The organism is Pseudomonas fluorescens Q2-87, from assembly GCF_000281895.1.
GTDB classification, from domain to species: Bacteria; Pseudomonadota; Gammaproteobacteria; order Pseudomonadales; family Pseudomonadaceae; genus Aquipseudomonas; species Aquipseudomonas fluorescens_S.
Genome location: NZ_CM001558.1, coordinates 113570 through 169133 on the forward strand (window position 1 = coordinate 113570; position 55564 = coordinate 169133).

The 55564-nt window shown below is 61.8% G+C and carries 55 protein-coding genes (1 of these 55 only partly in view); 31 read left to right on the forward strand and 24 right to left on the reverse strand.

What is annotated here, in order from left to right; translation table 11 throughout:
• Positions 1-31: 31 nt before the first annotated feature.
• The 3 genes from phoU to PFLQ2_RS26860 all read left to right on the forward strand — a co-directional run bounded on the left by phoU (position 32) and on the right by PFLQ2_RS26860 (position 3005).
• The gene (phoU, locus tag PFLQ2_RS26870) at positions 32-793 is read left to right on the forward strand and encodes a phosphate signaling complex protein PhoU (protein ID WP_003177190.1); all 762 of its coding nucleotides are present in this window, start codon (positions 32-34) and stop codon (positions 791-793) included.
• Between the two features lie 169 nt (positions 794-962).
• On the forward strand, positions 963-1925 hold the full coding sequence (locus PFLQ2_RS26865; protein WP_003177191.1) for a response regulator: 963 nt from the start codon (positions 963-965) through the stop codon (positions 1923-1925).
• A gap of 183 nt (positions 1926-2108) precedes the next feature.
• Positions 2109-3005, forward strand: a complete 897-nt coding sequence (locus PFLQ2_RS26860; protein ID WP_003177192.1) for a peptidoglycan DD-metalloendopeptidase family protein — start codon at positions 2109-2111, stop codon at positions 3003-3005.
• A 38-nt stretch (positions 3006-3043) separates the two neighbouring features.
• Here PFLQ2_RS26860 and PFLQ2_RS26855 read toward each other — a convergent pair whose 3' ends face one another.
• The 3 genes from PFLQ2_RS26855 to phoB form a co-directional block, all read right to left on the reverse strand.
• On the reverse strand, positions 3044-4384 hold the full coding sequence (locus PFLQ2_RS26855) for a hemolysin family protein (RefSeq protein ID WP_003177193.1): 1341 nt from the start codon (positions 4382-4384) through the stop codon (positions 3044-3046).
• Positions 4385-4507: 123 nt separating this feature from the next.
• On the reverse strand, positions 4508-5830 hold the full coding sequence (gene phoR / locus PFLQ2_RS26850; RefSeq protein ID WP_003177194.1) for a phosphate regulon sensor histidine kinase PhoR: 1323 nt from the start codon (positions 5828-5830) through the stop codon (positions 4508-4510).
• Between the two features lie 95 nt (positions 5831-5925).
• Positions 5926-6615 (reverse strand): phosphate regulon transcriptional regulator PhoB, encoded by a 690-nt coding sequence (phoB, locus tag PFLQ2_RS26845; protein WP_003177195.1) that lies wholly within the window; start codon positions 6613-6615, stop codon positions 5926-5928.
• Between the two features lie 151 nt (positions 6616-6766).
• On the opposite strand from phoB, the gene PFLQ2_RS26840 reads away from it, so the two are divergent.
• A complete protein-coding gene (locus tag PFLQ2_RS26840; RefSeq protein WP_003177196.1) occupies positions 6767-7150 on the forward strand; it encodes a COG4315 family predicted lipoprotein in 384 nt (127 codons plus the stop codon).
• 147 nt (positions 7151-7297) lie between these two features.
• Here PFLQ2_RS26840 and ubiA read toward each other — a convergent pair whose 3' ends face one another.
• Both ubiA and PFLQ2_RS26830 read right to left on the reverse strand, forming a co-directional pair.
• Positions 7298-8188 carry a 4-hydroxybenzoate octaprenyltransferase gene (ubiA, locus tag PFLQ2_RS26835; protein ID WP_003177197.1) on the reverse strand — a complete coding sequence of 297 codons (891 nt, stop codon included), beginning with the start codon at positions 8186-8188 and terminating at the stop codon, positions 7298-7300.
• Entirely contained in the window at positions 8188-8751 is a 564-nt protein-coding gene (locus tag PFLQ2_RS26830; protein ID WP_003177198.1) for a chorismate--pyruvate lyase family protein, read from the reverse strand. The genes ubiA and PFLQ2_RS26830 overlap by 1 nt, the downstream gene beginning before the upstream one ends.
• 194 nt (positions 8752-8945) lie before the next feature.
• On the opposite strand from PFLQ2_RS26830, the gene PFLQ2_RS26825 reads away from it, so the two are divergent.
• The 3 genes from PFLQ2_RS26825 to PFLQ2_RS26815 all read left to right on the forward strand — a co-directional run bounded on the left by PFLQ2_RS26825 (position 8946) and on the right by PFLQ2_RS26815 (position 10750).
• A complete protein-coding gene (locus PFLQ2_RS26825; protein WP_003177199.1) occupies positions 8946-9113 on the forward strand; it encodes a rubredoxin in 168 nt (55 codons plus the stop codon).
• 21 nt (positions 9114-9134) lie between these two features.
• Positions 9135-10283, forward strand: coding sequence for an NAD(P)/FAD-dependent oxidoreductase (locus tag PFLQ2_RS26820; RefSeq protein WP_003177200.1), 1149 nt, complete (start codon positions 9135-9137; stop codon positions 10281-10283).
• A gap of 191 nt (positions 10284-10474) precedes the next feature.
• The gene (locus PFLQ2_RS26815; RefSeq protein ID WP_003177201.1) at positions 10475-10750 is read left to right on the forward strand and encodes an HU family DNA-binding protein; all 276 of its coding nucleotides are present in this window, start codon (positions 10475-10477) and stop codon (positions 10748-10750) included.
• Between the two features lie 112 nt (positions 10751-10862).
• Here the strand turns inward: PFLQ2_RS26815 and PFLQ2_RS26810 are convergent, their stop codons facing one another.
• On the reverse strand, positions 10863-11954 hold the full coding sequence (locus PFLQ2_RS26810) for an aminopeptidase (RefSeq protein ID WP_003177202.1): 1092 nt from the start codon (positions 11952-11954) through the stop codon (positions 10863-10865).
• A gap of 59 nt (positions 11955-12013) precedes the next feature.
• On the opposite strand from PFLQ2_RS26810, the gene PFLQ2_RS26805 reads away from it, so the two are divergent.
• On the forward strand, positions 12014-12427 hold the full coding sequence (locus tag PFLQ2_RS26805; RefSeq protein WP_003177203.1) for a hypothetical protein: 414 nt from the start codon (positions 12014-12016) through the stop codon (positions 12425-12427).
• A gap of 41 nt (positions 12428-12468) precedes the next feature.
• The gene (locus PFLQ2_RS26800; RefSeq protein ID WP_003177204.1) at positions 12469-12894 is read left to right on the forward strand and encodes a hypothetical protein; all 426 of its coding nucleotides are present in this window, start codon (positions 12469-12471) and stop codon (positions 12892-12894) included.
• Positions 12895-12900: 6 nt separating this feature from the next.
• On the opposite strand, the gene PFLQ2_RS26795 is transcribed toward PFLQ2_RS26800, so the two are convergent.
• Together PFLQ2_RS26795 and PFLQ2_RS26790 are read right to left on the reverse strand one after the other, a co-directional pair.
• A complete protein-coding gene (locus PFLQ2_RS26795; RefSeq protein WP_003177205.1) occupies positions 12901-13134 on the reverse strand; it encodes a DUF1161 domain-containing protein in 234 nt (77 codons plus the stop codon).
• Between the two features lie 141 nt (positions 13135-13275).
• Complete coding sequence (locus tag PFLQ2_RS26790) at positions 13276-13707, reverse strand: OsmC family protein (RefSeq protein ID WP_003177206.1); 432 nt, start codon at positions 13705-13707, stop codon at positions 13276-13278.
• Positions 13708-13943: 236 nt separating this feature from the next.
• Between PFLQ2_RS26790 and PFLQ2_RS26785 the strand changes: the two genes are divergently transcribed.
• A complete protein-coding gene (locus tag PFLQ2_RS26785; protein ID WP_003177207.1) occupies positions 13944-14945 on the forward strand; it encodes an LLM class flavin-dependent oxidoreductase in 1002 nt (333 codons plus the stop codon).
• A 54-nt stretch (positions 14946-14999) separates the two neighbouring features.
• Here the strand turns inward: PFLQ2_RS26785 and PFLQ2_RS26780 are convergent, their stop codons facing one another.
• Positions 15000-15221 carry a DUF1161 domain-containing protein gene (locus PFLQ2_RS26780; RefSeq protein ID WP_003177208.1) on the reverse strand — a complete coding sequence of 74 codons (222 nt, stop codon included), beginning with the start codon at positions 15219-15221 and terminating at the stop codon, positions 15000-15002.
• Positions 15222-15333: 112 nt separating this feature from the next.
• Positions 15334-15549, reverse strand: coding sequence for a dodecin (locus PFLQ2_RS26775; RefSeq protein ID WP_003177209.1), 216 nt, complete (start codon positions 15547-15549; stop codon positions 15334-15336).
• A 157-nt stretch (positions 15550-15706) separates the two neighbouring features.
• Between PFLQ2_RS26775 and PFLQ2_RS26770 the strand changes: the two genes are divergently transcribed.
• A complete protein-coding gene (locus PFLQ2_RS26770) occupies positions 15707-16033 on the forward strand; it encodes a DUF883 family protein (protein WP_003177210.1) in 327 nt (108 codons plus the stop codon).
• On the opposite strand, the gene PFLQ2_RS26765 is transcribed toward PFLQ2_RS26770, so the two are convergent.
• Positions 16006-16923: a LysR family transcriptional regulator gene (locus PFLQ2_RS26765; protein WP_003177211.1), complete on the reverse strand. Its 918-nt coding sequence runs from the start codon at positions 16921-16923 to the stop codon at positions 16006-16008. The genes PFLQ2_RS26770 and PFLQ2_RS26765 overlap by 28 nt on opposite strands.
• 112 nt (positions 16924-17035) lie before the next feature.
• Between PFLQ2_RS26765 and trpB the strand changes: the two genes are divergently transcribed.
• The 4 genes from trpB (at position 17036) to PFLQ2_RS27400 (ending at position 20452) form a co-directional block, all read left to right on the forward strand.
• Positions 17036-18268 carry a tryptophan synthase subunit beta gene (gene trpB / locus PFLQ2_RS26760; RefSeq protein WP_003177212.1) on the forward strand — a complete coding sequence of 411 codons (1233 nt, stop codon included), beginning with the start codon at positions 17036-17038 and terminating at the stop codon, positions 18266-18268.
• Complete coding sequence (gene trpA, locus PFLQ2_RS26755) at positions 18268-19080, forward strand: tryptophan synthase subunit alpha (RefSeq protein ID WP_003177213.1); 813 nt, start codon at positions 18268-18270, stop codon at positions 19078-19080. The genes trpB and trpA overlap by 1 nt, the downstream gene beginning before the upstream one ends.
• Before the next feature lie 401 nt (positions 19081-19481).
• Positions 19482-19949, forward strand: coding sequence for a Panacea domain-containing protein (locus PFLQ2_RS27395; protein ID WP_033045868.1), 468 nt, complete (start codon positions 19482-19484; stop codon positions 19947-19949).
• Positions 19949-20452 carry a hypothetical protein gene (locus PFLQ2_RS27400; protein ID WP_033045869.1) on the forward strand — a complete coding sequence of 168 codons (504 nt, stop codon included), beginning with the start codon at positions 19949-19951 and terminating at the stop codon, positions 20450-20452. Before PFLQ2_RS27395 ends, PFLQ2_RS27400 begins: the two co-directional genes overlap by 1 nt.
• A 110-nt stretch (positions 20453-20562) precedes the next feature.
• Here PFLQ2_RS27400 and PFLQ2_RS26750 read toward each other — a convergent pair whose 3' ends face one another.
• Positions 20563-20997 carry a DcrB-related protein gene (locus PFLQ2_RS26750; RefSeq protein ID WP_003177214.1) on the reverse strand — a complete coding sequence of 145 codons (435 nt, stop codon included), beginning with the start codon at positions 20995-20997 and terminating at the stop codon, positions 20563-20565.
• 18 nt (positions 20998-21015) lie between these two features.
• A complete protein-coding gene (locus tag PFLQ2_RS26745) occupies positions 21016-22953 on the reverse strand; it encodes a type VI secretion system Vgr family protein (RefSeq protein ID WP_003177215.1) in 1938 nt (645 codons plus the stop codon).
• Positions 22954-23202: 249 nt separating this feature from the next.
• Between PFLQ2_RS26745 and PFLQ2_RS26740 the strand changes: the two genes are divergently transcribed.
• Genes PFLQ2_RS26740 through PFLQ2_RS26730 form a run of 5 tightly spaced genes read left to right on the forward strand, consistent with a single transcriptional unit; the run spans position 23203 to position 26081 of the window.
• Positions 23203-23637 carry a DUF1795 domain-containing protein gene (locus PFLQ2_RS26740; RefSeq protein WP_003177216.1) on the forward strand — a complete coding sequence of 145 codons (435 nt, stop codon included), beginning with the start codon at positions 23203-23205 and terminating at the stop codon, positions 23635-23637.
• A gap of 55 nt (positions 23638-23692) precedes the next feature.
• Positions 23693-24904 carry a PAAR domain-containing protein gene (locus PFLQ2_RS30870; RefSeq protein WP_003177217.1) on the forward strand — a complete coding sequence of 404 codons (1212 nt, stop codon included), beginning with the start codon at positions 23693-23695 and terminating at the stop codon, positions 24902-24904.
• Positions 24897-25229: a hypothetical protein gene (locus PFLQ2_RS26735; protein ID WP_003177218.1), complete on the forward strand. Its 333-nt coding sequence runs from the start codon at positions 24897-24899 to the stop codon at positions 25227-25229. Before PFLQ2_RS30870 ends, PFLQ2_RS26735 begins: the two co-directional genes overlap by 8 nt.
• Entirely contained in the window at positions 25226-25489 is a 264-nt protein-coding gene (locus tag PFLQ2_RS27410; protein ID WP_033045870.1) for a hypothetical protein, read from the forward strand. Before PFLQ2_RS26735 ends, PFLQ2_RS27410 begins: the two co-directional genes overlap by 4 nt.
• 58 nt (positions 25490-25547) lie before the next feature.
• Positions 25548-26081, forward strand: a complete 534-nt coding sequence (locus PFLQ2_RS26730) for a hypothetical protein (protein ID WP_033045871.1) — start codon at positions 25548-25550, stop codon at positions 26079-26081.
• Positions 26082-26087: 6 nt separating this feature from the next.
• Here the strand turns inward: PFLQ2_RS26730 and PFLQ2_RS26725 are convergent, their stop codons facing one another.
• From PFLQ2_RS26725 to tssA, 11 genes are all read right to left on the reverse strand, one after another.
• Complete coding sequence (locus PFLQ2_RS26725; RefSeq protein ID WP_003177221.1) at positions 26088-28028, reverse strand: type VI secretion system tip protein VgrG; 1941 nt, start codon at positions 28026-28028, stop codon at positions 26088-26090.
• Between the two features lie 171 nt (positions 28029-28199).
• Positions 28200-30878: a type VI secretion system ATPase TssH gene (gene tssH, locus PFLQ2_RS26720; protein WP_003177222.1), complete on the reverse strand. Its 2679-nt coding sequence runs from the start codon at positions 30876-30878 to the stop codon at positions 28200-28202.
• Positions 30871-31923: a type VI secretion system baseplate subunit TssG gene (gene tssG, locus PFLQ2_RS26715; RefSeq protein WP_003177223.1), complete on the reverse strand. Its 1053-nt coding sequence runs from the start codon at positions 31921-31923 to the stop codon at positions 30871-30873. The genes tssH and tssG overlap by 8 nt, the downstream gene beginning before the upstream one ends.
• A complete protein-coding gene (tssF, locus tag PFLQ2_RS26710) occupies positions 31887-33746 on the reverse strand; it encodes a type VI secretion system baseplate subunit TssF (protein ID WP_003177224.1) in 1860 nt (619 codons plus the stop codon). The genes tssG and tssF overlap by 37 nt, the downstream gene beginning before the upstream one ends.
• On the reverse strand, positions 33743-34255 hold the full coding sequence (tssE, locus tag PFLQ2_RS26705) for a type VI secretion system baseplate subunit TssE (RefSeq protein ID WP_003177225.1): 513 nt from the start codon (positions 34253-34255) through the stop codon (positions 33743-33745). The genes tssF and tssE overlap by 4 nt, the downstream gene beginning before the upstream one ends.
• Positions 34249-34686 (reverse strand): hypothetical protein, encoded by a 438-nt coding sequence (locus PFLQ2_RS26700; RefSeq protein WP_003177226.1) that lies wholly within the window; start codon positions 34684-34686, stop codon positions 34249-34251. Before PFLQ2_RS26700 ends, tssE begins: the two co-directional genes overlap by 7 nt.
• Positions 34686-35135 (reverse strand): type VI secretion system amidase effector protein Tae4, encoded by a 450-nt coding sequence (locus PFLQ2_RS26695; protein ID WP_003177227.1) that lies wholly within the window; start codon positions 35133-35135, stop codon positions 34686-34688. The genes PFLQ2_RS26700 and PFLQ2_RS26695 overlap by 1 nt, the downstream gene beginning before the upstream one ends.
• Positions 35136-35216: 81 nt before the next feature.
• Positions 35217-35705 (reverse strand): Hcp family type VI secretion system effector, encoded by a 489-nt coding sequence (locus tag PFLQ2_RS26690; protein WP_003177228.1) that lies wholly within the window; start codon positions 35703-35705, stop codon positions 35217-35219.
• Between the two features lie 210 nt (positions 35706-35915).
• Positions 35916-37412, reverse strand: coding sequence for a type VI secretion system contractile sheath large subunit (gene tssC, locus PFLQ2_RS26685; RefSeq protein WP_003177229.1), 1497 nt, complete (start codon positions 37410-37412; stop codon positions 35916-35918).
• Positions 37413-37414: 2 nt separating this feature from the next.
• Positions 37415-37921 carry a type VI secretion system contractile sheath small subunit gene (gene tssB / locus PFLQ2_RS26680; RefSeq protein ID WP_003177230.1) on the reverse strand — a complete coding sequence of 169 codons (507 nt, stop codon included), beginning with the start codon at positions 37919-37921 and terminating at the stop codon, positions 37415-37417.
• 81 nt (positions 37922-38002) lie between these two features.
• The gene (tssA, locus tag PFLQ2_RS26675; protein ID WP_003177231.1) at positions 38003-39037 is read right to left on the reverse strand and encodes a type VI secretion system protein TssA; all 1035 of its coding nucleotides are present in this window, start codon (positions 39035-39037) and stop codon (positions 38003-38005) included.
• A gap of 417 nt (positions 39038-39454) precedes the next feature.
• Here tssA and tagH point away from each other — a divergent pair, with 417 nt between their 5' ends.
• The 11 genes from tagH to PFLQ2_RS26620 all read left to right on the forward strand — a co-directional run.
• Entirely contained in the window at positions 39455-40921 is a 1467-nt protein-coding gene (gene tagH / locus PFLQ2_RS26670; RefSeq protein ID WP_003177232.1) for a type VI secretion system-associated FHA domain protein TagH, read from the forward strand.
• A gap of 68 nt (positions 40922-40989) precedes the next feature.
• A complete protein-coding gene (tssJ, locus tag PFLQ2_RS26665; RefSeq protein WP_003177233.1) occupies positions 40990-41496 on the forward strand; it encodes a type VI secretion system lipoprotein TssJ in 507 nt (168 codons plus the stop codon).
• A 15-nt stretch (positions 41497-41511) separates the two neighbouring features.
• Entirely contained in the window at positions 41512-42846 is a 1335-nt protein-coding gene (gene tssK / locus PFLQ2_RS26660) for a type VI secretion system baseplate subunit TssK (protein ID WP_003177234.1), read from the forward strand.
• A gap of 6 nt (positions 42847-42852) precedes the next feature.
• On the forward strand, positions 42853-44163 hold the full coding sequence (locus PFLQ2_RS26655; RefSeq protein ID WP_003177235.1) for a DotU family type VI secretion system protein: 1311 nt from the start codon (positions 42853-42855) through the stop codon (positions 44161-44163).
• On the forward strand, positions 44160-47660 hold the full coding sequence (gene tssM / locus PFLQ2_RS26650; RefSeq protein ID WP_003177236.1) for a type VI secretion system membrane subunit TssM: 3501 nt from the start codon (positions 44160-44162) through the stop codon (positions 47658-47660). The genes PFLQ2_RS26655 and tssM overlap by 4 nt, the downstream gene beginning before the upstream one ends.
• Entirely contained in the window at positions 47657-48310 is a 654-nt protein-coding gene (tagF, locus tag PFLQ2_RS26645; protein WP_003177237.1) for a type VI secretion system-associated protein TagF, read from the forward strand. Before tssM ends, tagF begins: the two co-directional genes overlap by 4 nt.
• Complete coding sequence (locus PFLQ2_RS26640; protein ID WP_003177238.1) at positions 48311-49042, forward strand: PP2C family protein-serine/threonine phosphatase; 732 nt, start codon at positions 48311-48313, stop codon at positions 49040-49042.
• On the forward strand, positions 49039-52116 hold the full coding sequence (locus PFLQ2_RS26635; RefSeq protein ID WP_033045873.1) for a serine/threonine-protein kinase: 3078 nt from the start codon (positions 49039-49041) through the stop codon (positions 52114-52116). Before PFLQ2_RS26640 ends, PFLQ2_RS26635 begins: the two co-directional genes overlap by 4 nt.
• Positions 52116-52832, forward strand: coding sequence for an ABC transporter ATP-binding protein (locus PFLQ2_RS26630; protein WP_003177240.1), 717 nt, complete (start codon positions 52116-52118; stop codon positions 52830-52832). Before PFLQ2_RS26635 ends, PFLQ2_RS26630 begins: the two co-directional genes overlap by 1 nt.
• On the forward strand, positions 52832-54028 hold the full coding sequence (locus tag PFLQ2_RS26625) for an FtsX-like permease family protein (RefSeq protein WP_003177241.1): 1197 nt from the start codon (positions 52832-52834) through the stop codon (positions 54026-54028). The genes PFLQ2_RS26630 and PFLQ2_RS26625 overlap by 1 nt, the downstream gene beginning before the upstream one ends.
• Positions 54021-55564: the 5' portion of a formylglycine-generating enzyme family protein gene (locus PFLQ2_RS26620; protein ID WP_003177242.1), read on the forward strand. It continues 184 nt past the right edge of the window; the window shows 1544 of its 1728 coding nt (coding positions 1-1544); it begins with the start codon at positions 54021-54023; the stop codon falls past the right edge of the window. Before PFLQ2_RS26625 ends, PFLQ2_RS26620 begins: the two co-directional genes overlap by 8 nt.

The window sequence follows — 55564 nt, forward strand, 5'->3', positions numbered from 1 at the left end:
TTGCAGCTCACAGCTTTTGCGGAGCAAAACCATGATTTCGAAGGAAGGCCTTACCCACCACATTTCCGCACAGTTCAACGCCGAGCTGGAGGAGGTGCGCAGCCACCTGCTGGCCATGGGCGGCCTGGTGGAAAAACAGGTCAACGACGCGGTCACCGCGCTGATCGAGGCCGACTCCGGCCTGGCCCAGCAAGTGCGTGAGATCGACGACCAGATCAACCAGATGGAACGCAACATCGACGAGGAATGCCTGCGCATCCTGGCCCGTCGCCAGCCGGCCGCTTCCGACCTGCGGCTGATCATCAGCATCTCCAAGTCGGTGATCGACCTGGAGCGGATCGGCGACGAAGCCACCAAGATCGCCCGCCGCGCCATCCAGTTGTGCGAAGAAGGCGAAGCGCCGCGCGGTTACGTCGAGGTGCGCCACATCGGCGACCAGGTGCGCAATATGGTTCGCGATGCCCTGGACGCCTTTGCCCGCTTCGACGCCGATCTGGCATTGTCGGTGGCCCAGTACGACAAGATCATCGACCGCGAGTACAAGACCGCCCTGCGTGAGTTGGCGACCTACATGATGGAGGACCCGCGCTCGATCTCGCGGGTGCTGAGCATCATCTGGGTGCTGCGCTCTCTGGAGCGTATCGGCGATCATGCGCGCAACATCTCGGAACTTGTGATCTATCTGGTGCGCGGCACCGATGTCCGTCATTTGGGCCTCAAGCGCATGAAGGAAGAAGTTGAGGGCACCTTGTCCGAAACCGCTAATGTTCCGGGCGAAGCTGACGATAAGTAAGATTGCCAAGAAAAGCGCCCGGCCTTCTGGTCGGGCTTTTTTTTGGAATTTTTTTTTAATCGTCAGCAGCACCCCGCGAACGAAAAGTCCCGGCGTGACTGAAGGTTTTTGGCAATGTGCCATCAGTAAAAGCGGTATGCTTGCCGGGATTTTTTAGAGGTGTATCTGGATGAGTAAGGTCAGTGTGTTGGTCGTGGACGATGCTTCGTTCATTCGTGACCTGGTGAAGAAGTGCCTGCGCAACTACTTCCCGGGCATCCGCATCGAGGACGCGGTGAACGGCAAGAAAGCCCAGGCTGTGCTGGCTCGCGAGGCGTTCGACCTGGTGCTGTGCGATTGGGAAATGCCGGAGATGTCCGGCCTGGAACTGCTGACCTGGTGCCGCCAGCAGGATAACCTCAAGGGCATGCCGTTCGTGATGGTTACCAGCCGCGGCGACAAGGAAAACGTGGTCCAGGCGATCCAGGCCGGCGTTTCCGGCTACGTCAGCAAGCCGTTCACCAACGAACAGTTGCTGACCAAGGTCAAACAGGCCCTGCACAAAGTCGGCAAGCTCGACACCCTGATGAACAGCGCGCCAACCAAGATGAATTCGGCGTTCGGCAATGATTCCCTCAGCGCTCTTACAGGCGGCAAGGCTGCGCCGGTTGCTGCGGCGGCCCCTGCGGTGAATCCTTTCGCCAAGCCCGCTGCCGTTGCCGCCGCCCCGGCTGCTGCACCCGCCGCTGCACCGGCTCGGGGTCTGCTCAACAGCCCGCCCGTCAAAGCCCCGGCTGCCTCGGCCGCGCCGGCCGGCAACCGTGGCCAGGGCCAGTTGCGCCTGTCCAGCGGCACCCAGCCATGCGTGATCAAGGCCCTGAGCCTCAAGGAAGCGCTGCTGGTGGTCAAGCGCTCCGACACCCTGCCGCAAGTGCTCGAAGGCGCGGTGCTGGACATGGAGCAGGGTGACAACGCCGAGACCGCTCGTCTGAACGGTTACCTGCACGCCATCGTCGCCCACGAACAGACTCCCGACAGCGAATGGCTGCAACTGACCTTCCGCTTCGTCGACAAAGACCCGCAGAAACTTGACTACATCTCCCGCCTGATCGCCCGCGGCACCGCGCAGAAGCACTTCGTTCCGGGCGCCTGATCCGGCTGCTATCGCGAGCAAGTTCACTTCCACTCTCCCTGTGGGAGCGCGCTTGCTCGCGATGGGGCAATGAGATCCAACACCGATCGCTGATCCAATTTTGAAACATCCGTCGACTACGCTGGTCCATCCCAGCTGCTAGGCTGCTGTGCAGGCCTTCATTTCTCGACAGAACCTTTGCCCATGCTCGCGCACTTGCTGTTTGCCTGTGGTCTTGTCCTGGCCTCCACTTCGGCCGCGGCCATGACGATCTACAAATCCACCGATGCCAATGGCGTGGTGTCCTATAGCGACCGTCCCAGCCGAGGCGCCCAGGTGTTCGTGTTTCGCGACCGCATGGTGGAGCGCCTGGAGCGCCAGGTGTTTCTTGATATCCAGAAGCACAAAGGTGCGGACGCTGTATTCGTGCGCAACGACCTGTACGCGCCGGTGGAGATCGAGTTGAGTTTCGCCGGGCTCAAGAACGTGAGCGGGGCGCCGAGCCGGCCGATTCGCCGGGTGCTGCCGGCGCGCAGTAACCTGCGCCTGGCGTTGCTCACGGCCACCCGGCCAGGCAGGCCGCTGGTGTATACCCCGAGGTTCGAATACTCCCTGGGTGACCCTGCGGACGCGGCGCAGGCCTATCGTTACCCGTTACCCTGGCGAGGCGGGCCGTTCCGGTTGAGCCAGGGTGCCAACGGCCAATACAGTCACTACGGCCCGAAAAACCGCTACGCCATGGACATCGCCATGCCCGAAGGCACGCCGATCATCGCGGCGCGGGGCGGTGTAGTGATCAAGACGGAAAACCAGCAGACCGGTCGTGGCGATGATCCCTCGGGCAACTTCGTGCGGGTGCTGCACGATGACGGGACCATGGGCGTCTACCTGCATCTGCAAAAAGGTTCGGTGAATGTGCGGGAAGGGCAGCGTGTCGGGGTGGGCACGCCCTTGGCATTGTCGGGCAACACCGGCAACAGCTCCGGCCCGCACCTGCATTTCGTGGTGCAGCGCAATACCGGGCTGGGGCTGGTGTCGATTCCCTACCAGTTCAATCAACCGGTGGGGGAGCTGCCCAACTTTGCGCTGGGCAAGCAATAGCACGGGACTTATGTTCAGCCTCCAGGGCAGGTTGATGCTCAATCGAGCATCAATACCTTCGCCAGGATGATCTTGGGCCCTTTCATCTTCTTGATGATGATCCGCAGCCCTTCGACTTCCAGCACCTCTTCCTCTTCCGGCACCCGCTTGAGGGTTTCGTAGACCAGACCGGCCAATGTCTCGGCTTCGACGTGGTCCAGGTCGATCCCCAGCAGCCGTTCGACCTTGAACAACGGCGTGTCGCCGCGTACCAGCAGCTTGCCCGGCTGGTAGGCCAGGATGCCGCGTTCGGCCTTGCGGTGTTCGTCCTGAATGTCACCCACCAGCACTTCCAACACGTCTTCCATGGTCAGGTAGCCGATGATGTTGCCGTCGGCTTCCTCGACCACGGCGAAATGCGAGCCGCCCTTGCGGAACTGCTCGAGCAATTGCGACAGCGGCATGTGCCGCGACACCCGCTCCAGCGGCCGGGTCAGTTCAGCCAGGTTGAACGACTCGGGGATGTGGTCCAGGGCCGCCAGTTCCAGCAACAGGTCCTTGATGTGCAACAGACCGACGAACTCCTGTCGCTCGCTGTCATACACCGGATAGCGGCTGAACTTGTGGCGACGGAACATCGCCAGGATTTCCTTGAGCGGCGCATTGAACTCCAGTGTCACCAGGTCTTCCCGGGAGTTGGCCCAGTCCACCACTTCCAGCTCGCCCATTTCCACGGCCGAAGCCAGCACGCGCATGCCCTGGTCGCTCGGGTCCTGGCCACGGCTGGAGTGCAGGATCAGCTTCAGTTCTTCACGGCTGTAGTGATGCTCGTGGTGCGGGCCGGGTTCGCCCTGACCAGCGATGCGCAAGATGGCGTTGGCGCTGGCGTTGAGCAGGTAGATTGCCGGGTACATGGCCCAGTAGAACAGGTACAGCGGCACGGCGGTCCACAGCGACAGCAACTCAGGCTTGCGGATCGCCCAGGACTTGGGCGCCAGCTCGCCGACGACGATGTGCAGGTACGAAATGATGAAGAACGCGGTGAAGAACGACACGCCTTTTATCACTTCCGGCGACTGAACGCCGACCGCGCCCAGCAGTGGTTCGAGAATGTGTGCGAACGCCGGCTCACCGACCCAGCCCAGGCCCAGGGAGGCGAGGGTGATGCCCAGCTGGCACGCCGACAGGTAGGCGTCGAGCTGGCTGTGGACGGTGCGCAGGATATGCCCGCGCCAGCCGTTCTGCTCGGCAATGGCCTCGACCCGGGTCGAGCGCAGCTTGACCATGGCAAACTCGGCCGCAACGAAAAAACCGTTGAGCAGAACCAGGATCAGAGCAAAAAGAATCATGCCGAATTCGGCGAAGAGTGTTACGAGGGACAAGCCAGGGGAAGGGTCCATGATGGAGTTTTGCGGGTTCCGTATGTTCGTAGAAGTTAGGAATGAGTGCCTGAAAGGGCAGGCACAAGTCAGCCAATGTAGCGGCTGACTCGGCGGTTGCCTAGTGGCGAGTGCCGGTCGGTATCAATCGGCGCGGCTGGCGAGACGCCCGCGCACCACCTGCGCCGGGGCGAAATGGCAGGTGAACGTGCTGCCGTGGCCGGGCACGCTGCTGATTTCCATGCGTGCGCGATGACGTAACAACACGTGTTTAACGATGGCCAGTCCGAGCCCGGTTCCCCCAGTGTTGGAGTTGCGGCTGGAGTCGACGCGGTAGAAACGCTCGGTCAGGCGCGGCAGGTGCTTGCTGTCGATGCCGATGCCCGAATCGCGCACGCTCAGGTGTGCGCCTTGCTCATCGCCCCACCAGCGCACATGAATCCGGCCCTGTTCCGGGGTGTACTTGACGGCATTGAACACCAAGTTGGAAAACGCGCTGCGCAATTCCGCCTCGCTGCCCTTGAGTTGCACGCCCGGCTCGGCTTCCAGGGTGATGGTCTGCTGCTTGGGGCCGGACAGTTCCTGCGCGTCTTCGGCGATGGTTTGCAACAGCTCGTCGATGGGCACGGGCTGGTTGTCCGACGGGTAATCGGTGGCTTCGAGCTTGGCCAGCAGCAGCAAGTCGTTGAGCAGGGTCTGCATGCGCCCGCTTTGCTGGTGCATCTGTTGCAGGGCCCGGCTCCAGCGCGGGTTCACTTCCTCGACGTTGTCGAGCAGGGTTTCCAGATAGCCGCAGATCACCGTCAATGGCGTGCGCAATTCGTGGGATACGTTGGCGATGAAGTCCTTGCGCATCTGTTCCAGCTGATGGATGCGCGTCACGTCCCGCACCAGCATCAAGTGTTCGTTGTTGCCGTAGCGGGTGATGTACAGCTGGATACGCAGCCGATCATTGATAGGCGAAGGAATTTCCAGGGGCTCGGCGTAATTATCCTGCTCGAAGTATTCCTTGAAGCGCGGATGACGCACCAGGTTGGTCACCGGCTGGCCGCTGTCCTGGGGCGTCTTGAGGCCCAACAGGGTTTCGGCGGCGCGGTTCCACCATTCCAGGTTGCCGTCGCTGTCGAGCATGATCACCGCGTCTTTCAGCGCGGCGGTGGATTCCTGGACCCGATCGATCACCGCTTGCAGGCGCCCGCGCACACGCTGGTCGCGCCGTTGCAGGTGATAGATGCTGTCGAACACCTCGCCCCACAGGCCGTAGCCGTCGGGCGGGGCTTCGTCGGGTTGGTGCAAGCGCAGCCATTCATGCAGGCGCAGCAATTGCTTGAGCGTCCATGCCAGGTAAACCCCCAGCCCTGCGGCCAGGCTCCAGCCGTAATAGCCGCTGATCAGGCCGATCAGCAAACAGCCGGTCACCAGCAGCAACATGTGGCGAATCAGGGTGCCATGCCAGTTTTGATTCACGGAGCATCCTTAGAAGCAGATGTAAGCTGCAAGCTGCAAGTTTGAAGCGGATCGGCGGTGACTTGCCGCTTGTAGCTTGGAACTTGCAGCTGTCTTTAAGCCTTCGTCGAAAAACGATAACCGGTGCCGCGCACGGTTTGTACCAGATTCTCGTAGGCATCGCCGAGGGCCTTGCGCAGACGCCGGATATGCACGTCCACGGTGCGTTCTTCGACGTAGACGTTGCCGCCCCAGACCTGGTCCAGCAGTTGCCCGCGCGTGTAGGCGCGCTCCTGGTGGGTCATGAAAAATTGCAGCAGACGGTATTCGGTGGGGCCCATCTCGGCGGGCTTGCCGTCGATGGTCACGCGGTGGCTGATCGGGTCCAACAGGAGGCCACCGACTTCGATTGGCGCTTCGCCATCGGTCGGCCCCGCACGCCGCAGCACGGCCTTCAGGCGCGCCACCAGCTCGCGTGGAGAGAACGGCTTGGTGATGTAGTCGTCGGCGCCGACTTCCAGGCCCTGGATCTTGTTGTCCTCTTCGCCCTTGGCGGTGAGCATGATGATGGGGATATCGCCGGTCAGCTCGTCGCGCTTGAGGCGCCGCGCCAGCTCGATGCCAGACGTGCCGGGCAACATCCAGTCCAGCAGGATCAGGTCGGGCTTGCGGTCGACGATGATGGCATGGGCCTGTTGAGAGTTCTCTGCTTCCATGCAGTCATAGCCGGCCATCTCCAACGCAACGGCGATCATCTCGCGGATGGGCGCCTCGTCGTCGACGATCAGAATGCTCCTGCCAACCATGGGGTAATCCTCTTGTCATTTAACTGTCTTGCGCCGCATTAGATAACGGAATTATTGCAGTCGTGTGACAGTTATTTCCTGAGCCTGCATCGACGGGGATCCTGGGCTACGCTTTTAGTCCGAACCCTGACAACCACAAGAGAAGGTTTCCATGACTTACTTCACTCAATCCATCAAGGCCCTGGCAGTCACGGTTGCGCTGGCGCTGCCGATGTCGGCATTCGCGGCTGATCCGGCGATGGAAAAAAACGGCATGCTGACGGATCACCAAGGCATGACGCTGTATACGTTCGCCAAGGACGCGGGCGCCAAGTCGATGTGCAACGACAAATGCGCGGCCAATTGGCCACCGCTGATGGCCGCAGAGGGCGCCAAGTCCATGGGCGAATGGACCGTGATCACCCGCGACGACGGCAAGAAGCAATGGGCCTACAACGGAAAACCGCTGTACACCTTCGTCATGGATAAAAAAGCCGGAGACATGACCGGTGACGGCAAAATGGACGGCGCCTGGAAAATCGCCAAGCCTGACTGACCCGAGCCGGTCCAGGAAATGCTCCTGTGGCGAGGGAGCTTGCTCCCGCTGGGCTGCGAAGCAGTCCCGGCTTTTGGCGGTCGCTGCGCAACCGAGCGGGAGCAAGCTCCCTCGCCACGGGTTCAATGTGTGCCGAACTAATGTGGCTTAGCGCAACGCGTAATCCAGCACAATGCCGACGAAAATTGCCAACCCGGCCCAATGGTTGTGCAGGAACGCCTTGAAGCAGCGCATCCGATCCCTGTCACGGGTGTACCAGGACTCCCAGGCAAAACATGCGGCGGCGGCGACGAGACCGAGGTGGAACCAGCCACCCAGCTGGAATTTCGAGCCGGCCAATAGCAGGCACCCCAAGGCCAGGCCTTGCAGCGTCAGGATGATTACCCGGTCGGCATCGCCAAACAGGATCGCCGTGGATTTCACGCCGATCCGCAAGTCATCGTCGCGGTCGGTCATCGCGTAATAAGTGTCGTAGCCAACCGTCCACAGCAGATTGGCGATGTACAGCAACCAGGCGGCCGCTGGCAGGTGACCGGTTTCGGCCGCGAACGCCATCGGCATGCCCCAGGAGAACGCCGCGCCCAGCACGACTTGTGGGTAATAGGTATAGCGCTTCATGAACGGATAGCTGAGCGCCAGGGCCAGCCCGCCGAGGGAGAGCAGGATGGTGGGTCCGTTGGTGCACAGCACGAGCAGGAAACTCACGCCCATCAACACCGCGAAGAACACCAGCGCCTCTTTTGAACTGATCTTGCCGCTCACCAGCGGGCGTTGTTCGGTGCGTTTGACATGACCGTCCACCTTGCGGTCGGCCCAGTCATTGATCACGCAACCACCGGCGCGGGTCAGCACCACGCCCAGGACAAAAATCACGATATTGGCGAGGGACGGCGAACCTTCACCGGCGATCCACAACGCCCATAGGGTCGGCCACAACAGCAGGTAGATGCCGATGGGCTTGTCCATGCGGGTCAATTGCACGAAGTCCCAGGCCCGCGGATTCAGGCGATTCAAGGATTTGAGCAGGTGCATGTACATCAGCAATTCTCCGAATAGGCGCGGGCGACGGTCCATAGGCGCGGCAGGAAGATTTCCGCCACCAGCACGCTCAATGCACCGCGATCGAAACGCGAACGGCGGCCCCACAGCCCACTGGTGCTTACCTCTGCGGGCAACCAGGGCTCGGGGTAATGGCACACTTCAATGGCCCGGCGCTGGAACGCCTGGTCGCAAAACAGCAATTCCCCCAGGGAGCGGCTGCCCAATTCGTCCATGTGCAACCCGTCGCCCTGCAACGCGCTGCGCGCCGCCACACTGCGGGCGAACACCCAGGGCTGGCCGTGGCCGCGCAGAAACACCTCGCGCACCCAGCCTTCGCTGCCTTCGGCCAAGTCGAGTGCGGCACATTCATCGGCCCGCAGTGGCTGCCAGCCTTCGAACAGTGGCGTCACGCTGAAGTGATCGTCCGACAGCCGTGTCAGCCGCCGGGTCAGCGAACCCGCATCGAACAGCCAATCGAGTACACAGGCATCGGGACAGGGCTCCAGCAGGTGCCGGGGCAGCCATTGGAGTGTAGGAAAGATCGAATTTGTATGCGGCACAGAGGTCTTGAATGGCAGCAAATGAGGCCGGGAGCTTACCATGCCGGTCGGCCATTTGACTGGCCCGGCCTGCCGTCGCGTCGATCATGCTTGCATCTGGCGCAATCGATCAGTACAAAACGCCCTGAGCCGGAAGGGCGACCGCATCGACCCAACCAATACCGGCAAACGCCTGACACCCGAGGAAGTACTGAATGAAGAAGTGGCAATGTATCGTCTGCGGCCTGATCTACAACGAAGCCGATGGTTGGCCGGATGATGGCATCGCCCCCGGCACCCGCTGGGAAGACGTGCCGGCAGACTGGCTCTGCCCGGACTGCGGCGTGGGCAAAATGGATTTCGAAATGATCGAAATCAACTGATCATTCTTCATGGAGAGCAACATGAGCGCACCTGTCGTCATCGTCGGCACCGGCCTTGCCGGTTACAACCTGGCCCGGGAGTTTCGCAAGCTCGACAGCGAAACCCCGTTGCTGCTGATTACCGCCGATGACGGCCGCTCGTACTCCAAGCCGATGCTCTCCACGGGGTTTGGCAAGAGCAAGGACGCCGATGGCCTGAGCATGGCCGAGCCTGGCGCCATGGCCGAGCAATTGAAGGCCGAAGTGCGCACCCACACCCGCATCAGCGGCATCGACCCAGGTCACAAGCGGTTGTGGATCGGCGAGGAAGCGGTGAGCTACCGCGATCTGATCCTGGCCTGGGGCGCCGAAACCGTGCGCGTACCGGTGCAGGGTGACGCTTCGGAGCTGATCTTCCCGATCAACGACTTGGAAGACTACGCACGCTTCAGGGCTGCGGCCGCCGGTAAGCGTCGTGTGCTGCTGCTGGGCGCAGGGTTGATTGGCTGCGAATTCGCTAACGACCTGATTCTTGGCGGCTATGAGGTGCAATTAGTGGCGCCTTGCGAGCAAGTCATGCCGACGCTGTTGCACCCGGCTGCAGCCGCCGCGGTACAGGCCGGGCTGGAGAGCCTCGGCGCGCGCTTCCACTTGGGACCGGTGCTCAACCGTTTGCAGCGGGTGGCCGACGGGCTGGAAGCCCACTTGTCCGACGGCCAGGTGATCGCCTGCGACCTGGTGGTCTCGGCCATCGGCCTGCGCCCGCGCATTGACCTCGCGGCTGCCGCCGGCCTGGTGGTCAATCGCGGCGTGGTGGTCGACCGCCACCTGAAAACGTCCCATGCCAACATTTACGCCTTGGGCGATTGCGCCGAGGTCGATGGCTTGAACCTCTTGTACGTGATGCCGCTGATGAGTTGCGCCCGTGCCCTGGCCCAAACCCTGGCCGGCAACCCGACAGCCGTCAGTTATGGCGCCATGCCCATCACGGTGAAGACCCCGGTGTGTCCGCTGGTGGTTTCGCCACCGCCACGGGGCCGTGAAGGCGCATGGAGCGTCGAAGGGCAGGGCGCTGACATCAAGGCCCTGTGTCGCGACGCCGACGGCAACCTGCTGGGCTACGCCCTGACGGGGGCGGCGGTGATGGAGAAGCTGGCGCTGAATAAGGAACTTCCGGCGCTGCTGGCGTAAATAACGGTCGTTCTGTCGCAAAAACCCTACTTTTGGTCCCACAAAGGTCGTTCGGACACTGGCGCCGCCTGCGGCCCCGTGCCATCCTCACTTCCGTCTGCCGCAGAGTAGAGCCTGCGGCGCCTTAGGGGCTGTTCCAAAGAGAACGGCACGGACATAACAACAAAAAAACCGTCAAAGGGGCTTCATTCATGCGTAAACCAGAACTCGCCGCCGCCATCGCGGAAAAGGCAGACCTCACCAAAGAGCAAGCCAACCGCGTGCTCAACGCCGTCCTCGAAGAAATCACCGGCGCCCTGCACCGCAAGGACAGCGTTACCCTGGTAGGCTTCGGCACCTTCCTGCAACGCCACCGCGGCGCCCGCACCGGCAAGAACCCACAAACCGGTGAGCCGGTGAAAATCAAGGCAAGCAACACGGTTGCTTTCAAGCCAGGCAAGTTTCTGAAGGACAGCGTTAACCCGTAATCCGGGGGCGCTTAAAAAAGGGCACACCGATGGAGTCGGGTGCCCTTTTTTCATGACTTTTTTCGACACCTGTAGAGACCGCTATCGCGAGCAAGCTTGCGATAGGGTCCGTTCACGCGCCGGAAGCCTTCGATGCTGCCAACGCCTCCAAGGCTGCCTTGCGCCCATCGGTCGGCAGCTTGCCGAGTGTTTCCACTGCCGAATAGAACGCCGCCCAATCCCCATTCGCCTGCTTGAACAACGCCGCAAAGGCGGGCACCCATTGGTCGTACAGCCCGAACGGTAATAAACGCGCGTTGTTCAGCGGTGCATAGACCCAGGCGTCGTAGCGTTTGTCGCCTGCCCATTGGCTGTCGCGCAGCTGCTTGTAGTCGGTGCGCAGGCGTTCGAATGCCTGTGCCTTGCGCTGGCGCATCTTTTCGGCCGGCAGGGGTTGGGCATAGAGCGTTTCCAGGCGCTGGCGAGTGTCGAGGACCAGTTGGATGAACTGATCGCGCTGTTGCGCCTGCTTGCTGCTGTCCGGCGCCAGCCCACGATGGACGCGCCATTGGCGGGTGCCTTCCTGTTCAACGAAGGTGGCGAAGGATTCGTTGAATTGCGTGTCGTCCTTTACATAAAAGCGCTGGTGCGCCAGTTCATGAAAAATCAACGTCGCCAAGCGTTCGTCGCCCCAATGCAGCATCGAACTCAGGATCGGGTCGTTGAACCAGCCCAGCGTCGAATAAGCCTCCACACCAGCAATCGACACGTCCATGCCCTGCAGATGCTGTAGCGCGGCCTCGCCCCGGGCCGCACCCTGGCTGTAGTAACCGCGATAGGCCACGCAACCGGCGATGGGGAAGCAATGGGTTTGCGGCGCCAGGGAAAATTCCGGCGTGGCGAAGACGTTCCAGACTACAAATGGCCGGCCGATGTCCGCGTACAGGCGATAACTTTGGTTGTCCGGCAGGTGCAGGTGTGCGCTGGCAAACGCCCGGGCCTGGCGTGCCTGGGCCAGTTGCGCCCGCAACTGGGGCGCGCGAGCGGGGTCGGCAATCACTTGATCGATAGGCTCGCGGGCCTGCAACAAGCGCAGTTGCCCACCGAGGAGCTGGCCGTAATAACCGACGCTGGTGCAACCGTTCAGTAACAAAAGCAGGAGGCCTGGAAACAAAATCCGGAAAACACGGTCGAGTAACCGATGGTTTGAACGCGGCCTGATCAATTGGAATCACCCTGGGAAAGTCTGCATGCAAGACTATCTCGCCTGCCTGGAGCTTCGCTATGCGCGTGTTGATGCTGACGAGTGGCTTGTTGTTGCTGACCGGTTGCGCCGGCTTGCCGGACCCTGATCCCTCCCAGGCGTGGATCGACCTGGGAAATCATCAGGACACCGCGTTGCAGGCGCTGGAAGTCGATGACAAGACCTCAGTCGACCGGCGTTATTTCGAAGTGCAACCCGGCAGCCATGAGCTGACGGTGCGTTATCAATTTGCCGTCGAGCCCGGCAATATCGGCCCGAATGCCGAGCCGCTGTGGCGTGATTGTCGTTTGAACGTGAAATTCAAGGACTTCAATGCCGGCCAGCGTTACCAGTTGCAGGCCGGCAGCATCGGTTTCCGGCCATGGGCCAAGCTTTACGATCAACAACGAAAAATGGTCGGCCAAGGCACTCCGGCAGGCTGCCAGCAAAGCTGATCGGCGCTATGCTCAGGGCCTGATTGCCAAGGAAACCGACCATGCGTGTTCACCTGCTGTTGCTGGCCTTCTTCGCCATGGGCGGTTGTGCAACCAGCCCACTGCCCCCGGCCGATCCCAACCTGGCCTGGGTCGATTTCGCGATGCCTGCGCCGGGTGGCAAGGTGTTGATGGCGGAAAAACTCGATGGCCAACGGCTGCGCGATGGTCGCTACTTCCTGGTCTCACCGGGCAGTCATGAGCTGGAGGTGCGCTTCGACTTCGAGGTTTACGGCGGCGGTGGGTTGGGTGTGATGAGCGAACCACAAGAGCGGTTGTGTTACCTGACCATTCGATATGATCACTTCGAGGCCGGCCAACGCTATCGCCTGGAGGCCCGCAGCCTGGCGTTCACCCCAAGCGCCCGGCTCTACGACGCCAAGCGAGAAATCGTCGCCGAAGATCGACAAGCCCGTTGCCTGCCGTAGGGCTGCCTAGCGGTCATTCTTCTGATAGATGATTTTCTTCGTGCCGTTTTCGCACGTGCCAACCACCATGTTCTGGTCGTGAACTTCGTCATTGGTGACGATTTCCAGCGTGTAGGACGACACGTTGTTTGCCTGGATCTTCGCTTCGATTTCCTCTTTCAGTTCTTCGCAGGACTTTGGCGCAGCGAGGGCCGATGAGGCGAAGGCGCAGCCGATGACCGCCAGGGCAAATCGTTTCATGCTCGAAATTCCTCATTGCAGCGCGCACTGCCTGTGCGCTGAAACCGCAGGCGTGCATTCGATCACACTTGTGCCGGGGTAAACAGTTCGCCCGCCCGCAAAAAGATCGCAGCCTGCAGAGGCTGCGACCCTTTCAGTGCGTCAGCTCACCAGCGTCGCTTCCAAGGTGATGCTGGCGTTCAGTACCTTGGACACCGGGCACCCCTCCTTGGCTTTTTTGCTCAGTTCGTCGAATTGCGCCTGGCTGGCGCCAGGGATCTTCGCCTTGAGAATGAGCTTCACAGCGGTAATCGCAAAACCGCCGTCGACCTGGTCCAGGGTCACTTCGGCGTTGGTGTCGATACTGTCGGCCTTGAGCCCGGCCTCGCCCAGGATCATCGAAAAGGCCATGGAAAAGCAGCCCGCATGGGCCGCGCCGATCAGTTCTTCGGGATTGGTGCCCTTGCCGCCTTCGAAACGGGCCTTGAAGCCGTAGGGCGCTTCGCGCAATACCCCGGTTTCCGTGGAGATGGAGCCGATACCGGTTTTCAGGTCACCTGACCAATGAGCCGATGCTTTCTTGATGATCGCCATGTCTGCCTCCTAAAGATCCGGCGCGAGGGTCGCGCCTGGGTGTTTTCAGCTGTCAGGGATGTGAGGATAGACCGTCCGGAAAAGTTCATCTGGTCGATTAGCCGACGAATTTAGTAGGAAAATTCTTCGCAGCTATTGAAACTCGGGTATATGCCCACATTGCATGGAACACACCTTTAGAAACGGCAGGCTTTTGTCCACAGAAAAGCCCGGAACGCCGTTGGAGATCCTGGCCCATGAAACAGCTGTCCGAAGTGAAGTTCTCAACCCTCGACTTGGTGCCCGTTCGTGCCGACGGTAACGCCGGCCAGTCCTTGCGCAACTCCCTGGACCTGGCCCAACACGTGGAAAAATTCGGCTACACCCGCTTCTGGGTGGCCGAACACCACAACATGGATGGCATCGCCAGCTCCGCCACGGCGGTGTTGCTGGGCTATCTGGCGGGGGGCACTTCGACCATTCGTGTTGGCTCCGGCGGGGTGATGTTGCCCAACCATGCGCCGCTGGTCATCGCCGAGCAGTTCGGCACGCTGGAGAGCCTGTTTCCGGGCCGAATCGACTTGGGCCTGGGGCGAGCGCCCGGTTCCGACCAGATGACGGCCCGGGCGCTGCGTCGCGAGCGCTCCGGCAGTGCCGACGATTTTCCCGAAGACGTGGCCGAGCTGATGCGCTACCTCGGCCCACGCACCCCGGATCAACGGATCATCGCCATGCCCGGCACCGGTACCAACGTCCCGGTCTGGCTGCTGGGTTCGAGCCTGTTCAGTGCACAATTGGCCGGTGAGCGTGGTTTGCCCTACGCCTTCGCCTCGCATTTCGCACCGCGCTACATGCACGAGGCGATTCGCATCTACCGCAATCATTTCAAGCCCTCGGCGGTGCTCGATAAGCCTTATGTGATGCTCGGCGTACCGCTGGTGGCGGCGGACACCGACGAGCAGGCGGACTACCTGGCGACATCGGTCTATCAACGGATCCTCGCGCTGATGCGCGGCCAGAGCCTGGTGCAACGCCCGCCGGTCGAAACCATGAACGGCCTCTGGCTGCCCCATGAGAAGGAAGCGGTTGGCGATTTCCTCGGCCTGGCCATGGTGGGAGGCCCGCAGAAGATTCGCGCCAAGCTGCAGGTGCTGATCGAGCAAACCCAGGCCGATGAGCTGATTTTCACCAGCGACCTGTATGAGCATGCCGACCGCGTGCGCTCCTATGAACTGCTGGCGCAGGTCATGAAAGGCTGAATGACACCCATAAAAAAGCCGACGCACTGCGTCGGCTTTGACGTTCGAAGAGAATCACTTTTTATAGACGATTTCTTTCGCGCCGCCCTCACAAGTACCTACGACTTTTCCGTCAGCCGCTGCGCCCTTATCGACGATTTCCAGCGAATAACCTGACACACCCTTGGCATCCAGCTTCGCTGCGATTTCGCTTTTCAGTTCTTCGCAGGGCTTGCCAGCCGCAAATGCACCACCGGCAAGGCTCAGCAAACCCAGGGCCACCATCAACTTTTTCATCGCTCGCACTCCTTGGTCGGATCAAATAGGGCAGGTAGGAAACGCCGTGATGCGTACACCATAGCGCATCGCCATTCCTATGGCACTCCGCCAGCGTGCAAGTTCACTGCGCTTAGCTATTGGCGATGCGGAACCCGACCTTGATGGTGACCTGAAAGTGTGCGGCCCGGCCATTTTCGATGTGGCCGCGGGTTTCCGTGACTTCGAACCATTCCAGGTGCTTGAGGCTTTTGCTGGCCTCGGCCAAAGCATTGTTGATGGCATCTTCAATACTGGTGGGAGACGAGCCGACCAGTTCGACTTTTTTGTACGTGTGATGATCACTCATGACGTTCTCCTTTTAGGTTGTCATAACAGCCTAGCAGCGATTTTTCGCCTTACGTGTGTCGCCGTTTACGCCTTGAAAGTTCAGATTTACTGCACTTTAGGAAACGGCTGGAGTCCCAATTCACACACGTACTCAACCACTGCAGGAGAGAGCCACCATGGCCAGCACTTCGTTACGCAAAGCCTCGTTGCAAAGCATGGAAGCGGAGATCGAAAGTCTGCTCAAGTCGTTGGAAAGCCTGAAGGACGACGCATCGGACGAGTCGCGCAAGACCCTCAAGTCGCTCAAGGCGAACGCTGAAAGTGCCTTGAAACATTCTCGTCATCTGCTCAGCGACGCCTATGAGGAAGTCAAGGTTAAAACCCGCGAAACCGGTCTCGCCACCCGCGATTACGCGCAGGAGCACCCTTGGACTGCGGCTGGCGTGGCGGTAGGGGCACTGGGCTTGCTGGCCGCTTACTTGCTGTGCAAGCGCGGTGATTGAGCGGGTTGGCCCAGCTCATGCCTGAGCCATTGGGCCAACTGCCGGGCGCGCCCATCCGCGGCGCGCTTGGGTAACCACAACGCCAATCGTGCCGGGGTTTCACCAAAGCCCCACGGCGCGACCAGGCGACCGGCGCTGACGTCCTCGGCCACCAGTGGTTCGGGGGCGATCGCCACACCCAATCCCGCTACGGCGGCTTCCAGCAAATAATACAAATGCTCGAATCCTTGCCCGAACTTCATTGCTTGAGGTTCCAGGGCGTTTTGCCGTGCCCAGGTCGGCCAGGCCTGGGGGCGAGAAGTGGTGTGCAACAAAGGCTCGTCCAGGAGCGCGCTGGCCGGTGCGGTTTGCAAACGGTGGAAGCCAGCATAGTGCGGGCTCATCACCGGGCCGATTCGCTCGCTCGCCAGCTCGTAGACCTGCATGTCGGCCGGCCAGGGCGGCTCGGCGAATACCAACAAGGCATCCAGCCCTGGCCGCCTGGGGTCCAGGTCGCCTTCGCCAGCGGACAGGTGCAAGCGTAAATCCGGCAGATCGGCGTTGAGCCTGCCCAGGCGGGGGATGAACCAGCGCGCCAGCAGGCTTCCCGAGCAGCCCAGCACGAATGGCGCATCCACCGTGCTCTGGGTCAGTTCCGCGCAAACAGTGCGTAACCGCTCGAACGCATCGGTGCTGGCGTCGCGCAGACGCATGCCCGCATCTGTGAGTTTCAGGCCGCGGCCGTCCTTGATGAACAGGCTGACGGCCAAGTGTTCTTCCAACGCTTTCAATTGTCGGCTGACCGCGCCATGGGTGACGTGTAGCTGTTCGGCCGCCTGGCTTACGCTATTCAGGCGGGCGGTGGCCTCAAAGGCGCGCAGGGCATTGAGCGGGGGCAGGTCGTGGCTCATGGTATCTGTGAGTTTTCCTGACAGGTTGTGGCGATCTTATCGGTTTTCACCAGGGGATGTCAGGGGTAGAGTGGCCCTCATTGTCTTTCTTCGCATTCGCCTGGAGCCCCCGATGACCCAGCCTACGACCCCATTCAATCTGCGCAGTGGTCCCGATGCCAATGGCCTGTTCGGTGCCTTCGGCGGCCGCTATGTGGCCGAAACCTTGATGCCGCTGATCCTCGACCTGGCCCGCGAATACGAAGTGGCGAAGCAGGATCCTGCCTTCATCGAGGAACTGGCCTACTTCCAGCGTGACTACGTCGGTCGCCCGAGCCCCCTCTACTATGCCGAACGCCTGACCGAATACTGCGGCGGCGCCAAGATCTATCTCAAGCGCGAAGAGCTGAACCACACCGGCGCCCACAAGATCAACAACTGCATCGGCCAGATCCTGCTGGCCCGGCGCATGGGCAAGAAACGCATCATCGCCGAGACCGGCGCCGGCATGCACGGCGTGGCCACCGCCACCGTGGCCGCACGTTTCGGCCTGGATTGCGTGATCTACATGGGCACCACCGACATCGAGCGCCAGCAGGCCAACGTGTTCCGCATGAAGTTGCTCGGCGCTGAGGTGATCCCGGTCGTCGCCGGCACCGGCACCCTGAAAGACGCCATGAACGAAGCCCTGCGTGACTGGGTGACCAACGTCGACAGCACCTTCTACCTGATCGGCACCGTGGCGGGCCCGCATCCTTACCCGGCCATGGTGCGCGACTTCCAAGCTGTGATCGGCAAGGAAACCCGCGACCAACTGCAAGCCCAGGAAGGGCGCCTGCCCGACAGCCTGGTGGCGTGCATCGGCGGTGGTTCCAACGCCATGGGCCTGTTCCACCCGTTCCTGGACGACAAGAGCGTCGAGATCATCGGCGTCGAAGCCGCCGGCTACGGCATCGAGACCGGCAAGCACGCGGCGAGCCTGAACGGCGGCGTCCCGGGTGTACTGCACGGCAACCGCACGTTCCTGCTGCAGGATGACGACGGCCAGATCATCGACGCTCATTCGATTTCCGCAGGCCTCGACTACCCGGGGATCGGCCCCGAACACGCCTGGTTGCACGACATTGGTCGCGTCCAGTACACCTCGGTCACCGACGCCGAAGCCCTGGAAGCCTTCCATAAATGCTGTCGCCTGGAGGGGATCATTCCTGCATTGGAAAGTGCCCATGCCCTGGCGGAAGTATTCAAGCGTGCTCCCAACCTGCCCAAAGACCACCTGATGGTGGTCAACCTGTCCGGCCGTGGCGACAAAGACATGCAAACCGTGATGCACCACATGGAACAGTCCCAGCAGGAGAAACACTGATGAGCCGCCTGCAAACCCGTTTTGCCGAACTCAAGGAACAGAACCGCGCCGCCTTGGTGACCTTCGTCACGGCCGGTGATCCGAACTACGACACCTCGCTGGCGATTCTCAAAGGCCTCCCGGCGGCCGGTGCCGACGTGATCGAATTGGGCATGCCGTTCACCGACCCGATGGCCGACGGCCCGGCGATCCAGTTGGCCAACATCCGTGCCCTGGGAAGCCAGCAGAACCTGGCGAAAACCCTGCAGATGGTTCGCGAGTTCCGCAAAGACAACACCCAGACGCCGCTGGTGCTGATGGGGTACTTCAACCCGATCCACCGCTATGGCGTGCAGCGTTTCATTGGCGAGGCGCTGGACTCCGGCGTTGATGGCCTGATCGTCGTGGACATGCCGCCTGAGCACAACAGCGAGCTGTGCGAACCGGCCCAGGCTGCTGGCCTTGATTTCATCCGCCTGACCACGCCCACGACTGATGACGTGCGGCTGCCCACCGTGCTCAATGGCAGTTCCGGCTTTGTGTATTACGTGTCGGTGGCCGGGGTCACCGGTGCCGGCGCCGCGCCGCTGGAGCACGTTGAAGAGGCTGTGGCGCGCTTGCGTCGCCACACCGATCTGCCGATCAGCATCGGCTTCGGCATCCGCACGCCGGAGCAGGCTGCTGCGATTGCCCGGTTGGCCGACGGCGTGGTGGTCGGCTCGGCGCTGATCGACCACATCGCCAGCGCCGATACCCCGGAACAGGCCATTGATGGGGTGTTGAGCTTGTGCGCCGCCCTCGCCGATGGGGTGCGCAAGGCGCGGGTCAGCTGATTCGCGGTTTCAATCGGACAATGAAAAGGGCTTCAGGACCAGGTTCTGAAGCCCTTTTTCTTTGGCCGCGATCCAATGAGTGTCCACAGATAATGTAACGCTGCCTCTACGCTTGATGATTGACCGCCAGGTCGGGGAATATTACTTAATGCCGCCCGATATCTAGCGGCCTAAATATATTCGCGGATCTATATTGTTACGGTGTCCAAGAAATTAGCTGGTTAAAATAGTGCTGGTGCTTGGAAAGCATTGTTGGATATATGAGGCGTTTTCAAGTGCATTTTTAGTTTGGCATCTAATCGATGTGTTTAAGTATATGTAACTTGCATTTAAGAAATAATTTATGAGTTGACTGGGCTTGGAAAAAATGAGAGTATCCGCCAAAAATAGGAGGACGATTTATGGCGCTACATAAAGCTATGGATATAGCGAATTGGTTTATAGCGAAGTGTGCAGAGTCGGGGGATCTCGTCACTCATTTGAAAGTTCAAAAGCTTCTTTACTATGCGGAAGCATGGACTCAAACGCTGACGGGTAAGGAGCTGTTTTCCGAGCAAATACAAGCTTGGGCTCATGGGCCGGTAGTTCCTGAAGTATTTCATGCACTTAAACAATATGGTTGGAATCCACTCCCGGCCCCAGAAGATCAAAAAATACCAGTCGTTTCCTCTGAGATTGAAGATATCTTGATTCAGGTGTTTGAGGCCTACTCCGATCTTCCTGCCAAAACACTTGAGGATATGACTCATAACGACGCGCCGTGGATTAAAGCCAGAGGTAACTTAAGCGCTGAGGAACGTTGCGAAACCGTTATGCCCAAAACCGAAATCCTTGATTTTTTCAGAACAAAGTATGCGGCAGAAATATAATGGCCAAGGTTCCGAAGAATAAAGTAAATGAGGAAGCAAGAGCGATCGAAAGGGGAGCAGCGGCTACGACAGAGCTGGAGAAAAAAATCTTTGACCTCCCCGCATTCAAGAAAGATGGAGCACGTGAAGGTTCGCTAAATAAAAAACCCTATGTGGTATTAAAGTATTTCCAGAAGGATTGGGAGTGCTTTTCTGCGTGGACAAAAGAGGAGCTTGGCCAGTTTTCAAATTTTTTGACGACCCTAGGTAATCACACGTGGGACAGCGTGTATAAAACTGGAGGTAAAGGCGAAAACAAAGCGGGTTTAGGTTATACCCCGTATAAGGTTGAAGAAATGAATGCTGGCGGCTCCCATGTGAGAAAAGTCCTAGCCAATCTTTCCCCTGAAATTAATTTAATTGAGTTGCGTGTCAGCCAAAAAATGCGTGTGCATGGTTTTCAATCACATTCCGCATTTTTCATGATTTTGCTGGACAGAGAACATAAAGTATTTCCTCAGTAGTTTCGCTAGAAATATTATTTTTCGGCGTATAAGTAAAGATTTTGGGCGGCAAGTTGCTGTTGGCCGGGTTACCGAGGAGTGGCTTAGCGCGTCAGACATCAAGGCGACTATCACGCCGGAGCGTCAAACACCAGCGAGCCCTTGATCGTCGCCCAATGCGCAGCCTCGGCCTCGCCGAGTTTTTCCGCTTTCACGTAGCTCAGGGCAAGCATCTTGCGAGTGCCGGGCAGGACCAGGGCCAGCTGGAATTGGAAGACCTTTTCGTTGCCCTTGTTGAACTGGCTGCGCAGCTCGATGGCTTCGACTTCCTGGTTGGCCCCCACGCGCACGGTGGCGCCGGGTTGGCAACGCAATTGCTGGACCTGCTTTTCCAGGCGCTTGAGCTGGTCGTCGAGGTTGCTTTGCAACGTCTCGCCTTCAGCCAGCAAGCTGCGGCTGACGATAAGTGAAGTGCCCAGTTCGGGGAACTTGAGGATGTTGATCGTCGCGTCCAGCAATTCGCTTTCCGGCAGTTGGAACTGAAACTCATTGAGGCGGTAAGTCATGGCGCATAAATCTCGAGGTTAGCCCTTGGGCGACGGGAACGCGGCTTTGATGTTGGCATCGATGCTGCCCTTGACGCCTTGGCCGTCTGGCGTGGCGCCGGGGCCGCCGCCGTTGTTCAAGTGCAGCACGCCGCCGGTGTTGAACTCGGCATCGCCGCTGGCGTAGAAGCTGATTTGCACGCCGCTCAGGTTGATCTGGCCGCTGGCGTTGAGCTCCAGGATGCTTTCGCCGCACACCAGGCGCAGGTTCTCGCCCACTTCAATGACGTAGCTCTGGCTGATGCTGTCGGTCTTGCGCTGGCCCACCGAGAGAATATCTTCCTGCTTGACGATACGCAGGCGGTTGTTGCCGATGGTCACCGTCTCGTTGTGGCCGATGCTCTTGTTGCGGTCGTGGCCCACCGAATGGCTTTCATCCACCTCGACCACGATGTCCTGGTTGCGCTCGGCATGGATGTACAGCTGCTCAGCGCCTTTCTTGTCTTCCATGCGGATTTCGTTGAAGTTCGCCGGCGTACCGCCCTTGCTCGAACGGCTTTTCATGCCGCTTTGAGTCGCGTTGGCGGGCAGGTCATAGGGCACGGTCTGTTCGGCGTTGTAGACGCGGCCAGTGATGATCGGCCGGTCCGGGTCGCCTTCAAGGAAGCTGACGATGACTTCCTGGCCGATACGCGGAATCTGCATCGAACCCCAGTTTTTCCCGGCCCAGGATTGCGACACACGAATCCAGCATGAGCTGTTCTCATTGGACTGGTCATGGCGGTCCCAATAGAAATGCACCTTCACCCGGCCGAATTGATCGGTCCAGATTTCCTCGCCCTTCGGTCCGACCACCAAGGCAGTTTGCGGCCCTTTGACGATGGGGCGATGGGTGATGGGCATTGGTCGGTAGCTTTGCTGGGCGGCGATGCAGGTCAGGCTGCTTTCGAACTGTGCCGAAGGCGCGCCGCCGCTGGTTTCGCCGCTTTCCTGGGAAATGTAATAGCGGGCGCCGACGATCAGGTATTCACGGTTCTGGTCCTGACGGCTGAAGCCGGTGAGGCTGAACAGATGCCCCGAACCCAGGCCGCGGGCGTTGCCGGCCAGCTCGACCTGTTCGTGCTGGGTCTGCAAGGCTTCGATGCGGGTGCGGGCGTAGTGTTCGCCATCCTGGCTCTGCACGTAGGTGCCGGGATAGTCGTACAGCGGGTAGTCGCCAGCAGTGTGTGGACGAGGCATCGCCGCGCGGACATCGATACGTGCGCTGGGTCGCTGGAAATCGTAGTCGTTGAGCTCCAAGGACCCTGGCTGGACTTCCTGGGCCAGGTGCCAATCGTGGATGTGGTCACGCTCGCGCTGCTGCTCGTTCTTCGGGTAGTAGGGCACCGAGCCGTAGCCGGGCGCCGTGGTGTGCGCGCCGTAAGCATCGGCCAGCACCAGCACATGACGACCTTGCTCATGGCGGAAGAAGTAATAAATGCCTTCCTGCTCCATCAACCGACTGACGAAATCAAAGCTCGTCTCGCGGTACTGCACGCAGTATTCCCACTCGCGATAAGGGTGGCTCAGGGCGTCTTCGAAATCGGAGAAACCCAGGTCGCGGAACACTTGCTTGATGATCTGTGGGATGGTCAGGTTCTGGAAAATCCGGCAGTCGGAGGTGCGGGTCAGCAACCAGAACCAGGGGCGCAACGTCGCCTGGTAACTGGCGAACTGGCCCTGGTCAACGTTCTGGCTGCAGCGGGCGACGATGCCATGGAAGTAACGCTCGCCACCGCCGTCCAGTTGCAGGCTCACGCACATGGGCTTGCCAAGCAATTGGTTGAGATCGATGGCGTTGTCCAGCGAATGCAACTGCAACTCATAGTTGAACAGCCGCCCCAGCTCTTCACCGCCGCCCATGTCCTTGAGCAACAGCACCTCGGGTCCCAGCGGGCTGGTGATCTTGGCCAGGCGTGAGGCTTGATTGAATAACATCGGTTGTCCTTAATGGCTGCCGCAGTCCATTCGACGCTGCGCAAGATTGCAGTCTTTCGACTTGGAAGATCAAGAGACCGCACCCCTCCAATACTCATGCACAAGCGTGCGATGGCCAGAGTGGTGACGCGGATCGCATAATGTAGTTTGTTACTGGAAGGAGAGGAATCAGGTTCTTGATTGTTCCCAGGCATTACTTGAATATTCGTTCCTTCGCGCGCCACCCCCCGTCTATGGAAAGCGATTACCGTGACCTCCTACCGCATTCAAGAAGCCGATCTCGAAATCCCCGATACCTGGCAGGACCAGAGCATCAATATTTTCAAGCTGCCGGCAGTCGGTCCCGCTAAAGAAGCGAGTTTCGTTATCAGTCGCGATGCCAGCCAGGGCGACGCTCCCTTTGCCGAATACGTAGACCGCCAGCTCAAAAGCGCGGAGCAGCAATTGCCGGGCTTCAAACTGGTTCAACGCTGGGACACCGTGCTGCAAGGGCATACCGCCACGTTGCTCGATTACACCTGGCAACGCGAGGGGCGCGATTTGATGCTGCGCCAAGTGTTCATCGAGCGTAAGCCCTCTGTAGTGATCACCACGTTGACCACCACCCCGACCGACTTCGCTTATCACGAGCAGGCCTGGAAGGTAGCGATGCATTCATTCAAGCCCCTGCCTCCGATCGCCTGAGCATCGATCCGTCCCACTGAGCAGCCCTATAGATCAGTCAGGTAGATGCAACGCAATGGATGCACAGGCAGCAGCACGTCTGGGTGACGAAATAGCCCACGGGTTCGGGTTGGCCGCGATGGTCGCCGGTGCCGTGGCCGGCGCTTTGATCGGTGCCGCAGTCGTCGCCGCGACTGTGGCCACGGGCGGTGTGGCGCTGGCGATCATGGCGGGCTCGATTGCTGCCGGCGGCTTGTCGATGTTCCAGATCGTCAAGGGCCTCTCCACCATCTTCAACCTGCCCGAGCCCACCACGGGGGCGTTGATAATGGGCAGCTTCAACGTCTATATCAACAGCCGCAATGCCATGCGAGCGGGCGAAGATACGTCATCTTCCTGCACCGGCCTGCCAATGAATCATCCGATCTGGCCCTTTCCGGTGCTGATCGCCGAAGGCAGCGCCACGGTATTCATCAACGGCAAACCGGCGGCGCGCCTGCACAGCAAAATGGTCTGCGGTGCTCATATCAAGACCGGCAGCCCCAATACGTTTATTGGTGGGCCGACGGTGTCGGTGGCGTTTGTCCTGGATCTTGAAGGGTGGATGCATACCGGGTTGGAAGCGTTGGGGTTGTTGGCGGCTGGCGGGGCTTTAATGCTTGCGGCCTTCGCCGGCGCCGCTGCTTTCTTCGGCGCCCTGGCCGTCGGTGGTGCGCTGTATGTCGGCATGGAGCTACTGGGAGACCTGGGTGATCGTCTCGGCCCAGGGTATCGCGACTTATTCCAAGGCGTCGCTGGGATGGCCCTGCTCGGTGCCGGGCCGAAGCTGGCGCGCAAACCCATGAGCGCAGCCGAGCGGACGCTCTTGGCTCGTCAGCGTCAAGAGCAGATGCTCAAGGACAATATAGGGTTCAACGTTAGCCCGACGGCGTGGGACACCTATCCTACGATTGGTCGGGCCGGCACTTTCGTTTCTGATAAAAAAGGTATCACCGATGTCATTGGAAATTTCTCGGGTCGTTCCAAAATAACCATCAGTGGTAAAAAGGCTGCTGAAATGGAGCGAGCTTTTGGCTTGGAAAAAGATGCTTTGAAAGGCGGCTTCAAGATCAGGCAGGTCGATGATGTTGTGGGACGCATGCCAAGAAGCCCGATGGAAGGAAACCAGTACTTCCTAGGCCCAGGCAAACACCTGCCGGGCGGGGCACCGGAAATGGTAGTCGAGTCGATTCCTACAAAAGATGCGGCCGGCATCAAAACTTTAACCGAGGTATTTGTTAGTGACTAATGACGTGCTCAAGGCATACGTGGAGAAAGCGGACGGTGACTTGATTCGAGTTCGAGTCGTTGATAGCGCGCTGGACTCGCCGCTGCGGTCCACGGGGTTTTCGAACGCTACCGAGAAAGATGTCTACGTTCTGCAGGTCGCGGGCAACAAGCAGAAGGCTGACGTATTCGATGGGCTACGTTCACTGGGCGTAGCCTTTTCGGCGGGCAAGGAATGGTGTCCCTCCGAAGTGTTCGAATATCTTCGTGACGAGCAATTGTTGAGCGGTAAATATCTGCGGGTCTCGTGGACTCAGCCTGGCCAATACCTGCTTACGAACGAGTGAAGTTTCAGGATGCTTTGGTCCACCAGGAGCACAGATTCTGCCTGGGGATCGAACAGGTCTCGGGTCGATTTTATGTCTCCATACCGGTCAGCAATAGCATGGTCGATTACGAGGAATACTATGAAATCGATCGGAAAACCTTTGACCTGTTCAGGTGTGACCCGGATGCGGCGCTGCCGTTTGTGGCGCGTTGCAGAAAGCGCGAACTGGACGAGCTGCTGATAGTCCGGCCAGGAGCGAATCGCGGCACAGCCATCTGACAGTCGAAGGGCAAGGAGGTGACGCCGTGTTCAAAGGACCGGATGTATCGGCAGTTTTATGAGAACCACCTTGGACAACGTATTGCTGCTGGCCCTGGCCAATGACGAGTTGGATAAATTCCTGGTCGGCGAGCCGTTCTACTTCCAAGAAGCCCAGAACGATAACGAAGAACCGCAGAACATTGTCGCAGCGTTTGATTTGCTGGTGCTGCGTTACTGGCAACAGACGCGTGACCCGCAGTTTTCCGCGCGCTTCGTCGCGGCTTTGCTCAAGATTCTTGCGACCTACCCTGATCGTAACCGGGCGATTTATGTGGCAGCGGTGTGGGTCTGGTACTACCGGTTTTGCCTGAGCAAAAAGCAGGCACAACCCGAGGGGCTCTATGCCGACCTGTTCGGGGTCGATATGGGGGGCGTGGCGCTGGCCCTTCAGCGGCAGCTTGAAATCAATAAGGCCGAGCTGGTCCAGGATACGCGTTGGGCGGGTGGTAGCTGGAACAGCCAGAACGGTCTATGGGGGCCGCTGATGCGGACCGCCCTTGTGGTCCGGGATAAGCTGGGCGGCCCTGACTTCGTGCCGCCCAACCTCTGACCACAATCAGCCCTTGGCTTTTGCCGGAAACAACGCCTTCACCGCCGCATCAATCACGCCCTTGATACCTTTGCCCTTCGGGTCCACCGCGCTTGCGCCGCCGGAGTTGAGGTCCAAACGGCCGCCGGTATCGATGTTGCCGTTGCCGCTGGCGTAGATATTGAACGCGGTGCCCGAGATGTTGATCTCGCCACTGGCGTTGAATTCCAGCACGCTTTGGCCACACACCAGTCGGATCTGCGAACCCGCCTCCACGAGGTATTGGGTGCTGATGCTGTCGCTCTTGGTCCCACCGACGACCAATGCGTCGTTGCGCTGTACGGCGCGCAGGCGATCCTGGCCAATGCGTACCGTCTCGTTGTGGCCGATGCTCTTGTTGCGATCGTGGCCCACCGAATGGCTTTCATCCACCTCGACCACGATGTCCTGGTTACGCTCGGCATGGATGTACAGCTGCTCGGCGCCTTTCTTGTCTTCCATACGGATTTCGTTGAAATTCGCTGGGGTGCCGCCCTTGCTTGAGCGGCTTTTGGTGCCGCTCTGGGTGGCATTGGCGGGCAAAGCATACGGTACGGTTTGCTCGGCGTTGTAGACGCGACCGGTGACGATGGGTCTATCGGGATCACCTTCGAGGAAGCTGACGATGACTTCCTGGCCGATACGCGGAATCTGCATCGAACCCCAGTTTTTCCCGGCCCAGGATTGCGACACACGAATCCAGCATGAGCTGTTCTCATTGGACTGGTCATGGCGGTCCCAATAGAAATGCACCTTCACCCGGCCGAATTGATCGGTCCAGATTTCCTCGCCCTTCGGTCCGACCACCAAGGCAGTTTGCGGCCCTTTGACGATGGGGCGATGGGTGATGGGCATTGGTCGGTAGCTTTGCTGGGCGGCGATGCAGGTCAGGCTGCTTTCGAACTGTGCCGAAGGCGCGCCGCCGCTGGTTTCGCCGCTTTCCTGGGAAATGTAATAGCGGGCGCCGACGATCAGGTATTCACGGTTCTGGTCCTGGCGGGTGAAGCCGGTGAGGCTGAACAGATGCCCCGAACCCAGGCCGCGGGCGTTGCCGGCCAGCTCGACCTGTTCGTGCTGGGTCTGCAAGGCTTCGATGCGGGTGCGGGCGTAGTGTTCGCCATCCTGGCTCTGCACGTAGGTGCCGGGATAGTCGTACAGCGGGTAGTCGCCAGCAGTGTGTGGACGAGGCATCGCCGCGCGGACATCGATACGTGCACTGGGTCGCTGGAAATCGTAGTCGTTGAGCTCCAGGGAGCCGGGCTGGACTTCCTGGGCCAGGTGCCAATCGTGGATGTGGTCACGCTCGCGCTGCTGCTCGTTCTTCGGGTAGTAGGGCACCGAGCCGTAGCCGGGCGCCGTGGTGTGTGCGCCGTAAGCATCGGCCAGCACCAGCACATGACGACCTTGCTCATGGCGGAAGAAGTAATAAATGCCTTCCTGCTCCATCAACCGACTGACGAAATCAAAGCTCGTCTCGCGGTACTGCACGCAGTATTCCCACTCGCGATAAGGGTGGCTCAGGGCGTCTTCGAAGTCGGAGAAACCCAGGTCGCGGAACACCTGCTTGATGATCTGCGGAATGGTCAGGTTCTGGAAAATCCGGCAGTCGGAGGTGCGGGTCATTAACCAGAACCAGGGGCGCAACGTCGCCTGGTAACTGGCGAACTGGCCTTGGTCGACGTTCTGGCTGAAGCGCGCGACGATGCCGTGGAAATAGCGCTCGCCACCGCCGTCCAGTTGCAGGCTCACGCACATGGGTTTGCCAAGCAATTGGTTGAGATCGATGGCGTTGTCCAGCGAGTGCAACTGCAACTCATAGTTGAACAGCCGCCCCAGCTCTTCACCGCCGCCCATGTCCTTGAGCAACAGCACCTCGGGCCCCAGGGGGCTGGTGATCTTGGCGAGGCGTGTGGCTTGGTTGAATAACATCGTCTATCTCATCGTTGTAATGGCTGCGCCGCTGATCGCCTGACGACACCGGAACAACTGTGGGAGCGGGCTTGCTCGCGAAGGCGGTGTGTCAGGCGACATCAATGGCACTGACAGATTGCATTCGCGAGCAAGCCCGCTCCCACAGGGTTATGCGGTGTTCCTTCGGTGTCAGGCCGCGTCGCTGAAGTCGTACTGCAATTCGTTATCCACAGCGCTGATCCGCACGCCGGCCAGGGCCTTGCCTTCGAGCATGCGGGTCAGGAACTCGCGGCTCATGTCCGGCAGCAGGCTGTTGGTCAGGATGGTGTCGATCATGCGGCCGCCGCTTTCAGTCTCGGTGCAGCGCGAGACGATCAGGTCGATCACCGCGTCGTCGTAGTCGAAGGCGACCTTGTGGGTGCTCTCCACGCGCTTCTTGATGCGGTTGAGTTGCAGGCGGGTGATGGCCTTGAGCATCTCGTCGCTGAGCGGGTAGTACGGGATCGTCACCAGGCGGCCGAGCAGGGCCGGCGGGAAAATCTCCAGTAGCGGCTGGCGCAAGGCCTTGGCGATTTCCTCGGGCTCGGGCACGTTCTGCGGGTCTTTGCAGACTTGGGCAATCAGCTCGGTGCCGGCGTTGGTGGTCAGCAGGATCAAGGTGTTCTTGAAGTCGATCACCCGGCCTTCGCCGTCCTCCATCACGCCTTTGTCGAACACCTGGAAGAAGATTTCATGCACGTCCGGGTGGGCTTTTTCCACCTCGTCCAGCAGCACCACGCTGTACGGTTTGCGCCGCACGGCTTCGGTCAACACGCCGCCTTCGCCATAGCCGATGTAACCCGGTGGCGCACCCTTGAGGGTGGACACGGTGTGGGCTTCCTGGAACTCGCTCATGTTGATGGTGATGACGTTCTGCTCGCCGCCGTACATGGCTTCGGCCAGGGCCAGGGCGGTTTCGGTCTTGCCCACGCCGGAGGTGCCGGCGAGCATGAACACACCAATCGGCTTGCTCGGGTTGTCGAGGCCGGCGCGGGAGGTCTGGATGCGCTTGGCGATCATCTGCAGGGCATGGTCCTGGCCGATGATGCGTTTCTTCAGGTGCTGGTCGAGGTTGAGCACGGTTTCCAGCTCGTTGCGGGCCATGCGACCCACCGGGATACCGGTCCAGTCGGCGACCACCGAGGCCACGGCCTGGTAATCCACCGTCGGCAAGATCAGCGGGGTTTCGCCTTGCAGGGTGGTCAGGCGCTGTTGCAAGTCCACCAATTTCTCGCGCAGGTCATGACTGGTTTCGCTGCCGTCTTCGCTGTCCACCACGCCGACGCGCTCGCGCAGGGTGGCGCGGGTTTCAAGCAATTCGTCCACCAGGGTTTTTTCTTCGGCCCAGCGGCTTTCCAGCTCGGCCAGGCGCTCGCGCTCGGCGCTCAGCAGGCCTTCGGTCTGGGTCTGGCGCGTGCCGATGGCGACGCCAATCGCGTGTTCGCGGGCGATGATTTGCAGCTCGGTTTCCAGTGCTTCGATGCGTCGGCGGCTGTCGTCCACTTCGGCCGGCACGGCGTGCAGGCTGATGGCGACGCGGGCACAGGCGGTGTCCAGCAGGCTCACGGATTTGTCCGGCAGCTGGCGCGCGGGGATGTAGCGATGGGACAACTTGACCGAGGCTTCCAGGGCTTCGTCGAGGATCTGCACCTGGTGGTGTTTTTCCATGGTCGAGGCCACGCCGCGCATCATCAGCAAAGCCTTGTCTTCCGACGGCTCGGCCACTTGTACCACCTGGAAGCGACGGGTCAGGGCCGGGTCTTTCTCGATGTGCTTCTTGTACTCGGCCCAAGTCGTGGCGGCCACGGTGCGCAAGGTACCGCGGGCCAGGGCTGGCTTGAGCAGGTTGGCGGCGTCGCCCGTACCGGCTGCGCCACCGGCCCCCACCAGGGTGTGGGCTTCGTCAATGAACAGGATGATCGGTTTCGGCGAGGCCTGGACGTCCTCGATGACCTGGCGCAGGCGCTGTTCGAATTCGCCTTTCATGCTCGCGCCGGCCTGCAACAGGCCAACGTCTAGGCTGCGCAATTCGACGTCCTTGAGGGCCGGTGGCACGTCGCCGGCGACGATGCGCAGGGCAAAGCCTTCGACCACCGCCGTCTTGCCCACGCCGGCTTCACCGGTGAGGATCGGGTTGTTCTGCCGACGGCGCATGAGGATGTCCACCAATTGGCGGATCTCTTCGTCGCGCCCGACGATCGGGTCGAGCTTGCCGCTGCGGGCTTGTTCGGTGAGGTCGACGGTAAAGCGCTTGAGGGCTTCCTGTTTGCCCATGGCGCTGGGGGCCATGGCGCCGCTGGCTTCGCCCGGCACGGCGCCGGCATTGAAACCGTCGCTGGCGGTCAGGGCGTTCTCCGGGGAATCGCCGACGTATTCGTCAAAACGCTCGCTCAAGGCTTCTGCCTTGACCTTGTCGAACTCCGACGACAGCCCCAGCAGCGCGTGGCGCAGGCTTGGCGTCTTGAGAATGCCCAGCACCAGATAACCGGTGCGCACCTGGCTTTCGCCGAACATCAGGCTGCCGTAGACCCAGCCGCGTTCAACCGCTTCTTCCACGTGGGACGACAAGTCGGTGATCGAGGTCGACCCCCGTGGCAAACGGTCCAGGGCTTCGGTCAGGTCGCGGGCCAGGCGTGCCGGCTCGATGTTGAATTGGCGGATGATGCGGTGCAGGTCCGAGTCCTGCAGTTGCAACAGCTGATGAAACCAGTGGGCCAGTTCCACATAAGGGTTACCGCGCAACTTGCAGAACACGGTGGCGGCTTCGATGGCTTTGTAGGCCACGCTGTTGAGTTTGCCGAACAACGCGGCGCGACTGATTTCACCCATGCTCATGGCTCCTTGAGGTCTGTGAGGTGTTGGCCTGTTCGGCATAATGCCGGGCCAGTATTAGATCGTTGGCATCTGTTTCGGGACGTCCCAGCCAGGTGTTGAAACCCAGGCGGAAACGACCATTGAGTTGTAGCGCCGGGACCTCGGGCTGCTCCAGGACCAGGTTCAGGTCCCAGTCCAGTTCGTGGCCAAGATATTCGGCGACCCAGGCCACCAGCTCGTTGAACGGTTGGCTGCCGGGCAGCATGTCCATGTAGTCGACGAGCTTGAGCGGCCCCAGGCGAATGCGGAATTTATGCTGGCGATCCCACACATAGCGGCCCAGGCAGAAGTCCATGCCCAGCTGATGAGCACTGACACCGACGCGGCTGCGTTCCGGCAGTTCCAGCCATTGGCCGACGTATTCTTCGATCTCCACCGGCAGCCCGAAATATTCACCGAGAATGGCTTTCAAGCCGTCCGGGTAGCGGGTTTGGGCCGACAGGTGACCGCTGTAGTGCAGCTTCGCCGTGTCGGGAATCAGCCCCTGCTTGAGCAGGCTCGGCATGCCCCGACCGCTGAGGGCGGCCAGGCGCGCCGACCAGTAGTCATCGTCCGGGCGGTCATGGCTGATCGTCGGCCGCGCTTCGGCCCAGGCCCGGTAGAACAGGCTGAGCAGGCGGTGGTGGAACACATCGAGAAAGCGTTTGCTGGTGCTGTCGGCGTTGTTGCGCTGGCGTTCGCGCACGTATTCGGTGATGTGCAGCGGCATCGGGCCGTTGGGGCCGCCGAGGCCGAAGAAGAACTGCTCCAGGCGCGCCGGTGTGCCGTCGCCCCCCGGCTGCACCGAGGCCAGGGTCGACGGGGCGAATGTGCACTCGGCCTGTTGCCCAAGACGCAGCGGGTCATCGGCCAGGCGCAAGGAATGGCCCAGGCGCGGCAGGGCGGGAAATTCGCACTCGATGCGCCGCAACGCCTGGAAAAAATCGTATTCCCAGGGTTCCTGGTGCATCGCGTCCAGGGTACTCACAGGGTCGGACGACGTCCGGGCTTGGCTTTCCATCGCATGATCTCGCCGCGTTCGGTGGTACGGATCACCGTCTCGGTAAAACTGTTGATCGACACGTAGCGTGCCAGGAAGCGTTCGAACACCGCGCCGAGCAGGAACACCCCGGTGCCGCGAAACGCGTTTTCATCGAATTCCAGGGTGATTTCCAGGCCACGCCCGAACACGATCGGGCCGGGCATCGGCAAGCGTCGGGTGCAGGCCTTGCTGCTGACTTCCCGCAGGCCTTCGATCTGCAATTGCAGCGCCGCATCGTTGCTGTCGCCGTACAGGCGCAGCAGTTCCCGCAGGGCGGCGGCGCCCTGGCCTTGTTCGCTCAACGACAGATAGTTCAGCGACAACTGGCTGATCAGCCGCCAGGCCTTGGCATCGTGGGCGTGGCTGGCACGCGGGCGACTCGGCCCGGCCACGCAGCGCACCGCGCCGACCGGGGCACTGTCGGCCAAAGTGAAATCGGTCTTGCCGTTGCCCACGCTCATGAACAGCGGCAGGTCGCGGTTGGTGCACAGCGCCGTCACGCCGAGTTGGCGCAAGTCATGGCGATAGGGCGCCTGCTGGCTGTCGACCAGGCTGACGAAGGTTTCGCTGCCGATGTAGGTCGAGCGCGGGCCGTTGCGGCGCTGGTCGCTGGACAGCACGCGTGGCTCGCGGCGTACGGTGTAATAGGCCTGGTCGCGGCCATAGCGGGAGGGATCGCGCACGGCATAGAACGGCAGGAACGGTTGCTCCGGCCCCGTGCCGTGGCCGGTGAGGCCGCTGAGCGAATGCACTTCGAAATCCATCGGCCGGGTACGGTCGGCGATCACGTGGTGTTCGTTGACCCGTTCCGACAGGTGAATGCGATCGAGGCGCTTGGGAAACAGGTTGATGGCCGGGGTGCAGAACGGCAGGAATTGCGAAGCACCGACGCTGCCTTCGAGGCTGGGCTCGTGGCGGTCGAACAGTACGATCAGTTCCAGCTCCTGGCCGTCGCAACGCTTGACCGCGCGGCTCAGCTGGGTGAAGTCGACGAACAGGAAGCGGTGGGGCAGGGCGAAGTATTCCTGCAACAGGCGATAGCCCTGGAAGGCCCGTGGCACCACCGGCAGCGCGGCGTCGGCATCATCGAAACCGCGCGAGCGCAACGCATCCTGCGGCAACCGTTCCACCCAACCGCCGCCGGGCTTGCGGGCAAACACTGCGCAGGTATTGCCCAGCAATTGTTCGTAGAGGCGGAAGGGTTGCTCGTCGGCGCCGCTCAAGTACAGCGGCAGATTGTCCAGGGCCAGGCTGTTGAACGGCAGCTCGGCGCCGGTGCGCAGTGTGATGCGCAGCCCGGCCTTGGCTTTCGGTTCGCTGGCGGCCAGGCGCCCGAGCACGGCGGACGGGTTGCCGAAGTACTCGGCCTGGCTGACCTGCAACGGCCACAACGTCACCGCATGCGCGGTGCGGTACTCGCAGCAGGTCTGGGTTTCTCGGCCCAGCGCGGCGCGCAGGACGGTGTCGCGGGGCAGCGGGAAGCCACTGCTCAGCGAGCCTTCATCGGGATCGGCCTGCATTTGCACCACGGTCATCGACGGCGTCGGTGCCAGGTAATGCGGGTAGGCTATTTCCAGCAGGTTGTGGGTGAAGGTCGGGTATTCGGCGTCGAGCTTGAGCTGCACCCGCGCCGTCAAATAGGCAAAGCCTTCCAGTAATCGCTCGACGTAGGGGTCGGCGCAGTCCATGCCGGACAACGTCAGCCGACTGGCGATCTTCGGGTATTCCTTGGCGAACTCCGCCGCGCTTTCGCGCACATGGTGCAATTCCTGGTTGTACAGCTCCAGCAGGCGCGGGTTCATGGACGCCTCCGCTGGTCGGCGTTGACCACGCGCACGTGCCCGGACTCCAGGTCCAGGTCGGTTTGCAGCATCAGGCGCAGCGGCACGGGCTGGGCCCAGAGATCGCCTTCGATCTCGAAACTCAAGGCGTTGTGGTTCATTTCGGCCGTGGCCCTCGCTCGCACGCGCAGGGTGTGGCGCAGGATCCGCGGTTCGAACGTGGCGATGGCCTGGTGAATCAGCGTTTCGAGGGCTGAGACGTCGATGTTCGACGCACTGTTGCCGGCCAGCGCCGGCAGGCCGAAATTCACCACCGACGTACCGGCAGGGGTGTGCAGCGTGGCATCGGCGCCCAGCAACGACGTGGTGTTGAGCAGCCACGCCAAGTCGCGCAGCACCGAGGCTTTCAATTGGGTCAGGGATAGCACGCGTTTGTCGGCGCTTTCCTTGGGATTGGTTGGATCGTCGTCGGTCAACCGGTCCAGCAGGGACGGTTGCAGGCGATCGCGGGCAGCGATTTCGGTTACCACGTGAATGGCGCTACGTACATTTTCTGGTCCCAGTGGCTAGGCCCGCAGGCGGCGAACTGACTGACCTCCGCGACTTCCATTGTTCCCTCTATCTGGCGCACCGCCTGGAGTTTGGTCAGACAGTCGCGGCTGGGCGCGGGCATGTGTTCGCTGCGTTCAACGGCGAAGATCGGAACCTGGTTGAAGATCTCCACTCGCAATTGCTTGTCCGGACCCAAGCTGAACTGGCAAGGCCATTCCATATCGAGCGGCAGCCGGCTCTGGTCAGGTTTGACAAGCGTGCAGCGACCTTGATCGTTGGTCAGGCTCATCGGCTGCCCGACGAACATCGCCTGGGTCGGCGCCGCCGTGGCGGCTGTGTCTTGTCCGGCGCATGCACTCAGGCTGACGAGGCTTGCTGTCAGCGCTGAAAAGAACAAGGGACTGCGCATCACACAAGCTCCCAGAACCAAATGGCTTTTGAGCGCGAGAACAGGTCGCCGCTTTTGGTCAAACCGCGATTCCACAGGTCGATATGGTCGCCGGTAGGGCGGCCGGCAGTGTCGCTACTTTGCTGGTAGCAGTCTTTGAAAAAAATGATTCCAGTCTTGCCCAGCAGCGCCGTGCGGTCTGTCACGCTGTTGGTATAGATTTTCGGCGGACCGAGGCGGTTCTTCTTCCATAACCAATTTGCCAATGACTCCGCCCCGCGGGCATGCCCATGGGCGCACCGAGGATCCAGCGTATAAGTCGATGAATTGACCGGCAGGGTCTTTTCCCCGCACAAGGCGATGCTCATCCGGATGGCACACTGGTTGATGTAAGGACCATCGCAGGCCGGATTGGCGGACGGGTAGGGCGGGTAGCTGTTCCACAGATTGATAAACGAAGGCTTGGCCATGACTCAGATACCGCGCTGTAAAGAATTGGATTCGAGCAAGCACCAAACACCCCCGGCGCGTGGCACCGGGGGCGTGTTCGATTACACCTTGATGTTCTGACGGATGTTCCAGCCGAACTTGACCGGGCCGCCTTCCTTGGTGCCGTCGGCTTTCTGTGGCTGGTAGTCCACCAGCACCTTGGCGAAGTTCAGGGTGACGTTTTCGGTCAGGCGATCATCGCTGCCCGAGCCGCCGGTGCTCAGGGACGTGACCAGCACTTCTTCCAGGTTGATGATCATGTACTCGACCTGGCTTTCACCGCCGGCCTTGCGCACGGTCAGCTTGACCTTGTCGATGTGCTTGCCGCTGGCGCAGTGCATCATCAGGTTCGGCGAAGCCTTGTCGACGTATTTGGTCAACGACAGGTCCTGGACGTTGACCTTGCCCGCACCACCGCCGCTGCCCACGTGCATGTTGCCGGACTGGGACATGCCCCAGCTCCAGTTCAGGACGTCGATCTCGTCCTTGTGGGCCTTGTCCATGGACTCGCCCTTGATGTCGCCGATCTTGATGAAAATATCAACAGCCATGTTTTCTCCCTGTGTGGTTTCTAACCACATTGTTTGGTTGACGCTGACCTTGCGAAATCTATTTGAATGTCGGTCAGGACACAGAACCTGTGGGAGCGGGCTTGCTCGCGAATGCGTCGGGTCAGTCGACATCAATGTTGGCTGATCGACCGTATTCGCGAGCAAGCCCGCTCCCACACAGGAGCGAGCCCTGTCCAACAAAACCTCTGTTTATGCGCCCTTGGCCGACGGCAGTTTCGATACCAGGCGCAGCGATACGGTCAGCCCTTCGAGCTGATAGTGCGGGCGCAGGTAGAACTTGGAGTTGTAGTACCCCGGGTTGCCTTCGACTTCTTCGACGATCACTTCGGCCGCTGCCAATGGATGCTGGGCCTTGGTGGTCTCGGTGGAGTGCGCCGGATCACCGTCGACGTAGTTGAGGATCCAGTCCTGCAACCAGCGCTGCATCTCGTCCTTCTCTTTGAAGGAACCGATCTTGTCGCGCACGATGCACTTCAGGTAATGAGCGAAACGGCAGGTGGCGAACAGGTACGGCAGGCGCGCGGCCAGGTTGGCGTTGGCGGTGGCGTCCGGGTCGTCGTATTCGGCCGGCTTCTGCAGCGACTGGGCGCCGATGAAGGCAGCGAAGTCGGTGTTCTTCTTGTGCAGCAGCGGCATGAAACCGTTCTTGGCCAGTTCCGCTTCACGGCGATCCGAAATGGCGATTTCGGTCGGGCACTTCATGTCCACGCCACCATCATCGGTAGGGAACGTGTGGGCCGGCAGGTTTTCCACTTCGCCGCCCGACTCCACGCCACGGATGCGCGAGCACCAGCCGAAGTGTTTGAACGAACGGTTGATGTTCACCGCCATCGCGTAGGCGGCGTTGGCCCAGGTGTACTTGGAGCTGTCGGCGCCGTCGGTGTTTTCTTCGAAGGCGAAGGCTTCCACCGGGTCGGTCTTGGCGCCATACGGCAGGCGCGCCAGGAAGCGTGGCATGGTCAGGCCGATGTAGCGCGAATCTTCCGACTCACGCAGCGAACGCCAGCCGGCGTATTCCGGGGTGGTGAAGATCTTGGTCAGGTCGCGTGGGTTCGACAGTTCCTGCCACGAGCCCATGCCCATCACGGTCGGCGATGCCGCTGCGATGAACGGGGCGTGCATGGCCGCGCAGACTTTCGACAGTTCGCCCAGCAGTTCCACGTCCGGTGGCGACTGGTCGAAGTAGTAGTCGCCTACCAGGCAGCCGTAAGGTTCGCCGCCGAACTGGCCGTATTCTTCTTCGTACATCTTCTTGAAGAGCGGGCTCTGGTCCCACGCGGTGCCCTTGAATTTCTTCAGGGTCTTGTGCAGGTCCGGCTTGGAGATGTTGAGCACGCGGATCTTGAGCTGCTCATCGGTCTCGGTGTTGTTGACCAGGTAGTGCAGGCCACGCCAGGCGCTTTCCAACTGCTGGAAGTCCGGGTGATGGATCACCTGGTTGACCTGGGCGGTGAGCTTGGCGTCGATGGCGGCGATGATCGATTCGATCGACTTGATGGCGTCGTTGGACACCAGGTCAGTCTGCGCCAGTGCCTGCTCGGCCAAGGTGCGCACGGCGGTCTCGACGGCTTCGCGGGCACGCTCGGTCTTGGGCTTGAATTCTTGCAGCAGCAGGGACGCGAACTCACTGGTTTCTTCAGTGGCGCCCAGGTTCTGCGCGCCTTCGCGGGCTGTATTGTCAGTCATGATCATTGGTCCTGTGCTGGCTTCGGCGCGCTCGCCAGGGCCTGCAACAGCGCTGGGTCCTTGATCGCCTTCATGATGATTTCTTCGGCACCGGTCTTGCCGTCCATGTAGGTCAGCAGGTTGGCCAATTGGGTACGCGCTTCGAGCAACTTGTTCAGCGAGTCGACCTTGCGGGCCACGGCCGCTGGGCTGAAGTCGTCCATGCTTTCGAACGTCAGGTCCAGGCTCAGGTTGCCTTCGCCGGTCAGTTCGTTGGGGACATGGAACGCTACGCGCGGCTGCATGGCCTTGAGGCGCGAGTCGAAGTTATCGACGTCGATCTCGAGGAACTTGCGATCGGCCACCGGTGCCAGAGGCTCGGCGGGCTTGCCGGCGAGGTCGGCCATCACGCCCATGACGAAGGGCAGTTGGACCTTTTTCTCGGCGCCGTAGAGCTCGACGTCGTACTCGATCTGCACTCGAGGCGCGCGGTTGCGCGCGATGAATTTCTGAGAACTTTGCTTCGCCACGTTGCTGCTCCTGGTCGCTTGAGCGACGGTGTTGGCGTCATCGGGGGTGCCGGTGACGTGACTGCGTGATCCGCTCGCTTTTTATTCGCTGTCTGGGCCGCGCAGGTTTTCAAATTGACTCATGCCGTCTGGAATCAGGTTGCGCACGATGGTTGCAAAGTCGGCGTTGACCAGAGCCTTGGCCCGGTTCAGCAGCACCGGTAGCGGGCTGGAGGGCTCGTGACGGCTGTAGTAAGCGAGAATACGTTCCAGGCTGCGCTGCACGTCATCGCGATTGTTGATCTCTGCGCTGCCGCTCGGGCCGGTGTTGCGCGGCATGCTCTGCGCGGTGGCGTATTCAACCGGCGCGGTGGCGTCATCGCCGGTGGCATCGGGCAGCTCGCTGTCGCCGCTCTGCGGGGCGAACTGGCCAAGGATCTGCAAGGCCATCTTGAGTGGCTGCTTCAGCGGGCCGAGGTCCACGCCCTGGGCGGAACCGACCTGGTCGCTGACCTGCTGCTCGATGGCTTCGGCGGCGCTGCGAGCTTCCAAGAGGGCGGCGCGGGTGATTTCCAACTGCTCGGGATCGCTGTCGATCAAGGCGCCGGCGAGCTGTTCGGCCCCCAGGCTTTCATCGGCGAAACTTTGCAGGCCGCTGGCGTTGGCGGCGGCGCGCAGGCTGACGCTGCCGAAGGTTCGCGAACGGGCCAGGATGCTTTCGCGCAGCAGGCGAATGGTGACCTCGGACGTCAGGCCGGCGAGGGCATTGATGCGCACGGTGGGGTCGTTGTCGTCATCGGCGTCCAGGCGCGGATGCAGGTCGGCCCAGTATTGCTTGAGCAATTCGCTGATCAGTGTCAGCGAGCGGGCAAGGCCCGGAATGCCCTCAAGGGCCAGGGAACTCTGCAACAGGAAATGGGTGATGCGCAGGTCTTTGCTGCGTTGCAGCAAGTCCAGGCTCTGTTGCTGGATGCTGCGCCATTCAGGAGGTTCGGCCGGCAAGATCGAGTCGCCCATGCTGCGCTCGGGCTGGCCTCGGGAGTCACGTTCCAGGCGCAAGAAATCCGCGTCATATTCCAGGTCTTCACCGCACGGCGAAGTCGCGGAAACGGCGGCGAGCAGCAAAGGCACATCCACTTGGATCGATCTCCCTATCACCCGCTGAAATAAGTCGGGCAGTTCACACGTAAGTTCCGAATGAAACTTCACATGTTTCCTTGACGGTAATGGCGCTTCAGACTCGCAATGATCTTAAAGTGCCATCATGTATATTCAAGAAGTTGTGCATTTTTGGTGTAGTACTTATCGCTTGTCAAGGTAAGCTATTTCGCCATTGTATCCGCCATGTAACAGTTGTGATGGGCTTAACAGCCTGCCCGACCCGTAGGTCGAAGCAGCAACAGACGTGGGGTTTTTGTCACGCAAGCCGGTTATGATCAGCAATCATGCTGGCAAAAAGCCGTTCCAGGGCTGTCGGCAAGGTTGTGAGTGGGTGGTAGGGGCTTGAATCCCGCTGCACCCGCCCGCGCGCGAAGTATTCAGCAAGGAGGCAAGATGCCGCTGTGTTTGACTATCACTAGTTATCACAAGATTACCCCAGGCCAGTGTTCTGAAAAGTCCATGGATCAGGGGGTGATGGCAATTGGCCGCAATTCCGATAATGACTGGGTACTACCGGACCCTGAACGTCTGGTTTCCGGCAAACATTGCGTTATCCAATACAAGGACGGGCGCTATTACTTGACCGATAACAGCACTAACGGTGTGGAATTGGTCAAGGCCGGTATTCGCCTTCGCAAAGGCAACAGCGAACCGCTGCAAGATGGCGAAGTGATCCGCATCGGCGATTATGAAATCCAGGCGCGCGTCGATTTCAGCCTGCCGGTCACCGACAGCAACCCGTTCGCCGAATCGCCCAGCAGTTTCGAGGCGTTGATGGGGCGCCAGGGCGCAACCCCGGCTTCACCCGCGCCGATTCAAGTGGCCTCGCCGGCACATTTCCAAGGTGCTTCGGCCATGGATACCCTGCCGGACCTGTTCGATTTTCTGACCCCGACCAGCGTCCCGCCGGCCACCCAGCCTGATCATGTTCCAGCCGAGCAACACGATTTTCGCCCACCGACGCCGATTCCCCGTCCGAGCCCGCCGCCAGTGGCCGAGCCGGTGATACCGCCATCGGCCTCGGTGATTCCGGACGACTGGGACCCTTTCAGCGACCAGCCTGCGCCCGTGGCCGTTGCGCCTACGCCTATCACGCCGCCGCCGGTAGTCGCGCCGCCGCTGCCGGTAGTGCCGCCGGTGATTGAGCCAATACCGACGCCCGTTCCCCAAGTGCCGGTCGCTGAAGTCACTGCACCCACCGAACCGACGCCCTTGCGCGAAGCACCGGTCGCTCGCGTCGAACCTGCGGCCAGCCCGGTCGAGGCCTCGCAACCCGACCTGCTGCAAGCCTTCCTGCGCGGTGCCGGGCTGGACCAGTTGCGCTTGGACAAGGCCCAGGCCGAGGCGCAGATGGAAAGCATCGGTCGCAGTTATCGGTTGATGGTCGAGGGCCTGATCGATGTCTTGCGCGCCCGCAGCAGCCTCAAGGGTGAGTTCCGCATCCAGCAGACGATGATCCAGCCGGTGGAAAACAACCCGCTGAAATTCGCCCCCAATGTCGATGAAGCCCTGCTGTTGCTGTTGCGCCACGGCAACCAGGCGTTCATGGCGCCGGACGTGGCAGTGCGCGACAGTTTTGATGATTTGCGTGCCCATCAATTGGCCGTGATGGCCGGGGTGGAAGCCGCTATCAAGCATTTGCTGGCGCGCTTCGAACCGGCGCAGTTGGAAGAGCGCATGGGCAAGCCCGGTGGGCTGTCGAGCATTTTCAATGGCTCGCGGCAGGCCCAGTACTGGCAGCAGTTCACCGAGCTCTACAGCAATATTTCCCGCGAGGCCCAGGAAGATTTCCAGGACCTGTTCGGGCGTGAATTCAGCCGTGCCTACGAAGAGCACAGCACGCGACAGCGACGCCGCTGACCATCGCCGCACCCAGACATTTTTCATAAGCACACAACGGATAGCTCAAACGTCATTGAGGACGCAGGATGATTCCCAGGTTTTTACTCGCAGTCGCCGCCGCGCTTCTGCTGACGGCGTGCGCCAAGGATGCCGACAAGTCCCAGCCTGAAGAAGCTGAGGCAAACACCGCCGCCGTCGAGCTGCATTTTCATGCCATTGCCGGGCTCAACCCCGGCGCCACCGGCCAGCCGGCCCCCGTGCGGGTGCGCATCTTCGAACTGAAGAATGCCGCCACCTTCGGTCGTTCCGATTATTTCGCTCTCGCCGAACGCGCCCAGGCAACGCTCGGCCCCGACCTGATCGACCAGGACGAGGTGCTGATCCAGCCGGGCCAGCAGTTGAGCCTGCAACGCGACCTCGACCCGGCCACGCGGCACATCGGAATACTGGTGGGCTATCGCGAGCTGGACCAGTCGCTGTGGCGCACGGTGATGAATGTCCCGGCCCGCGAATACACCGAATACCAGATCAGCCTCGATGTGCGCGCCGTGCGCAGCGCCGTCGTCGTTCCCCCATCCAGCCCTGCCCAATAAGCAATCGGAGCCCCCATGTCCTGGAACAATCGCGTGGTCTGGTCGGAAGGCATGTTCATTGGAACGCAGCACTTCCAGCAGCATGACCGTTACCTGGAAAACCTCATCGACGCGCGCAGCCGCCCGTTATCGGCCGGCGCCTGGGGTTTTTCCGAATTGCTGATCGACCAGGGCCTGCTGGCCCAGGGCAAGCTGGCGATTATCTCGGCGCGCGGCCTGTTGCCGGACGGCACGCCCTTCAACATTCCCCAGGACGACCTGGCACCGACCCCGTTGAACGTCGACGATAACCTGCGCGATGGCCTGGTCTATCTGGCCCTGCCGCTCAAGCGCGCCGGCGCCCGTGACACCGTGGATGAAGGCGAAGACCTGGGGGCCGCGCGCTACGTTAGCCAGGTGAGCGAAGTGCGCGACGACAATGCGCCGTTCGAAAACCGCGCGCCGGTGGCCCTGGGTTCCCGGGCGCTGCGCTTGTTGACCGCCCAGGACGGAATCGGCGACTACGCCGCCATCGGCGTGGTGCGCATCAAGGAAAAGCGCGCCGATCGCGCGCTGGTGCTCGACGACAGCTACATCCCGCCGTTGCTGGATGTGGCGGCTTCCAAACCGCTGGCGGCGTTTCGCAGCGAACTGCTGGGCCTGCTGCATCAACGTGGCGAAGCCCTCGCCGGGCGGGTAGTGGCGTCGGGTGCCGGCGGTGCTTCGGAGATTGCCGATTTCATGCTGCTACAACTGGTCAACCGCGCCCAGCCGCTGATCCAGCACCTGAGCCAGTTGAGCCCCTTGCACCCTGAACGCTTCTACAGCGAGCTGGTCAGCCTGGCCGGGGAGTTCTCCACCTTTACCGCGTCTGGGCGACGACCGCAGGAATACCCGCAATACCAGCACGACGACCTGACGCTGAGCTATGCGCCGGTGATGCAGGCGCTGCGTGAAGCGTTGTCGATGCTGATCGACAGCAAGGCCACGCCGATCCCGATTGTCGAGAAAGCCTACGGTATCCACGTGGCGATGCTCGCCGACAAGACCCTGCTCGACAGCGCCAGTTTCATTCTGGTGGTGCGTGCCGATGTTCCCGCCGAAACCCTGCGCGGCCGCTTCGGCCAGCAGAGCAAGGTCGGTTCGGTGGAGCACATCCGCGACCTGGTCAACCTGCAACTGCCGGGCATCGGCCTGCTGCCGTTGCCGGTGGCGCCACGCCAGCTTCCGTACCACGCAGGCTCCACTTATTACGAACTCGACCGGGGCAGCGACCACTGGCAGCAGTTGAGCAACTCTGGTGGCTTTGCGTTCCACATCGCCGGCCAGTTCCCTGGGCTGAACCTGGCGTTCTGGGCGATCCGAGGATAAACCGCGATGAGCAACGACGATCGTACCCAGTTCATGCCGACGCCCGGTGGCCGTGGCGCGGATCCTTTCCGCCCGGACGCTGGTCGTGGGCAGCCGTCACCGGCGCCGGCTCCCCTCTCGATGCCAGCCGCTCCGGTACTGACCGGTAAAGCCCAAGGCCTCAACCCGTTGGAGAATGCTGCAGGCCCGCTGCTGGCCCTGCTGACGCGCTTGCGCAGCACCATCGCCCACCCGGCACCCGCCAGCCTGCGTGCGCAACTGCTGGCGTACTTGCGCCAGTTCGAAGAGCGCGCCGAGGCCGCCGGTGTGGTACGCAATGAGGTGCTGCTGGCCCGCTACGCCTTGTGCACTGCGCTGGATGAAGCAGTATTGAGCACGCCCTGGGGCGGCACCAGCGACTGGGGCAAGCAAAGCCTGTTGATCACTGTGCATAACGAAGCCTGGGGCGGCGAGAAGGTCTTTCAACTGTTGGAACATTGCCTGCAAAGCCCGCGCGAGCGCCTGTATCTGCTGGAGCTTTTGTACCTGTGCATGTGCCTCGGTTTCGAAGGACGCTACCGGGTGATGAACGACGGCCGCAGCCAATTGGAAGCGTTGCGTGAACGCACCAGCGCAGTGATCCGCAGTGCCCGGGGTGAATATGAACGTGAGCTGTCGCCGCACTGGCGCGGCGTCACCGTGGCTCGCGATCGCCTGGCGCAGTTCATGCCGCCGTGGATCGCCGTGGCCATCGGCGTGGCATTGCTGCTGGCGCTGCTGTTTGGCCTGCGCATGAAACTGGCCTCCGATGCCGAACCGGTGTTCAAGAACATCCATTTCCTCGGTGAAATCCCGGTGCAGGCCATCGACCGCCCCGTGGTGCAGCCGAAGGTCATCGAACGTCCACGCCTGGCGGGCTTTTTGGCCGATGAAATCAGGGCCGGTCGGATTGCCGTGGAAGATGCCGTCGACCGCTCGGTGGTGACCATCCGTGGCGATGAACTGTTCGCCTCGGGCAGCGCCAGCATCAAGGACGATTTCCAGCCGCTGATGCTGCGCATCGCCGATGCGGTGCGCAAGGTCAAGGGTCAGGTCCTGGTGACCGGCCACAGCGACAATCGCCCGATTGCCACCCTCAGGTTCCCGTCCAACTGGGCGTTGTCCGAGGCGCGAGCCCAGTCGGTGCTGCAAATTCTCTCGGCCAAGACTGGCCAGCCCGAGCGCTTCAGCGCCGAAGGCCGCAGCGACACCGAGCCGCTGGCGTCCAATGCCACGACCGAGGGCCGTGCGCGCAATCGTCGGGTTGAAATCACAGTATTGGCGGAGGGGGTCGAGTGAAGGCGTTTTTCAGTTTTATGACCCGCTGGGTCATTCCATTGCTGGGGCTGATCGCCCTGAGCCTGATCATCTGGTTCGTCGGCCCGCTGCTGGAGTGGCTGGTGCCCGAAGGCCGGCGCTGGGCGTTGATCATCCTGGTGTTCGCGGTGTGGATCGCCTACCGGGTGTTTCGCATCATCCAGGCCCGCCGCCAGGCCGCCGAAGTCATGCGCAGCCTGGCCGCGCAAACCCCGCCCGACCCGACCAGCGTCGCCACCGCCGAGGAGCTCGAAACCCTGCGTCAGCGCATGGACGAAGCCCTGGCGCTGCTCAAGAAAGCCAAGCTGGGCGGTGACGAGCGCCGCAACCTCTACGAACTGCCGTGGTACGTGATCATCGGCCCGCCGGGTTCGGGCAAGACCACCGCGCTGGTCAATTCCGGGCTGCATTTCCCGTTGGCCGCGCAGCTGGGTGCCGGCGCGGTACGTGGCGTCGGCGGCACGCGCAATTGTGATTGGTGGTTCACCGACCAGGCCGTCCTGCTCGACACCGCCGGCCGCTACACCACCCAGGACAGCGACGCGACGGTGGACAAGGCCGCGTGGCTGGGCTTCCTTGGCCTGTTGAAAAAGCAGCGGGCCCGGCGTCCGATTGACGGCGCGTTCATCGCCATCAGCCTGTCGGACCTGCTGCTGGGCAGCGACGCCGAGCGCGCCGCCCATGCCGCCGCCATACGCTTGCGGATCCAGGAGCTGTACACCCAATTGGGCGTGCGCTTCCCGATCTACCTGATGCTCACCAAGCTCGACCTGGTGCCCGGGTTCATGGAGTACTTCGATACCCTGAGCAAGGAAGAGCGCGCCCAGGTCTGGGGCATGACCTTCGCCCTGGACGATGGCAAGAGCAACGACAGCCCGCTGGCGCACCTGCAAAGTGAATTCGCCGGCCTGGAGCAACGTCTCAACGACCGTCTGGTGGAGCGCTTGCAGCAAGAGCGCGACCCAGCACGGCGCGATCTCATCTATGGCTTCCCACAGCAGTTCGGTGCCTTGAAAGATTGCCTGCAAAGTTTCCTCGAGGGCGTGTTCAAACCCAACGCCTTTGAAGAGCGCGTGTTGCTGCGCGGCGTGTACTTCACCAGCGGCACCCAGGAAGGCAGTCCGATCGATCGCCTGATCGGGTCCATGGCCCAGAGCATGAACCTGGACCGCCAGCACCTGGCGCGCCAGACCGGCACCGGGCGCAGCTACTTCATCGAAAAACTCTTCACCGCCGTGGCTTTCGCCGAGCGTGGGCTGGTGGGCGTCGATCCGAAGGTCGAGCGTCGGCGCAAGTGGATCGCCCGCGGCGTGCTGGCCTCGACCGTGGCGGTAGTGCTGGTGGTCGGGACGTTGTGGTGGATCAGCTACCGCGCTAACCAGGCCTACATCGCCCAGGTCGACCAGAAAGTCGCGCCATTGGGCCAGACCGTGCAGAACCTCAGCCCGGCGCAGCGCGATGTGCTCGCTGTACTGCCGTTGCTCAACGCCGTGAAGCACCTGGCCGACGACGCGCCCGACTGGGCCGAAGGCCTGGGGTTGTACCAGGGCGACATGCTCGAAGCCGAGTCCGGCAGCGTCTATCGCAAGCTGCTGATCGCTGTGTTCGCGCCGCGCCTGTTGACGCGTGTCGAAGAGCAACTGCACAGCGGCGGCAATTCGGACTTCCTCTACGAAGGCTTGAAGGCCTACCTGATGCTCGCCGACACCGAGCACTACGATGCCGACTTCATCAAGGCCTGGATTGCCCTGGATTGGGACCGCAGCCTGCCGCGCGACTTGCCGGCCGAGCAGCGCCAGGCGTTGAGCGGGCACTTGCAGGCGCTGTTCGAGCGGCGTCCGCCGACGGCGCGCCTGGACCCACGGCTGATCGAAGACCTGCGTCGGCAGTTGCAGCAATTGCCTGTGGCTCAGCGTGTCTATGACCGCATCAAGCGGCAGAAACTGCCTGAGGGCATACCGGACTTCCGCATCAACGAAGCCGCCGGGCGTGACGCTGCGCTGGTGTTCAGTCGCAAGAGCGGCAAGCCACTGGGCGAACCTTTGAGCGGGTTCTTTACCGTCAAGGGCTACCGCCAGGGCTTCTTGCTCGCCAGCTTGAGCCAGACCGGCACCCTGGCCGAAGAGCAATGGGTGTTGGGTCAGGAGCAGGCCGATCAGCAGAACGTCGCCAGCCTGGCCGCCGATGTACGTCGCCTGTATTTTCAGGACTATCTGCGCCAATGGGACGCCTTGCTGGCTGATATAGACTTCGTGCCGATCACCAGCGTGGCCCAGGCCGCCGACGTGCTGCGAGTGATTTCCGGGCCGACCTCGCCGTTGAAAAAATTGCTGGTGGCGGTGGCGAAGGAGACTGACCTGCAACAGGACGAACGCCTGCTGGCCGCCCAAGGCGCGCCGACGGGAGGCGGTGTGGACAAGCTCAAGGAGCGCCTCGGCAGCTTGCTTGGCCAGGAACAGGCCGCGCCAAACGCACCCCAGGCCAGCGACGACCCGATCACTGCGCACTTTGCTGAGCTCAACAGCATCGTCAGCAAGAATGAAGGTGAGCCGGCGGCCATCGATGGTTTGCTGGCCGACATGAACGCCTTGTACGTGCAGGTCAGTGCCATGGTCGGCGCGAGCGGCGACGCCTTGCTCGGCGAAGCCAAGAACCAGGCCAGCGCAGCCGCCACCCGGGTCAGCCTCAACGCTGAACGCCAACCGCCGCTGGTGCAGGGTCTGGTCAAGTCGGTGGTCAACTCCACCACCAACAGCATGATGGGCGGGGTGCGCAACCAACTGAACGCCGCCTGGACCAGCGAAGTGGTGAACATCTATCGCCAGTCCCTGGCCGGGCGTTATCCGATGTCACCGGGCAGCGCGCGGGACGCCACCCTGGATGATTTTGGCCAGTTCTTCGGCGTTGGCGGGGTGATGGACAACTACTTCCGCAAATACCTGCAACCCTACGTCGATACTTCGACCCCGACCTGGCGCTGGCAGCCGGGCGCGGCGCAGAAGCTCGGCATCGCCCCAGGCGTGCTGCAAACCTTCCAGCGCGCCGCGACTATTCGCGATGCGTTCTTCCGCGCCGGTGGCACCCAGCCGATGGTGCGCTTCGAGCTCAAGCCAGTGGCGATGGATTCGACCATCACCCAGTTCCTGCTCGACCTCGATGGTCAACAGTTGAGCTACGACCACGGTCCGAGCCGCCCGACCGCCATGCAATGGCCGAACCCGGGCAGCATCGGCGTGGTGCGGATCTCGATCATGCCGCCGTCGTCCAGCGGTCGCTCCGGCATCACCCTGGATGGGCCGTGGGCCTGGTTCCGCCTGTTGGAACAATCGGACCTGACCGCCGGCAACTCGCCGGATCGCTTCAACCTGCGGCTGCGGGTCGATGGCGCCAGCGCCTCTTATGAGCTGCGGGCCAACAGCGCCTTCAACCCGTTCAAGAGCCGGGTGCTCAGCGGCTTCAGCCTGCCGGAGCGGCTATGAGTACGCCGGGCTTCTATGGAAAGTTGGCCAGCCGCGGCGATTTCGTCAGTCGTGGTTTGCCCCAGAGCTTTGTCAGCCCGTGGGATTCGTGGCTGGCGGCGGGGTTGCTCGCGAGCCAGACCAGCCTTGGCGAACGTTGGCTGGATGCCTATCTGGTCAGCCCGTTGTGGCGCTTCATGGTCGCGCCTGGCGTTTGTGGGCCGGACGCTGCCGTCGGCGTGGTGATGCCGAGCATCGACCGGGTCGGCCGGTATTTCCCGCTGACCGTCGCCGTGTTGCTGGAGCCCGACGCCGATCCTGCTTCGATTGTGGGCGGCGCGGACGCGTGGTTCGAGCGGGTGGAGGATCTGTTGCTGAGCACCTTGAATGTGGAGGCCAGTTTCGAAGCTTTCGGCGCCGCACTGGAAAGCCTCGATAGCCCGCTGTTTCAGCCGCGCACCCCAAGCAGCCGTTTCGCCAGCCTGCACCGTTTCGATGCCACCGACCCGCAACGGCGAATGAGCGCCCTGGCCGAGTCGGCCTGCGAAGGCGCGAGCCTGTGGTGGGGGCTGGGTTCGGAGCGCATCGCGCCCGGTTTGATGCGCTGCCAGGGCCTGCCGGCCGCTGCTGATTTTGCGCAATTTTTGCTCGGCCAAGAAGGTGTTGTGTAGATGCGTCCAAGTGCCGGAAAAGCATTCAAGTCTGCAAGCAAGAGCCACGTCGGCATGGTCCGCCAGGTCAATGAAGACGCCTGCCTGGACCTGCCGGAAAACGGCCTCTGGGTCGTGGCCGATGGCATGGGTGGCCACGCGGCGGGCGACTACGTCAGCAGCCTGATCGTCGACAGCCTGCGCAGTATTGCCGCCGGCCGTTCGCTGGATGAATACGTCGCAGCGCTGCAAAGCGACCTGCTGCGGGTCAACGCCGCCGTGCGTGAGGAAACCGCCAACCGTGGCGTGACCATGATGGGCAGCACCGTGGTAGTGCTCGCCACTCGTGACCTGCGCGGCATGTGCCTGTGGGCCGGCGACAGTCGCTTGTATCGCCTGCGCGATGGCGTGCTGGAAGGTATCTCCCGGGATCACAGCTACGTCCAGGACCTGCAGGACAGTGGCCTGCTCAGCGAGGCCGAAGCCCGCGTGCATCCACGGGCCAACATCGTCACCCGCGCCATTGGCGTCGAAGCGCAACTGAACCTGGCCTTGGTCGAATTGCTGCTGGTGCCGGGCGACAGCTACCTGCTGTGCAGCGACGGGCTGAACAAGACCGTCGAAGATGAGGAAATCCGCGAAGTGCTGAGCCACGACGAGCCTGGCGAAATCGCCAGCAGCCTGGTGTCCCTGGGCCTGATGCGCGGTGCGCCGGACAACATCACCGTGGTTGTCGTGAAGGTGCCTTCATGAGCCTCGCCTTGAACATTGTCATCCCCGGCTACGACATCGAGGGCGGTATCGGCGAAGGCGCGATGGCCAGCGTCTATCTGGCGACCCAGCGTTCGCTGGAACGCAAGGTCGCATTGAAAATCATGGCTGCGGCATTGGCTGCCGACCCGACGTTCTGCGAGCGCTTCCTGCGCGAAGGCAAGACCCTGGCGCGCCTGTCGCACCCGCACACGGTCACCATCCATGACATCGGCAATGTCGGTGAGCTGTACTACATGGCGATGGAATACCTGCCCAACGGCACCCTCAAGGAACGCATCGCGGCGGGCCTGACACCGGAGCAGGGCCTGACCTATATTCGCCAGATCGCCTCGGCGCTGGGTTATGCCCACGGGCTGGGCCTGGTGCACCGTGACGTCAAGCCGGCCAACATCCTGTTCCGTGCCGATGGTACGGCGGTGCTCTCGGACTTCGGCATCGCCAAGTCCCTGGACGACCGCACCCAGTTCACCCAGGCCGGTTTTGCCGTCGGCACCCCCAGCTACATGAGCCCGGAACAGGCCCGAGGGCAGGACATCGACGGCCGTGCCGACTTGTACGCCCTGGGCGTGGTGCTCTACGAAATCCTCGTCGGCGAACTGCCGTATACCGGCAACGACGCGCTGTCCACGGCCCTGGCCCACCTGACCGAACCGCTGCCGGAATTGCCGGTGCACCACGGCCGTTATCAGGAGGTGTTGCGCAAGCTGTTGGCGAAAGACCCGGCGGAGCGCTTCCCGGATGCGGCGGCATTGTTGCGCGCACTGGATAATCTGCCTCAGCAATCGCCGGAAGCGACGCTGATCCGGCCGCTGCACATCGCTCCAAAAGGTCTTGGCGATGATTTGGCCGGGCTGACACCGGTGTCCATCGACATTCCAACCGGGCCGGCGCAACCACAATCGCAGCCCAAGCCCGTGCCGCCACCGGCAAAGCCGACGCATCAATCCTCCGTCTCGGAGCAACGCAAGGGGCCGGTGTTCGCCTTGGCCGCCGTTGCGGTCGCCGTGGCGCTGGCCTTGGGTGGCGCAGGTTATTGGTGGTTGTCCGGTAATGCTAAACCTGAGACCAAGCCGCCGACTGCCTCGACGTCGTCGGTGAAGACGCCCGAAGTGTCTCCACCGAAAACCCCTGAGGTGCCGGTCGTCAAACCTCCCGTGTCACCGCCGGTGAAGCCACCCGTGGCGGCCGAGGCCGACGGTGGCCAGCGTCCGCTGCTGATGGCCGGCAAGAAAACCCTGTTCCAGCGCGTGCTCAGCAAGCCGGGGGCGAAACTCGCCGACGAGCCGGGCGCTGCGCCGGGCAAGGCGTTGCCGGCGTTTTCCGTGCTGTACGTGTATCAGCGCAAGGACGTCGACGGCAGCCCGTGGGTGCGGGTCGGCGCGGCCACTGACGGGCGCAGCGACGGTTGGTTGCCGGCCGCCCAAGTCAGCGACTGGAAGCAAAGCCTGGTGCTCAAGTTCACCGAACGTTCCGGCCGTGCGCCGGTGATGTTCCTGCGTCAGCCTGGCGAAGTGGAAAAACTCCTGGCTAACCCCTCGGCGGCCAAGAACGTGTTGCTCAAGGCCCAGCAGAGCCCCCAGGAGGACCAGCAAGTGTTGGCCCTGGAACCGGCCGCCAGCGCCGTTCCGCAGAGCCAGTTCTACCTGTTGCCGATCTTCGATTCCCGCGAAAGCCTGGATGAAAACGGCCAGCCGGTGCAGTTGCTGAACGTGGCGTCCATCGACCCAGGCAACGCCCCTCGCGCCGCAGGCAACACGCCCATCACCACCGCCAACGCCGACGCGTTCCGCACGGCCGTGGTGCTGGTGGTGGACACCACGGTGTCGATGCAGCCCTATATCGATCAAGTACGCGACGTGGTTCACCAGTTGCAAACCCGTATCGCCGAGCGTGGCGAGTTGGACAGTGTCAGTTTCGGCATGGTGGGTTTCCGCAGCAGCATCAAGAAAACCCCCGGCCTGGAATACGTCGCCAAGACCTTGATCACTTTGGAACAGGGTCGCGATCCGCAACGCTTCGTGGATTTGGCGCGGCAGGTCAAGGCGTCGACAGTGTCGAGCCATTCGTTCAACGAAGATGCGTTTGCCGGGGTTATGGAAGCCGTCGAAGGCATGGACTGGTCCGGTTACGGCGGGCGTTTGATCCTGCTGGTCACCGACGCCGGTGCCCTGCGCAAGAACGATCCGTTTGCCGCCACGCAAATGAACGAGGCGGAAGTACGCCAAGCGGCGCTGGGCAAACAGATCAAGATCTACGCCTTGCATTTGCTCAGCGATGCCGGCAAGAAAACCCATGCCGGCGCCCAGAGCCAATACCGCATCCTCACCGCCGACGCCAACCCGCAGATCGGCGACCTGTACATTCCGGTGCCGGGCGCCGATGTGCGCAAGTTCGGCGAACGTGTCGACGAAATCGGTTCGGTGTTCGCCGACCTGGTGCATCAGGTGCGTAGCAACAAACCGCAAAACGTACCGCTGTTGAGCGCCGCGCCAAGCCTGGCCGATAAATCGGCGGCGGTGGGCTACGCGATGCACATGGACTTTTTGGGGCGTAAATCAGCCAGCCAGGCGCCGCAACTGGTCAGCGCCTGGACCGCCGACCGTGACCTGACCAACCCGGCGCTGCCGGCGTTCCAGGTCTGTGTGATGCTGACGAAGCTGCAACTCAACGACCTGCAGCAATCGCTGAAGCTGATTGTCGACGCGGCCCGCAAGACCCAAAGCTCGCCCAAGGATTTCTTCCAGGAAATCGCCAGCGCCAGTGCCTACATGAGCCGCGACCCATCGGCCTTGCGCAAGGGCGGCAACCTGGCCTCCGGCGGGATTCTCGGCGAGTACCTGGAAGGGCTGCCGTACCGCAGCAAGTCGCTGAACATGACCCAGGATTTGTGGTTGTCGTTGAGCGTGGCCGAACAGGAAGACTTCATCGACGAGCTGGATTCGAAAATCCGTCTCTACGAAACCTTCCACAACGACCTCGCCAACTGGGTGCGTTTCGGCGATGCCGAGCCGGGCGACGCCTTGTACCGCGTTCCGTTGTCGACGCTGCCATGATGCTGAGCCTGAGCGCAGTGCACAAAAGCCGGGGCACCGGCAGCCAACGCTACAGCCTGGTAATCCCAAGGCTGCAACTGCGCGTCGGCGAACAGCTGGCCGTGGTCGGTCCCAGCGGCTGCGGCAAGAGCACCTTGTTGGATTTGCTGGCGCTGGTGCTCGCACCCGATCAGGCCGGGCAGTTCGATTTCACCCCCACCGATACACCGCTGGACATCGCCAAACTCTGGCGTGGGTCGCAGCAGGGCGCCCTGGCTGACTTGCGCAGCCGGCACCTGGGTTATGTGCTGCAGACCGGCGGCCTGCTGGGTTTCATGGATGTGCGCGGCAACATCGAGCTGTCGCGCAAGCTGCTGGGGTTGAAGGATGACGGCAGCGTGACGCGCCTGGCCGGGCAACTGGACATCGCCGACCAATTGGCCAAGAAACCGGCGGACTTGTCCGTTGGCCAGCGCCAGCGGGTCAGTTGTGCCCGTGCCTTGGCTCACGGACCACGCCTGTTGCTGGCGGATGAACCGACCGCCGCCCTCGACCCGCTGAACGCCGAGCGCGTCATGCAATTGCTGGTGACCCAGGCCCGCGAACACGGTGTGTGTTGTGTCGTCGCCACCCACGACGAAACGCTGGCCCGCGCCAGCGGTTTGCAGGTGCGTCGCATCAGTTGCCGTCGCGACGATGACGGCGGCGTCACCGCCACCCTCGGGGAGGCATGCTGATGCGCAGCGCGTTGGTGGCCTCCCTGGCCTGGCAGGATTACCGCAACGATGCCTGGCTGTCGGCCTGTTCGGTGCTGGCGCTGGTGGCGGTGGTGGCGCCGTTGCTGGTGATGTTCGGCTTGAAATTCGGCCTGGTCAGCAGCCTCACCGAGCGCTTGCAGAACGACCCGGCCACCCGGGAAATCATTCCCTTGGGCGGTGGCCGTTTCAGTGCCGAATTCATCGAGCAATTGGCGCAGCGCAGCGACGTCGCCTTCGCCTTGCCGCGCACCCGGCAGATTGCCGCGACAGCCGATTTGAGCGGCGACGCAGCGGCCGTCACTGTGGAAATGATCCCCACGGCAGCCAACGATCCCTTACTCGAACGCCGGCCCGTACCTCAAGGCCTGGATCAAGTGGTGCTGAGCCAGACCGCCGCGGAAAAACTCGGTGCCAAGGCCGGCGATTGGTTGCAGGCCAGTTTCGGTCGGCAGGTGGCCGGTCGCAGCGAGGCGCAGCGCACGCGGGTTCAGGTGTTGCACGTACTGCCGCTGGAAGCCTTCGCCCGGGACGGGTTGTTCGCGCCGCTGGCGTTGCTGGAAGCGGCGGAAGATTACCGCGACGGTCGTGCCGTGCCCGCCTTCGGCTGGCCGGGAGAGGCGGTGGGTGTGGCCGGGCAGCGGGTGTATCCGGCGTTTCGGCTGTACGGGCGCAGTCTCGGCGATGTCGAGCCGCTGCGGCAGTATTTCGCCGGGCAGAACCTGTTGGTGTCCACCCAGGCCCAGACCATCGCACAAGTGCAATCGCTGAGCCGCAATCTGTCGATCGTGTTCTGGATCATCGCGGGGCTGGCCTTGGCCGGAGCGTTCGCGGCGATTTTTGCCGGTGCCCTGGCAGCGGTCGAGCGTAAGCGTCGGGAGCTGTCGGTGTTGCGCCTGTTGGGGGTTTCCACGGCGGCGCTGTTGTTGTTCGTGGTGTTGCAGGCGCTCTACAGCGCGACCTTTGCGGCCCTGTTGAGCGCCGGCCTGTATGGCCTGGCGCAGTCGGGCCTGAACTCTTTATTTGCGCAGGTGCCGGGCGAATACGCCAGTCACTTGCTGGTGCGTCACTACCTACTGGCCCTGATGGCCGTGCTCGGCGTCAGCGCCGTGGCGGCGGCGTGTGGCGGCTGGCGAGTGGCGCGCATCCAGGCGTGTGAAGGAATCCGTGATGTATAAGTTATTGGGCGCCGCCGTGGCGCTGAGCCTGGCCAGCCTGGCCTGGGCCGATGAAGGCAGCGACAAGCTGGACAACCCCAAGCCGTTGCCGGACGACGTCAGCCTGCCGCTGCCGTGCGAAGGGCAGATGGTCTTCCGTTACGTCTACATCCTTGCCCAGGGCACCCTGGATGACCGCGAGATCAGCCTCGGTTATCCGTTCAGCGAAGGCGAGGCGGGCTATCAGCAATCGTTCATTTCCGGCTACCGGCGCGACTTCATCAATGGCCAGTTCACTCTCAAGGACCTGCCCACGGATTGGAACAAGACCATCACGCCGCTGATGCCCAAGACCGATGCCAAGACGCCGCTCAAGCCGATGCTGTACTTCATCGGCAAGTACGAGGTCACCGCGCGCCAGTACGCTCAAGTCATGGCCCAGGCGCAATCGTTGGCCAGCGGCGAACCGGCACCGGCCTGCGAAGCCTTGCAGGCCGATTTGCCCCAAGGCGTAGCCGGGCGCCTGCCCAAGGTGAAGCTGTCGAAGTTCGAGGCCGAGCGCTTCTCGGCGGTGTACAGCGCCTGGCTGATGAAATACCACAAGGACCTGCTGCCGGTGAGCGGTCGCGGCACCTCCGCCGAAGATGGCGGGCTGGGTTTCGTGCGCTTGCCGACCGAAGTTGAATGGGAGTTCGCTGCTCGCGGCGGGCAGGCCGTCAGCCGTCAGGATCTGGAAGGGCGTCTGTTTCCCCGGCGTCTGGAAGGCAGTGAAAGCGACGGGCCGCTGGCCGATTGGGCGGTGTTCAACCAGGTCGCCGGCGGCACCGGCCAAGCGGCGCGGTTGATGCCCATCGGCACCAAGTTGCCGAACCCCATCGGCCTGTTCGACGTGGTCGGCAACGCGGCGGAAATGGTCCAGGAATCGTTCCAACTGGTGCACGCCGGTCGCCGTCAGGGCGCCTATGGCGGTTTCGTGGTCAAGGGCGGTAACTACCTGGAAGGCGAGGGCACGTTGTTCACCGGCATGCGCCGCGAATACCCGCTGTTCACCGCCGACGGCACCGAGCAAAGCAACGAAACCACCGGCTTTCGCGTCGCCGTCGGGGCGTTGTCGGCGCCGCGGTCGCGCTACAAGGAATTGTTTGCCCAATGGCAGAAAGAAGGACGTCTCGCGTCCCTGACCGACGCCATCGATGACGCCGACGATCCGACCAAACGCCTGGACAGCATCATCGCCGCCAGCGTCGACCCGCGGCTGCAAGCCGAACTGGGGCTGGTCAACGAAGAGCTCAAGCGCAACGTCTCGCTCATCGCCCAGCAGCGCGAGGAAGCGGCGGGCAACCTGATCCAGTCGTCGGCCCTGGTGGCCGAGACCGTCAATAACTACAACATTCGCCTGACCAATCTGCAGAACAGTCGGCAGGTGGCCCTGGACGCCAAGGACGAGGCCAGTGCGCAGCTGTTTGCCACGGCCATCGATAACGGTCGCAGTGCGCTGGATGGCGCAGTGGCGATCTACATCGACAACTTGGCGACCGGCACGCGCTACACCGATGC

What these genes read in the sequence shown, in the direction of transcription:
- phoU (WP_003177190.1), top strand. Translation starts at nt 32, where the DNA reads ATGATTTCGAAGGAAGGCCTTACCCACCACATTTCCGCACAGTTCAAC.
- PFLQ2_RS26865 (WP_003177191.1), top strand. Translation starts at nt 963, where the DNA reads ATGAGTAAGGTCAGTGTGTTGGTCGTGGACGATGCTTCGTTCATTCGT.
- PFLQ2_RS26860 (WP_003177192.1), top strand. Translation starts at nt 2,109, where the DNA reads ATGCTCGCGCACTTGCTGTTTGCCTGTGGTCTTGTCCTGGCCTCCACT.
- PFLQ2_RS26855 (WP_003177193.1), bottom strand. Translation starts at nt 4,384, where the DNA reads ATGGACCCTTCCCCTGGCTTGTCCCTCGTAACACTCTTCGCCGAATTC.
- phoB (WP_003177195.1), bottom strand. Translation starts at nt 6,615, where the DNA reads ATGGTTGGCAGGAGCATTCTGATCGTCGACGACGAGGCGCCCATCCGC.
- PFLQ2_RS26840 (WP_003177196.1), top strand. Translation starts at nt 6,767, where the DNA reads ATGACTTACTTCACTCAATCCATCAAGGCCCTGGCAGTCACGGTTGCG.
- ubiA (WP_003177197.1), bottom strand. Translation starts at nt 8,188, where the DNA reads ATGTACATGCACCTGCTCAAATCCTTGAATCGCCTGAATCCGCGGGCC.
- PFLQ2_RS26825 (WP_003177199.1), top strand. Translation starts at nt 8,946, where the DNA reads ATGAAGAAGTGGCAATGTATCGTCTGCGGCCTGATCTACAACGAAGCC.
- PFLQ2_RS26820 (WP_003177200.1), top strand. Translation starts at nt 9,135, where the DNA reads ATGAGCGCACCTGTCGTCATCGTCGGCACCGGCCTTGCCGGTTACAAC.
- PFLQ2_RS26815 (WP_003177201.1), top strand. Translation starts at nt 10,475, where the DNA reads ATGCGTAAACCAGAACTCGCCGCCGCCATCGCGGAAAAGGCAGACCTC.
- PFLQ2_RS26805 (WP_003177203.1), top strand. Translation starts at nt 12,014, where the DNA reads ATGCGCGTGTTGATGCTGACGAGTGGCTTGTTGTTGCTGACCGGTTGC.
- PFLQ2_RS26800 (WP_003177204.1), top strand. Translation starts at nt 12,469, where the DNA reads ATGCGTGTTCACCTGCTGTTGCTGGCCTTCTTCGCCATGGGCGGTTGT.
- PFLQ2_RS26795 (WP_003177205.1), bottom strand. Translation starts at nt 13,134, where the DNA reads ATGAAACGATTTGCCCTGGCGGTCATCGGCTGCGCCTTCGCCTCATCG.
- PFLQ2_RS26790 (WP_003177206.1), bottom strand. Translation starts at nt 13,707, where the DNA reads ATGGCGATCATCAAGAAAGCATCGGCTCATTGGTCAGGTGACCTGAAA.
- PFLQ2_RS26785 (WP_003177207.1), top strand. Translation starts at nt 13,944, where the DNA reads ATGAAACAGCTGTCCGAAGTGAAGTTCTCAACCCTCGACTTGGTGCCC.
- PFLQ2_RS26780 (WP_003177208.1), bottom strand. Translation starts at nt 15,221, where the DNA reads ATGAAAAAGTTGATGGTGGCCCTGGGTTTGCTGAGCCTTGCCGGTGGT.
- PFLQ2_RS26775 (WP_003177209.1), bottom strand. Translation starts at nt 15,549, where the DNA reads ATGAGTGATCATCACACGTACAAAAAAGTCGAACTGGTCGGCTCGTCT.
- PFLQ2_RS26770 (WP_003177210.1), top strand. Translation starts at nt 15,707, where the DNA reads ATGGCCAGCACTTCGTTACGCAAAGCCTCGTTGCAAAGCATGGAAGCG.
- PFLQ2_RS26765 (WP_003177211.1), bottom strand. Translation starts at nt 16,923, where the DNA reads ATGAGCCACGACCTGCCCCCGCTCAATGCCCTGCGCGCCTTTGAGGCC.
- trpB (WP_003177212.1), top strand. Translation starts at nt 17,036, where the DNA reads ATGACCCAGCCTACGACCCCATTCAATCTGCGCAGTGGTCCCGATGCC.
- trpA (WP_003177213.1), top strand. Translation starts at nt 18,268, where the DNA reads ATGAGCCGCCTGCAAACCCGTTTTGCCGAACTCAAGGAACAGAACCGC.
- PFLQ2_RS27395 (WP_033045868.1), top strand. Translation starts at nt 19,482, where the DNA reads ATGGCGCTACATAAAGCTATGGATATAGCGAATTGGTTTATAGCGAAG.
- PFLQ2_RS27400 (WP_033045869.1), top strand. Translation starts at nt 19,949, where the DNA reads ATGGCCAAGGTTCCGAAGAATAAAGTAAATGAGGAAGCAAGAGCGATC.
- PFLQ2_RS26750 (WP_003177214.1), bottom strand. Translation starts at nt 20,997, where the DNA reads ATGACTTACCGCCTCAATGAGTTTCAGTTCCAACTGCCGGAAAGCGAA.
- PFLQ2_RS26745 (WP_003177215.1), bottom strand. Translation starts at nt 22,953, where the DNA reads ATGTTATTCAATCAAGCCTCACGCCTGGCCAAGATCACCAGCCCGCTG.
- PFLQ2_RS30870 (WP_003177217.1), top strand. Translation starts at nt 23,693, where the DNA reads ATGGATGCACAGGCAGCAGCACGTCTGGGTGACGAAATAGCCCACGGG.
- PFLQ2_RS26730 (WP_033045871.1), top strand. Translation starts at nt 25,548, where the DNA reads ATGAGAACCACCTTGGACAACGTATTGCTGCTGGCCCTGGCCAATGAC.
- PFLQ2_RS26725 (WP_003177221.1), bottom strand. Translation starts at nt 28,028, where the DNA reads ATGTTATTCAACCAAGCCACACGCCTCGCCAAGATCACCAGCCCCCTG.
- tssH (WP_003177222.1), bottom strand. Translation starts at nt 30,878, where the DNA reads ATGGGTGAAATCAGTCGCGCCGCGTTGTTCGGCAAACTCAACAGCGTG.
- tssG (WP_003177223.1), bottom strand. Translation starts at nt 31,923, where the DNA reads ATGGAAAGCCAAGCCCGGACGTCGTCCGACCCTGTGAGTACCCTGGAC.
- tssF (WP_003177224.1), bottom strand. Translation starts at nt 33,746, where the DNA reads ATGAACCCGCGCCTGCTGGAGCTGTACAACCAGGAATTGCACCATGTG.
- PFLQ2_RS26700 (WP_003177226.1), bottom strand. Translation starts at nt 34,686, where the DNA reads ATGCGCAGTCCCTTGTTCTTTTCAGCGCTGACAGCAAGCCTCGTCAGC.
- PFLQ2_RS26695 (WP_003177227.1), bottom strand. Translation starts at nt 35,135, where the DNA reads ATGGCCAAGCCTTCGTTTATCAATCTGTGGAACAGCTACCCGCCCTAC.
- PFLQ2_RS26690 (WP_003177228.1), bottom strand. Translation starts at nt 35,705, where the DNA reads ATGGCTGTTGATATTTTCATCAAGATCGGCGACATCAAGGGCGAGTCC.
- tssC (WP_003177229.1), bottom strand. Translation starts at nt 37,412, where the DNA reads ATGACTGACAATACAGCCCGCGAAGGCGCGCAGAACCTGGGCGCCACT.
- tagH (WP_003177232.1), top strand. Translation starts at nt 39,455, where the DNA reads ATGCCGCTGTGTTTGACTATCACTAGTTATCACAAGATTACCCCAGGC.
- tssJ (WP_003177233.1), top strand. Translation starts at nt 40,990, where the DNA reads ATGATTCCCAGGTTTTTACTCGCAGTCGCCGCCGCGCTTCTGCTGACG.
- tssK (WP_003177234.1), top strand. Translation starts at nt 41,512, where the DNA reads ATGTCCTGGAACAATCGCGTGGTCTGGTCGGAAGGCATGTTCATTGGA.
- PFLQ2_RS26655 (WP_003177235.1), top strand. Translation starts at nt 42,853, where the DNA reads ATGAGCAACGACGATCGTACCCAGTTCATGCCGACGCCCGGTGGCCGT.
- tagF (WP_003177237.1), top strand. Translation starts at nt 47,657, where the DNA reads ATGAGTACGCCGGGCTTCTATGGAAAGTTGGCCAGCCGCGGCGATTTC.
- PFLQ2_RS26640 (WP_003177238.1), top strand. Translation starts at nt 48,311, where the DNA reads ATGCGTCCAAGTGCCGGAAAAGCATTCAAGTCTGCAAGCAAGAGCCAC.
- PFLQ2_RS26635 (WP_033045873.1), top strand. Translation starts at nt 49,039, where the DNA reads ATGAGCCTCGCCTTGAACATTGTCATCCCCGGCTACGACATCGAGGGC.
- PFLQ2_RS26630 (WP_003177240.1), top strand. Translation starts at nt 52,116, where the DNA reads ATGCTGAGCCTGAGCGCAGTGCACAAAAGCCGGGGCACCGGCAGCCAA.
- PFLQ2_RS26625 (WP_003177241.1), top strand. Translation starts at nt 52,832, where the DNA reads ATGCGCAGCGCGTTGGTGGCCTCCCTGGCCTGGCAGGATTACCGCAAC.